Genomic DNA, 57361 nt, shown 5'->3' with positions numbered 1-57361 from the left:
GCTGAGCTCAGCGCCCGGGGGCGGACCGCACGGGGCCGGCGGCGACGCCGGTCCTGGACGGACGGCCGTCACCGAAGGGGAGGCGCAAGGGCAGCGGAAGGGCCCCGGGCCGGCCCGGGGCCCTTCCGCTCGACGGCGCCGCTCACCGTGGAAGCGGCTGCGGCGGCGAGCGGGTGGCCGGCGAAAACGCCTGCTCACGCGCCCGGTTTGAGCGCCACTCCGGCGAGCATGGCGAGTTCCGGGTCGGGGTGCTCGTCGGGGGCGGGCCGCCACAGCGGGGCGCGGACCACACCGGGAGAGAGCAGGTCGAACCCGTCGAAGAGGGCGGTGAGTTCCGCCGGGCTGCGCCAGATGACCTGGCTGACCGCACCGCGGTACTGCTCGGCCGCCGCCGGGGCCGTCCGCGGGACCTCGTCGGCTCCCGCGTGCGAGAGGACCAGCGCGCTGCCGGGGGCCAGCGGCGCGGCGTACCGGCGGACCAGTTCCGTCGGGTCCTCGCTGTCCGGTACGAAGTGCAGTACGGCGGCCAGGATGAGGGCGACCGGGCGGTCGAAGTCGATCAGCCGGCGGGTGTCGTCCGCCTGGAGGATCTCCTGCGGCCGGTGCAGGTCGCCCTGGAACACGGCGGCCCTCGGCTCGTCGGCGAGCAGCGCCCGGCCGTGGGCGACCGCCACCGGGTCGATGTCGACGTAGACGACGGTGCTGTCGGGGTGGGCGGACAGGGCGACGTCGTGCACGTTGCCCTCGGCGGGGATGCCGGACCCGATGTCCAGGAACTGGCGTATGCCGAGGGCCGACAGCTCCCGTACCGACCGGCGCAGGAAGGCGCGGTTGGCCCGGAGGGTGGCGACGAGTTCGGGGTTGCCCGCCGAGACCCGGTCGCCGAGTTCCCGGTCGGCCGGGAAGTTGTGGGTGCCGCCGATCCAGTAGTCGTACACCCGGGCGATGCTCGGCGTCTCGATGTCCACTTCCGGCGGCGCCCAGCTGGGACGTGCGGTGTCCAGTCGTTCCACGTGTGTCTCCTGAAGTCGTCGGTGGTGGCTCGGGCGTTGCTGAGGCGGACGGGTGCGGCGCCGGGTCAGACGGCGGACCGGCCGGTGAACACCGGCAGTTCCTCCAGGCCGCGCATCATCAGGCTGCTGCGCCAGCGCAGTTCGGTGCTGTCCACGGCGAGCCGCAGCGCTGGGACGCGGGCGAAGAGACGGCTGATGACGATCTGCCCTTCGAGGCGGGCGAGCGGGGCGCCCAGGCAGTGGTGGATGCCGTGGCCGAAGGCGACCGAGGCGCTGTGGGACCGGGTGATGTCCAGCCGGTCGGGGTCGGTGTAGCGGGCGGGGTCGCGCCCGGCCGCGCCGAGCGAGATCGTGACGAACTCCCCCTCGGGGATGAGCACGGAGCCGACCTCGACGGGTTCCGTGGTGAAGCGCCAGGTGGCGTTGGTGACCGGTCCGTCGTAGCGCAGGAACTCCTCGACGGCCGCGGGCCACAGCGCGGGGTCGGTGGCCAGCTGCTCACGCACCGCGGGGTGCTGGAGCAGGGCGAGCGTGCCGTTGCCGATGAGGTTGACCGTGGTCTCGTGGCCGGCCACGAGGAGAAGGAACGCCATGGAGATCAGTTCGTCGTCCGACAGCTGGTCGCCCTCGTCGCTCACCTGGACGAGGTCGCTGAGGATGTCGTCGGCCGGCTCGGTGCGCTTGCTGTCGATCAGCGCCCGCAGGTAGGAGATCATCGAGACGCTGGCGTCCCGTACCTCGGGGGTGCCCGCACCGGAGACCAGCAGATTGGACCAGCGGCGGAACTCCGACCGGTCGTCCGGCGGTACGCCGAGCAGCCAGCAGATCACCGTGAACGGCACCGGGAAGGCGAGTTCCTCCATCAGGTCCACCCGCTCGCTGCCGGCGATGCCGTCCAGCAGCTCGTCGGTGAGCTCGATGATCCTCGGCCGCAGCGACTCCACCCGGCGCGCGGTGAAGGCCCGGCCGACCAGGCGGCGCAGCCGGGTGTGGTCGGGGGGATCACTGTCCAGCATGTGCATGCTGAGGACCTGCGGGAACTGACTGTCGTCGCCGGACTCGGCGAGGAACGCCCGCTGCTTCTCGGGGTCGGCGAAGTTGCGAGGGATCAGGTCGCGGCCCACCCTCATGTCCTTGCTGAGCCGGGGGTCGGCGAGCAGCTCCCTGGCGTCCTCGTACCCGGTGATCAACCAGGTCCGCAGACCGTTGGGTGTGACGACGGGGACGGCCGGCGCGGTCTGCCGCAGCGCGGCGAGCGCCCCGTGCGGGTCCTGGTGGAAGGCCGGGGTGAACAGCTCGACCGGCGGTGGGGCCGGGCTCTGCGACGGGCTCTGTGCCGGAGGCATGCTCAGGCTCCTTCCACGGCGGGCACCGGGTGGCTGCCCTCATAACGGGCGAGTTCCCGGTAGATCTCGAACGGGCGGTCCCGCTCCAGGTCGCGGAACGGCCGCAGGGGAGCGGTCTGGTCCTTGTGGGCGGCGCCGCGCTCCCAGGCCTCGAAGGCCTCCCAGTCGCTCCACCGGCTGACCACGACCAGCGCGCGCGGGTCTGCGAGGGCGTGCAGCAGCCGGTTGCCGAGCAGGCCGGGCGTGCCGGCCATGCGCCGGCTGGCCTCGTGGTAGGCGCGCACGACCTGCTCGGTGTCGTCGCTCAGGTGGTGCAGCACCACTTCGACGGGAGCCGCCGTCACCGGGTGCCCTGCCCGGTCCGGGCGGCGCCCGCGAGCGCGGCGACGACGTGCATCGTCGTCATGGAGCCGCCGCTGCGGAACGGGTGCAGCTTCTGGCGGTGGACGAGGTGCCGGTCGCTGGTCTCGAACTCGCGGAACAGCGGCTCGTTCACCCAGTCGCTGACGATCCAGTAGATGCCGCTCTCCTCGGCGCTGCGGGACAGCCACTGCCCGAGGTTGGCCGGGTGGTCGGTGACCGAGTCGCCGACCTCCTGCCAGACCTTCTCGAAGTCCTCCTCCATGCCGGGCCTGATCTCCATGCGGAGCATGACCCGGAAGACCTGCTCGCCCATGTCAGATCCCCCCGTCGACGTTGAGCGTCTCGCCGGTGATGTAGGCGGCGTGGTCACTGAGCAGGAACAGCACCGGGCCGGCGATCTCGTCGACCGTGCCGAGGCGGGCGAGGGCGGTCTTCTGGGCGTAGGTGGCGCGCAGGCCCGCGGCCCGCTCGGCGGGCATCGCGTCGAATGCCTCCGTCTCGATGACGCCGGGGGCGACGACGTTGACGCGGATCCCGCGGGAGCCGAGCTCCTTGGCGAGAGAGCGGGTCAGTCCCGTCATCGCGGCCTTGGCGGCGGTGTAGTGGGCGCGCAGCGGTATGCCGGCCGCGGCGCCGCGCGAGCCGATGTTGACCACCGAGGAGCCGGAGCCGAGCAGCGGAAGCGACTGCTGGATGACCCGGTAGGCGGCGGTGAGGTTGGTGTCGATGATCCTGGACCACTCCTCGGGGGGCAGTTCCGCGAAGGGGATGTGGCTGATCACGCCCGCGTTGTTCACGACGCCGTCGAGGCGTCCGAAGCGGTCCTTGACCTCGCCGACGAGCCGGTCGACCTCGGCGGTGTCACCGACGTCGGCGCGCAGCACGTGGTGGTCGCCGGCAGTGTCCTTGAGCGCCGCGGTCAGGCTGTCGACGGCCTCGCTCTCCTGCCGGTAGCAGGTGACGACGTCGGCGCCGGCGCGGGCGGCGGCCAGCACGATGCCGCGGCCGATGCCCCGGGTGCCGCCGGTGACGAGCAGCTTCTTGCCGTGCAGTGCGAGTTCCACTGGGTTCCCTTTCGTAGCCGGGCCGCGGTTCACACGCAGCCGTCGACGTGGATGTTCTGACCGGTGATGTAGGCGGCGTGATCGCTGATGAGGAACAGCACGGTGTCGGCGATGTCGTCGACCGTGCCGAGCCGGCCGAGGGCGGTGAACGAGGAGAACACGCGGCGCTCGCGCTCGGCGTCCTCCTCGGGCAGCTCGTCGAGCGCCTCGGTGGCGATCCGGCCGGGCGAGACGGTGTTGACGCGGATGCCCTGCGGGCCGAGCTCACGGGCGAGCGAGCGGGTCATGCCGACCAGCGCCGCCTTCACCGCCGTGTAGTGGACGCCCCCCGCCATGCCGAGGAACGCCACGGTGGTGCCGATGTTGATGACGGAGGAGCCCGCGCTCAGCAGCGGCAGGGCGCGCCTGGTCACCAGGTGGGCGGCGGTCAGGTTGCCCTGCAGGGTGGCGGCCCACTCGGCGTCGTCCAGGTCGGCGTAGGGCTTGGGGCGGAACGTTCCCGCGTTGTTGACCACGGCGTCGAGCCCGCCGAGGCTCGCGTCGCACTCGGCGAGCAGGCGGCCCACGTCCGCCGCGTCGGCCGCGTCCGCCCGTACCACCTGATGCTTGCCCGGGGTCCTGGCGAGCTCCTGTTCCAGCGAGGCGACCGCCGGGCCCGGGGTGCGGTAGCAGGTGACGACGTTCGCACCGGCGCGGGCGGCGGCCAGCACGATGCCGCGGCCGATGCCCCGGGTGCCGCCGGTCACCAGCAGCCGCCTGCCCTCCAGCTGTCGGCCGGCCCGGGCGGCGGCCTCCACCTTGGCCTTGATCAGCCGCATCTGCACGGCGGTGTTGCGGTTGAGGCGCTCGGTCATCCCGGCGTCGTCGATCGGCGCCTGGGGCTTCATCTCGAAGTCCTGGACCCAGCGCATACGGACGCCGTCGGGCTGCTCCTCGTACTCCCAGCGGATGTTCATGTAGGCGAAGGGGCCGGTCTCCACCCGCCGGGCCCGGACGGTGCGGGTGGCCGGGTCCGGGGTGCGTTCGGAGACCCAGCTCCAGACGGTGCCGTTCTCGTCGGGGTGCAGGGCCAGCCGGAAGGTGACCGTGTCCCCGTCCTGGCCGAGGATCTCCGCGGAGGCGTACTCGCTGAACAGGCGCGGCCAGGAGGCCACGTCGTTGGTCATCGACCACACCAGGTCCATGGGGGCGTCGATGACGATCGCGTTGTCGGTGTGCCCGGCCATCAGACGCGCACCTCCGCCAGCCGGGCCCGCACGTAGGCGAGGGCCTCGCGCGGGGTCTGGGTGTGTTCCAGGTCGCCGTCGGGGATCTCGATGCCGTACTCGCGCTCGATGCGGTTGGTGAGCTCCAGCAGGGCGAGGGAGTCGTACCCGAGGTTCGCGAACGCCGTGTCGGCGAAGTCCGCGCCGTCGAGGTCCGTCTGTTCGTCGGCGCCCGCGCTCGCGAGCAGGATCCGCTTGATGTCGTCGAGAGTGAACTCGGCCATGGCGAACTGCCTTCCAGTCGTCGTGCGTTCGGTGTCGGTCACTTCTTGAGGTCGTCGCGGTTCGGGGCGCCGACGACCAGCGCGGAGGTGAATCCGCCGTGTCCGCGGGCGAGGACCAGGGCGGTGCGCGGCTCGGTGCGGCGTGGGTGGCCCACGACGAGGTCGATCTCGCAGCCTTCGGCGGTGCGGCCCAGCCCGGCGGTGTGCGGTACGACTCCGGCGGACAGGGCGAGCAGCGCGGTCGCCACGTCGAGGGCCGCACCGCCCGCGTACAGCCGCCCGGTGAGCGTCTTCGGCGCGGTCACGGGCACCGCGCCGGGACCGAAGACCTCCGTGATCGCCCGCGCCTCGGCGAGGTCGTCGGCGGGCACCCCCGCGGCGTCCGCGAAGACCATGTCGATCCGCCCCGCCTCCAGCCGGGCGTCGGCGAGCGCCCGCCGGATGACGGACGCGAGCACGGAGTGCCGCCCGGCGCGGACGGCTGTCCCCTCCGCCGGGCGGGTCCCGGCGGTCGGGTCGAAACCCGCTGCGTAGCCGATCAGTTCGCCGTAGACCGGGACACCGCGCTCGCGGGCTCCCTCGGCGCTCTCCACGACGAGCATGGCGCCGCCCTCGCCGGGGACGAAGCCCGAGGCTGCGGCGTCGAAGGGCAGGTAGGCGCGCGCCGGGTCGTCCTCGGTGGACAGCTTCCCCGAGGTCATCTGGGCGACCAGGCCGTACGGGCACAGGGAGGCGTCGGTGCCGCCGCTGAGCACCAGCCGCGAACCGGTGTCCAGCAGCCGGCGGGACTGGCCGAGTGCGTCGAGGCCGCCGGCCTGCTCGCAGCAGATCACTCCGCAGGGGCCCCGCATGCCGTGCCGGATGGACACCTGCCCGGTGGTGGCCGCGTAGAACCAGGCGATCGACTGGTAGGCGCCCACCCAGGACGACCCCTGCTGGTAGAGGTTCTCCATCTCGTGCTGGCCGAACTCGGTGCCGCCGGACGAACTCGCCGTCACGACCGCCATCTCGTACTCCGGCAGCCGGGCCGGATCGGCGGCGGCGTCCGCGAGGGCGGCGTCGGCGGCCGCCAGGGCGAAGTGCGTGAACCGGTCGGTCTGCTTGACCAGTCGCCCGGGTATCTGCTCGGAGGCCCGGAATCCGGGCACTTCGCCGCCGATGCGGACGGGATAGCCGGTCGGGTCGAACCGGGTGATCCGCCCGAGGCCGCTCTTGCCCGCGAGCACCGACTCCCAGTGCCGGTCCGCGCCGATGCCGGTCGGTGCGACCACACCGAGCCCGGTGACCACGGCCCGGCTCCGGTGGCCGGGAAGTATGCCGGACGCGCTCATGCCGCCTCCTCGCGGGTGCCGGTGCCGGCCCGGGCCGCCCGCGGCCGGGTCTCGGCGGGCCGGCCCAGCACCATCGCGGTCTGGAAGCCGCCGAAGCCGCTGCCGACGCTGAGCACCCGCTCCATGCGGTGCTCGCGCGCCGTCACCGGGACGTAGTCCAGGTCGCACTCGGGGTCGGCGACGGACAGGTTGGCGGTGGGCGGGACGACCTGGTGGCGCAGCGCGAGCGCGCAGGCGGCGATCTCCAGGGAGCCGATCGCGCCGAGCGAGTGCCCGATCATCGACTTGATGGAGCTGACGGGCACCTCGTGGGCGCGCCGGCCGAGGCTGCGCTTGAACGCGGCCGTCTCGTGCCGGTCGTTCTGCTTGGTGCCCGAGCCGTGGGCGTTGATGTAGTCGATGTCGCCGGGATCCAGGCGGGCCCGGTCCAGGGCGACCCGGATCGCCTCGGCCATCTCGCGGCCGTCCGGCTTGAGGCCGGTCATGTGGAAGGCGTTGCTGCGCCCCGCGAAGCCGAGGACCTCGGCGTACACGGTGGCGCCGCGGCGCCTGGCGGACTCGGCCTCCTCGATGACCATCACGGCCGAGCCCTCACCGAGGACGAAGCCGTCGCGCCGCCCGTCGAAGGGACGGGAGGCGTGGGCGGGATCGTCGTTGTTGGGGGTCGTGGCCTTGATCGCGTCGAAGCAGGCGGACGTGATCGGCGACAGCGGAGCGTCGGTCGCGCCGGCGAGCACGGCGTCGACGGCACCCTCCTCGATCAGCTGGACGGCGTGTCCGATGGCGTCGAGGCCCGAGGTGCAGCCGGTGGAGATCAGCGCGACCGGTCCCTCGGCGCCGGCCTGCCGGGCGACCTCGACGGCGAGGGTACTGGGCACCATGTAGCCGTAGAGGTGCGGTACGCCGTAGCTGTGGTCGACCAGCCAGTCGCGGCCTCCGTCGGAGAGCACCGCGTACTCCTCCTCCAGGCCCATCGTGCAGCCGACGGCACTGCCGATGCTCACCCCGACCCGGCCCGGATCACCGCCGGGCAGCTCGATGCCGCTGTCCTCGACGGCCTCCCGGGCTGCGACGACCGCGAACTGGGCCGCCCGGTCCATGCGGCGGGCGTCCTGCGGGGTGAGCCCGGCGGCGAGCGGGTCGAAGTCGCACTCGGCAGCCACCTGGGACCGGAACCCGGCGGGGTCGAACAGGCTGATCCGGCGGGTCGCGGTGCGTCCGGAGGTGAGCAGGTCCCAGTAGGCCTCGCGGCCGTGTCCGCCGGGTGCGACGGCGCCCACCCCGGTGATGACCGCGCGGCGCGTCGGGCGGCTCACCGGGCCTCCCCGACGTCCGGGTTGCCGGCGGCCTCGTCGAGCGGCTGCTCGGTGTCGACGTGGCCGAGTTCCGGGCGGGGCGCGAGCGGGGAGAGGTGGAAGACCACTTCGGCCGGAACGGTACCGGTGTTCACGAGCCGGTGGCGGACGCCGATGGGCACCAGCAGCGAGTCTCCGGGGCCGAGCGTCACGGGGACGCCGTCCAGCCGCATCTCCAGCCGGCCCTGGACCACGTGCAGGAACTCCTCGGAGTACGGGTGCAGATGCTCGGTGACGTAATCGCCGGGGGCCAGCCGCAGCACCCCGCCGAAGCCCGAGCTGCAGCCGACCGTGCGGGGGCTGAGCGTGACGCGGATGTCGCCGCCGCGCTTGGTGTTGGCGGGGACCGTGTCCACGTGCACCTTGGTCGTGGCGGGGGCGCTCACTTGGCGCCGCCGAGGTTCGCGGCGCTCGGCGCGGTGATGGCGGGGCCCTGCTGCGGGGTCCAGGAGTAGAAGGGCACGGCCATCGCGTCCTTGGGCTCTCGCCAGTTCGGGTCGTAGGGCGAGATGAACTCGCCGAGGCGGGTGTTGATCTCGTTGTAGAGCGGGTGGCTGCGCGCCTTGTAGAGGTTCGGCGCGATGTCCTGGTCCGCCTCCACGAGGTGGAAGTACAGGTCGTGGAACGCGAACAGCGTGCGCCGCGACACGCCCACCATGTGCGGCAGTTCGGTGCTGTCCGAATCAGCGAAGACCTGTGCGACGCCCTGGGCGTCGGCGAGGTTCATCCTGGCCACGATCAGCGTTCGGTGCACGGTGTCCTCCCGGGCTTGTCTTCTTAGGCGTTCACCCTGGTCGGACCGGGTCGAGGCAGTCTGGAGGGCCTCTGGAGAACCGCTTGGCGTCTGACCGGCCGGTCTTGGGGGACGGCACGGCGGCCGGACGCGGGCACAGCACTGCGGCCCGCCGCACCGGGGTGCGACGGGCCGTTGACGCGCGCGTGGGTGGCTGAGCGGGTCCGGGGAGGTTCTCAGGCGGGCCTCCGCACCTCCCCGGAGCCGCTCAGGCGCCGGGAGCCGCTGTCTTCACGAGCGTGACGGGTCCGGTGCGCCGGCCGGCCACCGGGTCCGCGGGGCCCGAGTGCACCGCGCCGTTCTTCTCGGCGCCGCCCGCACCGGACAGCAACTGGAGGAGGACCTGCCGGGTGAGCGCGGGCACGGCGTACACCGGCTCGCCGTCCGGGGGCAGGAACTCCTGGACCAGATGGACGTCCACCAGGTACTCCAGCAGTGTCTCGGTGTCGTCGGTGCGGGCCGGCAGCAGGGCGCGGACCTCGTCGATGCGCCAGCGGGGCCGGTTGCGGCGCAACAGGAGGTGCAGCAACTCCTGGGAGGGGCCGGGCAGATGGCGGTAACTGAGGGCGACTGTGCTCATCAGCGACTGGGTGCCCGCCGGGAGTTCCAGCAGCAGCCGTTGGTTGGTGCGCAGCCGGTCGACGAGCCGCCGGGCCGGCCAGCACGGCCGGTCCGCCAGTCGCCCGGCCACGGCCCGCACCACCAACGGCAGCCCCTCGCTCATACCGATCAGCTCGTGCACGGCCGTCCTGTCCTCGCGCGGCCTGCGGTCCTGCGCGATGCGGTCGTACAACTGCAGGGACTCCTCGGTGGACAGGGCGGGCAGCACTATCTTCCGCCCGGTGGACAGGCTGTGTGCCCGGTAGCGGTTGGTGGCGATCACCGCGCAACCCGCACCACCGGGCATCACGGCACGCAGCTGGGACGCGGTGAGCACGTCGTCGACCACCACGAGCACCCTGCGGTCCGCGGTCCAGCTGCGGAACAGCCGGCTGAGCTCGTCGAGCCCGGTGGGCTGCTTCTCCCGCGCGATCCCACAGGCACTGAGACAGGCGGACAGCACGTCCGTGAGCTGCTCCTTGCCGTCGCCCACCGTGGAGAGGTCGACGAACAGCTGCCCGTCGGGGAAGAGCGGACGCAGGCGGTGCGCGGCGCGAATGGCGAAGGCGCTCTTGCCGACCCCGGGCGGCCCGTGGACCTCCACCACTCGCATGCCCGTACCGGCCCAGTCACCACCGAGGAAGGTCTCGAGCTGCGCCAGCTCGCGCTTGCGTCCGACGAAGTCGCTCACGTCGTGCGGAAGTTGGGCCGGGCGCGGCGCGACCGGCCGGGACTGGGGCGCCGAGGAGCCGGTGGTCCTGCCGCGAACGGCCGGCGCCGTGAGAGCTCCTCGGTCGGCGAGGACCTCCTGGTGCAGTCGCTGAAGCTGGAGCGACGGCTCCAGACCCAGTTCGTCGACGAGGCGGGCACGGATGGTACGGAACACTTCCAGCGCGTCGGGTCGGCGTCCGCAGCGGTGGAGGGCCCTCATCAGCTGCCCGGCGAAGGCCTCATGGGTGGGGTGGTCGCCCAGCGCCTCCACGAGCTCGTCCAGAAGGACGTGGTGCCGTCCGAGTTCGAGCTCCAAGGAGAAACGTTGCTCCAGGACGTTCTTGCGTCGTTCCTCGAGTTGGGTCGACCAGGCCGACAGGCGGCGGCCCGAGCTGACGTCGACGAGGGCCGCCCCGCGCCAGACGTCCAGTGCTTCCTTGAGGGCGCGTGCAGCCTCTTCCAAAGCGCCGCCGCGCTGGTGCGCCTTGCCTCGCTCCACCAACAGCTCGAACCGGTAGGCGTCCACGCTCTGCTTGTCCTGCAGACGCAGTTCGTATCCGCCGACACGGGTGAGCAGGGTCGGGACCCCATGGGGTGGACGGGATCCGAACGGTGCGCCGTTCTGCCCGGTGGCCAGCCGGAGTCTGCGGCGCAGCTGGTAGATGTAGGTTTGCAGGGTGGTCAGCGCGCTGAGTGGCGGGTGGTCCTCCCACAGCTCCTCGCACAGTTGGTCGACAGTGACCAGTGAGTTGGCGTTGAGTACCAGCAGGGCCAGCACTTGACGCAGCTTCGGTGCCGACGGTGTCACATCGTCACCGTCCCTGGACACTCGTATCGAGCCCAGCAGACCGATCTCTATCACTAAGTTTCCCCCTGAGTGTGCCGCCTTTTAGGCCACCAGCTGACGGGCCTTGTTGTTTGGCCAATGGTGTCGGCTGTTCTCCTTCCTACACCGATGCGTGTGGGAGCAAACGCCACTTGCCGAATCCCGCGTTTCCTACCGGTCGAAATCCGGCCAGGCGACTCGACCGTTATGGATCAGAGCGGAATTGTTATTGGAAAGGCAATGAACAAAAAAGGGGGGATCGCCGGGAAGCGAAAAGGGGGCATCCCCAAAACCGTGGGGCCCGAGGCCCAGGGCCCAAAGTGGTTGACACTTGGCACCTTATTACGTCTCGCACATGTATGGCAAGGAGCACATGTCGCGTGGGCCCTGGGCAACCTCCGAGCGTCCCCGCTCACAACCGCAGATCGACCCCGTACGTGGTCAGCCAGGTGTTGAGCTGGAGCACCATCTCCATGCTGGCCCGCTCCACCCAGGCGAAGGCCCCACTGGGCGCGCCGGCCGCGTCCAGTGCCGCGCTCGTCGCCTCGGTGTCCAGCAGCGGGGCCACCGGCGACGAGCCGTCCTTCGCCAGCTCACCGAACCGGCGCCGCACGAATTCACCGTAGGCGGCCTCCTGCACCGTCGGGTAGGCACTCTTCGGCCGCTCCAGTACCTGGCGGGGCAGGAGATCGGCGACTGCCGCCCGCAGCAGACTCTTCTCCTGTCCGTTCACCCGCTTCAATTCGGCCGGCACGTTGTACACGTATTCCACCAGCGCGCGGTCGCAGAACGGTGGCCGCAACTGCACCCCGTGCGCCATGCTCATCCGGTCGGCCCGGTCCAGGTGCGTCGGCGCCCACCGGGTCAGCGCCAGGTAGGTGATCTCCCGGGCCCGGCGCTCGGCCGGCGTCTCGCCCGCCACGTGCGGGACCTCGGCGAGCGCGTCCCGGTAATGCTGGTCGGCGTAGTCCATGAAGTTCAGCTCGCGGCGCAGCGAGCGGTCCACCAGAGAGCAGCCGAGTCCCCCGGCCGCGGCGTCGTGACCGCGCTCGAAGGAGATCCAGGGGAAGGTCGTCGAGTTGCTGTGCCGGGGGTCGTACGACCAGAAGTAGCCGTTGAACACCTCGTCCGCGGTCTCCCCGGAGAGCACGGCGGTGACCCCGGCACCGCGCAGCGCCTCGAAGAAGAGAAGCAGCGAGACGTCCATGTCGCCGAGCGGCGAGGGCGCGTCCTGGCAGCGCAGGGCGGCGGCGTGCACGCGCGGGTCGGAGAGCGCCGCGGTGTCCAGCAGGATCTCGGTGTGCTCGGTGCCGATGTGCTGCGCCGCCAGCGCTGCGTAGGGCGCGTCGGGGGTGGCCCGCATGGTCGGATGGGGCTCGAAGTTCTCCGCGTATCCGGTGAAGTTGACGGAGAACGACCGCAGGGGGCCCGCACCGGCCGCGGACAGCGCGCCGGAGGCGAGAGCCGTGAGCGCACTGGAGTCGATGCCTCCGGAGAGCATCGTGCCGACCGGGACGTCCGCCCGCAGATGCGAGGAGACCGCCTCCGTCAGCAGCCGGCGCACGGTGGCCACGGTGGCTTCCGGACCGTCCTCGTGCCGCCGGGCGGGCAGCGACCAGTAGCGCCGCCGGCCGGTGCCGCTGCGACGGACCGTCAAGACGTGTCCCGGCAGCACCTCGCACACGCCCTGGAACACGCCCGTACCGGGCTTGCGGCTGTGCGCGAACAGCTCGCGCAGCCCGTCGGCGTCCACCACCGGCTTGACGGCGGGGTGGGCCAGCAGCGCCTTGGACTCCGACCCGAACAGCACACCGGAGGGGGTCAGGAAGTACGCCAGCGGCTTGACCCCCAGACGGTCGCGGACCAGGTGCAGCTCCTGCCGCCGCAGGTCCCACACGGCCAGGGCGAACAGGCCCTCCAGGCGCGCCGCGAAGTCCGCCCCCCACTCCAGGAACGCGTGCACCGCCACCTCGGCGCCGCCGCGTCCGGTGAACCGGTGGCCCTTCGCGGCCAGTTCGCTCCGCAGCTCCGGCTCGTTGGTGATCGCGCCGTCGAGGACCAGTACCGCCACCGGCTGCCCGCCGGCCGACTCGACGACCACGGGCTGCTGCTCCTGTGCGAGGTCGAGCAGCGCCAGCCGCCGGTGGGCCAGCGCCGCGTGCCCTTCGATCCACTCTCCGGCACCGTCGGGCCCCCGGTGGGACAGGGTGTCCGCCATGGCCCGTACGGTGTGTGCCTCGGGCACCAGGTCCCGTGCGAAGTCCACCCAGCCGGCCAGTCCGCTCATCGTGGGGTCCTCTCGTTCGCTGTCTCGGAAACTTCCGGTGCGCCGGAGGGGGCCGACGCGCCCGCCGCACCGGACGCGTCGGCGGTCCTCCGGATGACGACGGTCACCAGGGACAGGCCGTGGCGCCCCACGGCCGTACGGAACTCCTCCAGCCCGGGCGTTCCGCCGCCGCGCACCGCGATGCCCAGCCGGCGCGGTGCCGCCTCCCCGTACCTGCGGTACAACTCCAGGTAGCCATGGGCCGTGCGCTCCGGGTCGGTCACCAACTCCAGCCGCGCGGGGCGGAGCCGGCCGCGCAAGGTGAGTGCTGCCTCCGCGCCGCCGGTGAAGTTCAGCCGCCAGACGCTGCCGGTGGCGACCACCAGTTCCTCGCCGAGGCTGTGCACCCCCGCGGGCACCGTGTACGGGCGCCCGGTGCGGCGGCCCGTGAAGTGCAGCAGGGCCAGGCGCTCGCCGAGCGGGCCGGGGTCCGGGCGCGAGAGCAGCTCCCGCATGCGGGCGTCGGCGGCCGCCCTCTCCTCGCCGTCCGGCAGGTCGCGTACGACTTCGGGGCTCATGACAGCACCACCGCCGCCGCCGTCAGCGCACAGCCCGCGACCGCGAAGCAGGTGCGCACCAGATGCCAGTCCCGCCAGGCCGGCCGCGGGTCCCGCCAGCCGGGCCCCAGGTCCTCCGGGCGGGTCCCCTTGACCTTCCTGTTCATGGGCACGTTCCTGGTCTGCGACACCACGGCGACGCCTGCCATGCACAGCGCCCCGAGCGCGAACAGCAGCCGGGGGCCCCGTCCGCGCGGAAGGCGAAGCCCACGTCGATGGCCGTGGAGCCGGTCACGATGAACGGCATGATCCGGTCGTACCGCCGGCCGAGCAGCTTGTGGGTGTCCACGTACCGCTCCGGGGTCATCGCGATCAACGCGGGCACCACGCTGAGTGCGACCGCGAACAGCACCCCCGCCACCAGTCCGGTGCCCAGCAGCACCAGAACGCTCAACGCCTCCACCATCGTTGCGGTCCTCCTCGGGGGCCAGTCGCATACGTCGATCCCGTCCGGGCGACTCGAAACTGTCAGCCGCGGCTCGGGCACCACTCGAATCCGCCTGGGGGCGTCCGCTCGTCCCGGCCGGTGCCTCCGCACCCGCCACCAGGCCCGTTCGAGCAGGGGGAGGTTGCATCGGGGCCACACGTGTCCGAGCACATTCGCACTGTCCAGGAGCCCGTATGGCAGACGAGACGACCGACGTACTGATCGTGGGCGGCAGCATGGTGGGACTGGCCCAGGCGCTGTTCCTGGCCCAGCAGGGCATACGTCCACTGGTGGTGGAGCGGCACGGGCAGATCTCCGCCCACCCGCGCGCGCAGGCGGCGAGTCCGCGCACCATGGAGCTGATGCGTGCGCTGGGTCTGGAGGAGGCGGTGCGCGCCAACGAGAACCCGCACGCGCACTACGGCGACGTCCTGCAGGCCGAGTCGCTCGCCGGAGCCGAACTCGGCCGCTTCGACGGGCCGTTCCGGCACGACCCGGCCGAGGTGGGCAGCACCGGCTGGACCCTGATCGGACAGGACCGCTTCGAGCCGGTCCTCCGGGCGCGCGCCGAGGAACTCGGGGCCGACATCCGCTTCGCCACCGAGATGACCGCCTTCACCCAGGACGACGACGGCGTCACCGCCGTGCTGCGCGATCTGCGGGAGGGTGCGGGATCCGCCGGGCGCACGGTGCGGGCGCGGTACCTGATCGCCGCCGACGGGTCCCGGGCGGGGGTGCGTCACGGGCTCGGCATCGGCCATCACGGCCAGGGCGTCTTCGGCCGCCAGATGAACATCGTGTTCCACGCCGACCTCGACCCGTACGTCGCGGGCCGCACCTTCTTCCTCTGCTTCGTCAGCAACGACCGCGTCAAGGGGGTGCTCGGCAAGCTCGGCGGCGAGGACTCCGACCGCTGGGTGCTGGCGCCCAGCCTGCCGCCCGGCACGAGCCACGAGGAGTACGGCACCGAGGACTGCGTCGGCCTGGTGCGTGCCGCGGTCGGAGTGCCCGACCTCCCGGTGCGGATCGAGTCGGCGACGAGCTGGGAGATCGCCGCCTGGGTGGCCGACCGCTTCCGCTCCGGCCGGGTGCTGCTGGCCGGCGACTGCGCGCACGTCATGCCGCCCACCGGCGGGTTCGGCGGCAACATGGGTGTCCAGGACGCGCACAACCTGGCATGGAAGCTCGCCCTCGTGCTGCGCGGCCAGGCGGGCCCCGCGCTGCTCGACAGCTACGAGCAGGAGCGGGCGCCGGTCGCCGAGTTCACGGTCGACCAGGGGGTGATCCGCTACCTGCAGCGCAGCGGTCTCGATGAGGAGGCGGCCGCCCGGCACCGCCCGGAGACCACGGTGCTCTTCGGTCACGTCTACCGCTCCGGCGCCGTGCTCGGCGAGGACGGCCCGGGCGACGGTGCCCCGGTGGAGGACCCCACGACCCCCTCCGGCCGGCCGGGAACCCGCGCCCCTCACCTGCCGGTCGTCCGGGCGGGCAAGGAGGTGCCGCTGCACGATCTGCTGGACGGCGGCTTCTGGCTGCTGGCCGGGCCCGACGGCGGTGCCTGGGAGAGCGCCTGCTCGGCGGTCGCCCTGCCCTCGGGCGTCGCTTTCCACCGGGTCGGCGCCGAGGAGCCCGAACAGACGGTGGAGCGCTTCCTCGCCCGCTACGGGGTCGGTGCCTCAGGTGCCGTCCTGGTCCGGCCGGACGGGTTCATCGCCTGGCGCACGGCACACCTGCCGCCACAGCCCGCCCGGACGCTGGCGGAGGTTCTCGACCGGGTCCTCGCACGCACGCCCGGGTGACCGGGCCCGGCACAGCGACGTCCGCCGTGCACACCCCGAGCGGGGTGTGCACGGCGGACGTTTTTCAACGCGAACGAATGACCCTAGGCGCGGTCCAGCAGCGTGCGCAGGGCTGCGGTCGCCGCGCGGTCGACGGCGCCGGAGCGGCCGGCGGTGGCGCGCCAGCCGACGAAACCGTCCGGACGGACCAGCACCGCACCCCCGGGCATGAGCCCGTAGCGCTGCCTGAACTCGCCGTCGCGGTCGGTGTACTGCTGCCGCGGCCCGACGCGGAGCGTCTTCAGGGCGACGCCGAGGGCGCCGGCCTCCTGCTCGACGGCCGTCGGCCAGGGGCCGGCCGCCTCGTCCACGAGCAGGGTGAATCCGTCGGCGAACAGGTCCGTGACGGGCAGCGGGCCGTCGGGGCCGTCCAGGACCAGGTGCGGGGCACGGGCCCCCGGCGCCGCGCTCGGGTGCTCGGGATCCTCGATCAGCACACCGGGGGCGCCTTCCTCCCGGGCGAAGGCGCCGGACAGGTAGCAGTAGCCGAAGGTCATGGTCGTCTCGGTGAGCAGCTCGTCGGCGACCTCCTGGTACTGCTTGCCCTCGCGGACCGCGAACCGGAGCATCGCCTGCCGCACGGTCTCCTCGGCGACGGGACGCCGTTCCGCGTCGTAGCTCTCCAGCAGTGCCGGGCCTGCGGCGCCCGAGAGCACCAGAGCCAGTTTCCACGCCAGGTTGTAGACGTCCTGGATGCCGGTGCTGGCGCCGAAGGCCCCGGTGGGCGGCATCACGTGGGCGGCGTCCCCGGCGACGAACACCCGGCGGGTGGCGAAGGAGTCCGCGACCCGAGCGGAGATGTCCCAGGCCGGCATGTCCACCGACTCGATCTTCAGAGGCAGGTCCGGGATGCCGACCGCGGCCCGCACCAGCGTGATGCAGCGCTCCTCGGTGAAGTCCTCGGCACGCTGCCCCCGGTCGGGGAAGAAGGAGACGTTGATGACCCAGCGCCGGTCGTTGTCCAGCGGGATGATCGTGCCGCGCACCTCGGGGTTGTTGACGTAGGCGGCGATGATCCGGCGCCCGCGCAGCGCCTCCTCGAGGTCGGCCTCGAAGAAGAAGCTCACCAGGTTGGTGATGGTGCCGCGACCGTGCGCTCCGATGCCCAGCATCTCCCGCAGCGGGCTGCGGCTGCCGTCCGCGGCGATCACGTACTGAGCGCGGATCTCCGACTCGGTGCCGGTGGACAGGTCCGTGACGCGGGCCAGTACGCCGTCCGCGTCCTCCTGGAGCGCCTCCACCCGGGTGTGGAAGCGCACGTCGGCTCCGGCCTCCACGGCCCGGGCGCGCAGGATCGGCTCCAGTTGGTTCTGGTCGATGAGCGTCCACAGTGTGGGGCTGATGCGACCGATGTCGTCGGGCGAGGCGTTCGGCATGCGCACCCGCTCCTTGCCGGCCAGGGTCTCCACGTGCACCAGGTCGGTGTTGCCGGAGATGGGCGAACGCCCGGCCCGGACCCGCTCCTCCATGCCGACGGCGCGGAACAGCTCCATGGTGCGCGGGTTGATCGCGCGGGCCTTGGGGTGGGTGGAGGTGTCGGCGTGCCGTTCCACCAGCAGGGCCTTTACCCCGTGGTGGGCCAGGAAGACGGCGGCGGACAGGCCGGTCAGCCCGCCGCCGACGATGAGGACGGGAGTCTGCTCCTGCTTCATGCTGCTGCCTCCTTGTGGGCTTTCACGAGGGTGTGGGTGCCGAGGAGCGGCTCGGCGGTGCCGTCGGCGAAACCGGCCTCGCGCAGCCAGGAGCGGCAGTCCGCGATGCGGTACTCGGAGCCGTCCGGGCTGACCAGCCGCATGTGCAGGCTGCTCAGGAGCCGTTCGGGATCGCTCCGGGCGTCGTCGATCATGCGGTCGTACACGAGCACCGTTCCGCCCGGGCGCACCGCGTCGTGGACCCGGCGGAGCAGGGCCAGACGCTTCTCGGTGTCGAAGCCGTGCAGGATGTGACCGAGGACGATCACGTCCGAGTCGGGCAGGGGGTCGGTGAAGAAGTCCCCGCCGACGAAGGCGACCCGGTCGCCGATGCCGAGGCCGGCCATGTGTTCGGTGAACAGCGGCCGGGTGCGCTCCAGGTCGAAGCAGGTCGCCGTCAGGTGGGGGTGGGCCTGGGCGATGACGGCGGCCATGTTGCCGCGGGCACCGCCCAGGTCGGTGAGGGACGTGTACCTGCTCCAGTCGACGCGGCGGGCCAGTTCGGTTCCCATCCGGTCGCTGTAGGCGTCGAGGCCCGCCAGGAACCGCTTCATCTTCGCCGGGTCCTTGTGCCGGTCTCCGACGAACCCGCCCTTGTCGGGGTCGAGATGCTGGGCCTCACCGCTGCGCAGGGCCTCGGTGAGCCGGCCCCAGGTGCCGTACAGCGTCTCGTTGGTCAGCTCGATGAACCCACCGAGGTACGAGGCGGAGTCGGGCACCAGATAGGTCTGCGCGAGCTCCGAGTTGCGGTACCGGCCGTCGCGGCGTTCGAGGAGACCGAGCCCTGCCAGGGCGTCCAGGAAGTCCGGGAGCATCCGGTGGTGCGTGGCGGTGCGGTCGGCCACTGCGGCGGCGTCGAGGGGGCCGTCGGCCAGCGCACCGAACACCCCCAGGGTCACGCCGCTGTGCAGTGCCTTGGCGGCGCAGTCGGCGATGGTCAGCTTGATCAGCGGCCCGGGATCGACCGCCGCTGCCGTCGTGCTCGGGTCTTCGGTCGTTGTCACTCAAGCCTCCTGATCGCCATCGGCGTTGGTCGTGTGCGGTGCTGCCGACGATGGCCGGGGGGTGTCGAGACGGGCTCGAAGAGCGCTGAACCGGTCAGGCAGCTCGGCGGAGCCCGGGCGGGTGCGGTGCCGGGGGCCGGTGCCGGGGGCCGACGCAGAAGGCCGCCCTCCCGTGCGCGGTGTCGCGCCATGGGGGAGGGCGGCCGGGAGGCGCCGGGGATGTGGTCAGTGTTCGGCTGCCGTGGGGGAGTGTTCCGGCGTCGCCTCGCCTCCGCCGTGGCCCGAGGAGCGCAGCGGCAGGTTCTTCATCCGCACGGCGATGACGAGGCCGAGCACGAGCACGGGCACGGCGGCGAGGAAGACCGGGCTGAGCGCGTGGGTGTACGCCTCCTTGACCGCGTCCCGCACGGAGGCCGGGAGCTTGTCGAGGACCTCGTGGGAGGAGAGCGTGTTGCGGTCGGTGCCGGCCAGCGCGCCGGCGGGGAGCCGTTTGGTGAGTTCGTCGCTCAACCGGTTGTAGAAGAGGGCGGCGAAGACCGAGATGCCCAGGGTGCTGCCGAGCTGGCGGGTGAAGGACACGGTGGCGTGGACGGCGCCGATGTCGTCGCGCGGTGCGGTGTTCTGGGCGGCCATCGTGAGCACCTGCATGTTGAGGCCCGCCGCGATGCCGAAAAGCAGCATGTACGCGATGACCACGGCCCTCGGGGTGCCGGTGTCCATGGTGGAGAAGAGCACCGCGCCGCCGATGCCGGTGGCCATGCTCAGGACCGGGTACCACTTGTACCTGCCGGTCTGGGTGATGATGCGCCCGCTGACCATGGACGAGGCGACGAGACCGAACATCATCGGCAGCAGCACCACACCGGACAGGGTGGGGCTCGCTCCGGTGACCACCTGTACGTACAGGGCGAGGAAGTTGACCGCGCCGAGGAAGACGACACCGGCCACCAGGCTGACCAGGACGCTGATGGTGAAGGTGGAGTCGCGGAACAGGTGCAGGGGGATGACCGGTTCGGGGGCGCGCCGTTCGGCGGCCACGAACAGCACGGCCGCGACGACGGCGACGGCACCGAGGCCGATGATCTGCGGGGACGCCCAGTCGTACTTCACCCCGCCCCAGCTGGCGAGCAGGGTGAGCGAGACGATGGCGGCGCTCAGGGTGGCGAAACCGGCGTAGTCGATGTGCGCCTGACGCCTCTTCGGCGGCAGGTGCAGGCTCGTGCCGATCATGCCGAGGACGACCAGCCCGATGGGCAGGTTGATGAGGAAGACCCAGTGCCAGCTGAGCAGGTCGGTCAGCACACCGCCGATGGCGGGTCCGGCGATGGCGGCCCCGGCGAAGACGATGCCGAAGAGGTTGAAGTACTTGGCGCCTTCACGTGGGCTGAACATCTCGCCGATGATGGCGAGCACGGAGACGAACAGGCCGCCCGCTCCGATGCCCTGGACGACACGGAAGAGGATCAGCTGTTCCATCGACTGTGCGGCGCCCGAGGCGGCGGAGCCGATCAGGAACAGCACGATGGCGATCAGAAAGACCTTCTTGCGGCCGAAGAGGTCGCCGAGTTTGCCGTAGACCGGCGTGGTGACGCTGCTGGAGATGATGTACGCGGTCGTCACCCAGGCGAACGCGTCCAGGCCGCCGAGGTCGGCGACGATGCGGGGCAGGGCGGTGGCGACGATCTGGGCGTCCAGCATGGCCAGGAACACGGCCAGCATGCACGCGACGATCACGCTCTTGACCTTGGTCTCGGGTGCCTGCGGTGCGGTGCCTCCGAGGCCGGCGGATCCGCTTGTCGGGGATGACACGGAAGTGACCTTTCGGTGAAGGGATCAGGACCCGCCTGGAGCCGGCGGCTCCAACGAGTGGTTTTCCGTCCCCGTCCCGCCGGGCGCCAGGGCGCGGCCGGCGTCGTGACCGTCCGAAAAGGGGATCTTCACTTCGCTGTGCGGGTGGTGGAGGAGTGGCCGGCCGCAACGGGGGATGAGTGCGGCCGGCCACCGTCTGGGTACGGCGATCCGGGCGGACCGCCGGTCAGGGAACCAGGACGACCTTGCCGAGCTGGGCCCGGGCCTCCATCAGCTCGTGCGCCTTGACGGCGTCCACGAGCGGGAGCCGCTCATGGACGATCGGGCGCACCTTGCCGGAGCCGATCATGTCGAGCAGGTCCCGCTGGCCCGCGGCGATGGCCTCGGGCTTGTTGTAGAGCATCGCGTAGAGCGCGAAGCCGGCCACGGTCTTCATCCGGCTGAGCATCAGCGGGTTGACGGGCTGGATGTCGCCGCTGGCCGAACCGTAGAAGACCAGCCGGCCGAACTGGGCGGTCAGGGCGATGCTCTTGATGAGGATGTCGCCGCCGACGGTCTCCAGCACGACGTCCGCGCCGCGGCCGTCCGTGGCGGCGCCGACCTGCTCGTCCCAGTCCTCGTCGGTGTAGTTGACGGTGACGTCGGCGCCCAGGTCGCGGACGAAGTCCAGCTTGGCCTGCGTACTGGCGGTGGCGATCACCTTGCCCGCGCCCATCGCCTTGGCGATCTGCACGGCGAGGTGGCCGACACCACCGGAGGCGGCGTCGATCAGTACGGTCTCGCCGGGCTTGAGCTGGCCCGCCTCCTTCAGGGCGTGGTAGGCGGTCTGGGCCGGGCTGGGCAGCAGGGTCGCCTCGGCGGCGTCCATGGTGTCCGGGATGGGAATGGCCCAGGCGGCGTCGGCCGTGACGTGGTCGGCGTAGGCGCCGTGGTCGACGTCGACCACGACACGCTGGCCGACGCTCAGGTGGGTGACGCCTTCGCCGAGGGCCTCGACGGTGCCGGCGACGTCGCCGCCGGGAGCGCCGGGCAGCGTGGCGTGACCGCCGATCGGAATGCCCTGGCGGCGCTGGACCTCGGCGAAGGTGACGCCGATGGCTTCGGAGCGGATCAGCACTTCGCCCGGTCCGGGCTGCGGCGTCTCCGCCTCTTCGACACGCAGCACCGAGGGGGCGCCGTGCTCGTAGTGGCGGACGATTCGCATGGTGTTCTCCCAACTAGGAAGTGTTGTTCGAGCCGGCGGGTCGTGCCACGGCTCCGCCCAGGGGATCCGGGTTACTTTTTATATGTTCTCATGCACGTGTATGTCAGTCTACATATTAGTGCACGGTGCGCAAGTCCTCGGACGCGCGAAGTGCCCGCGGGTTGCGGGGCTGTCAGGGGACGAGCACCACTCGGCCGAGCTGGGAGCGTGCCTCCATCAGCTCGTGGGCGGCGGCGGCCTCCTCCAGGGGCAGCTCGGCGTGTACGACGGGCCGGACCTTGCCGGAGGCCACCATGTCCAGCAGCTCCTTGGCGCCGTCGGCCATGGCCTCCGGCCGGTACCGCATGACCCCCCACATGCTGAAGCCCATGACGGTGCGGTTGTCGAAGATGTCGCCGACCTCGATGGCCGGCACCTCGCCGCTCGCCGTGCCGTACACCACGGTCCGGCCGAAGGGGGCGGTGAGGTTCACGCTCTTGGTGAGGATGTCGCCGCCGACGGTCTCCAGCACCAGGTCGACGCCCCGGCCGTCGGTCGCGGCCAGGACCTTCTCCTCCCAGCCGTCCTCGCCGTAGTTCACGGTGTGGTCGGCGCCCAGCGAGGCGGCGAAGTCCAGCTTGTCCTGGCTGCTCGCGGCGGCGATGACCCGGCCGGCGCCGAGCACCTTGGCCATCTGCACCAGCAGGTGGCCGATGCCTCCGGCCGCGGCCGTGATGAGCACGGACTCCCCGGCCCGCAGCCGCCCGGCCGTGACGATCACGTGGTAGGCGGTCTGGGCGGGGATCGGCAGGGACGTGGCCTGGCCGGCGTCGATGCCCTCGGGGACGGCGAACAGCCAGTCGGCGCGGGCGACCACGTACTCGGCGTACCCGTCGGCGCCGACACCGGTGACCACGCGGTCGCCGATCCGCACCTGAGTGACGCCCTCGCCGAGGGCCTCGACGGTGCCGGCGACGTCGCCGCCCGGGGAGCCGGGGAGAGTGGCGGGGCCGCCGACCGGGATGCCTTGCCGACGCTGGCACTCGGCGAAGTTGACGCCGACCGCTTCGGTGCGGATCAGCACCTCACCGGGGCCCGGGGCGGGCTTGTCTGCCTCCTCGACGCGCAGCACCGAGGGGGCGCCGAACTCGTGGTGACGGACGATACGCATGGATGTGCTCCTTGTGCTTGTGGTTGGTACGGGGGGAGGGTGCCGTCGTTTCCGGCACCCTCGGCAACGGGCGACGGGGATGCGCCGCGTGGGGATCAGACCGGGGTGAACTCGGCGAGCGACCGGATCCCGCCGAGGTCGACGACGCGCTGGAGTGCGAGTCCCGCCGCCTTTCCCAGCCCGCGCAGACCGTCGGTCGTGCGCATCTGCCCGCCGAGGTAGACGAGCATCCGCAGGTCCAGATCGGTCTGGCCGGTCTGCACGTCGAGCAGCCCTTCCACGACCATGACGCGGCCGTTCGGGGCGACGGCCTCGGCGCAGCGCCGCAGGATGGCGGTCGCGCGGTCGTCGGGCCAGTTGAGCAGCACGTTGGCCAGCAGGTACACGTCACCGCCGGCGGGCAGCGGGTCGAAGAAGCTTCGTGCCATCGCTCGGCAGCGCTCCCGGACCCCGGCGGCCTCGAACTCCGCGGCGGCCGACTCGACGGTCTGCTCGAGATCGACCAGGGTGCCGCGCGCACCGGGCACGGCGCCGACGACGGCCGCCAGGAGAGCGCCGCTGCCGCCGCCGACGTCGACGACGTGCCGGACGCCCTGCCAGTCACCCTGCTCCAGCAGTGCGGGGGTCACCCACTCCATGCTGGCCGCCATGCGCCGCGCGAAGGACTCGGCGAGCGCCGGGTCCCCCTCGACGTCCGTCCAGAAGTCCTCCCCGTACAGCTCGGGGTAGACCGGGTGGCCGGAGCGCAGCGCGTCGAGGAGCCGGAAGAAGGAGAGTTCGCCACGGCCGGTCGGTCCCTCCAGCGTGAGCCAGTCACGGCCCGAGCCCGGGACGTCGGAGCGGAGCAGGGCGCCGAGTTCGGTGGCCTCGCAGGTGCCGTCGCACAGCACCCGGTAGACGCCGGCCGTCACCAGGTGGCCCATGAGGCGGCGCAGCGCGGTGGGGTCCACGTCCGCCGCGCGGGCCAGCTCGTCGACGGTGCTCGCACCGGCCTCGAGATGGTCGGACAGCCGCAGGGTCGCGGCCACCCGTATCGCCATGGGGGTTATGAGATCGGTCTTCCACAGAAGTTCTTGTGACCAGGGCGGGGCGCTCACGGATCTCCTTGTGCTGCTCGACAGAGGTGGGGGATGACGAGTGGTGGTGCAGCCGGTCAGACGGTGCCGAACCAGGTGGCGAGTGCCGTGCCGAGCGAGTCGCGCACCACGGCCTCCGGCTGGTCCCGGTCGACGGCCCAGGCGACATAGCCGTCGGGGCGGACGAGCAGGCCGGCCAGCTGCGGCTCACCGGCGCAGGTCGCCTGTACGTGGCGGACGCGTCCGGCCCAGGACACGCCCGCGCTCCACTTCTCGTAGGTCTGCGTGATCTCCGGCCGGCCCGCCAGGTCGAGCAGCACACCGGTGCCCCGCTTGAGGTACGCGGGCAGGGTCCTGGGCCCTTCCTCCGTGACCAGTTCCAGGTCGCGGGCGAAGTCACCGAGCATGCGGTGCTCGGGGCCCTCGATCTCGTAGCGGACGGTGACGCCGCTGAGCATCTGCGCGAGGTGGAGGTTCACCTGTTCCCGGCGCATGAGATCGGTGAACAGGTCCCGGAGCGGGGTGACGTACGGGTCCGGGTTCATGAGCGCGATCTGGGCGCGAGTGTTGGCCAGCACCGTGCGGGCCGGGCCCTGGCGCTCCCTGTCGTAGCTGTCGAGCAGCCCTTCGGGAGCCCAGCCGTGCACGGTGGCGGCGAGCTTCCAGCCGAGGTTGAAGGCGTCCTGGAGGCCGAGGTTGACACCCTGGCCGCCGACCGGGAAGTGGGTGTGCGCTGCATCGCCCGCGACGAGGATCCGGCCCTCGCGGTAGCGGTCGGCCTGGCAGGCGGAGTCGGTGAAGACGGACAGCCAGCGCGGGGAGTGCGCTCCGAGGTCGCTGCCCCAGATCTCGCGCAGGCTCCCGGTCAGCTCCTCCAGGGTGAGCTCCGCACCCGCCTCGCGCTCGGCCTGGAAGTCGAACGTGGACACGCGGTGGTAGGTGTCGTCCAGCGGCACGCAGAACAGCAGGCCGCGCTCGGTCCGCTCCATGCCCATCGGGGCGTTCTCCCGGTCGGGGAGGATCACGTCGCCCAGACGTGCGGTGACCCTGCCGCCCGTGCCCGGGAAGGCGATGCCCGCCTCCCGGCGCACGAGGCTGCGCGCGCCGTCACAGCCCACGGCGTACCGGGCGCGCAGCGTGTAGGCGCCGTCGGGGCCGGTGACCTCCGCCTCGACGCCGTCGGCGTCCTGGCGGACGGCGGTGACTTCGTGGCCGCGCCGGATCTCCGTGCCGAGCTCGACGGCGCGCTCCTCCAGGAGCCGCTCGGTCCTGGTCTGCTCCGAGAGCAGGGCGTAGGCGTGCTTGCTGTCCAGGGCGGAGAAGTCGACCCACTCGTCGAGTCCCGCGAAGTGGCCGTTGTTCCAGGACCGCGCGCCGTCGCGGAAGCGTTCCACCAGGCCGCGCCGGTCGAGGGACTCGAGGGAACGGGCGTGCAGGCCGAAGGCCTTGGAGTGCGGGGTGCGTTCGGGCAGCCGCTCCAGCACCACGGCACGGACCCGGGAGATGCGCAGTTCCGCGGCGAGCAGCATGCCGACGGGCCCGCCGCCGACGACGAGCACGTCGAAATCGAAGTCCTGACCGGTGTTCCCCGTAGACATGGCGGTCCCCTCGTCTGGAAGGTGATGTGTGTTGTGCAGCAGATATGTGCTTTATAACATGCAGTAGATTGGTAGCATACAGATGCTCGCTCGACGTAATCAAGTCGCCTAGAATGCGGGTATGGAGACCTCGACACAGAGTCCGCCGGTGGCGTCCGACCTGCTCGACGCGGTGGGACCCGCGTTCTCGCGGCTGCGGCGGACTCAGGCGCTGAATGTCGAAAAGCAGTTGTCGCGCAAGGACATGACGAGGACTCTGGTCCTCAACATCGTCCAGGACGGGCCTGAACACGAGGGTCAAGAGATCACCGTCGGCGTGGTCGGCGAGCGGCTGGCCGTCGACCCCTCCGTGGCCAGCCGTATGGTCTCCGACTGCATCTCGGCCGGCTATCTGGTCCGCGCCGCCTCGCAGCGCGACGGACGCCGTACGATCCTCCAGCTCACCCCCGAGGGCCACGACATGCTGGCCCGCTTCCGTCACCACCAGCGCGCGGCGTTCGAGCGCATCACCCGGGACTGGCCGCAGGAGGAGCGGCTGGAGTTCGCCCGGCTGCTGATCAAGTACGTCGACTCCATCGCCGAACTGCAGTCCGACGGGGCCGGTCCTGCCTGAGCGGACGGCACGGCGTGGACACCGCTCCGGGGGCCACGGCGGACCTGCCGCAGCCCCCGGTTCGTCCGCTCAGCCCCGCGCGAGCACGGTACGGAGCACGCCGGTCAGTGCCGCGGTCTCCGCGCCGGCCGGATCCGCGCCGGGCGAGCGCCAGGCGACGACTCCGTCCGGCCGTACCAGCACCGCGCCCTCGGGCCGCATCCCGTAGCGGTCGGCCCAGCGACCCTCCGGATCGGCCAGGGTGCCCGCCCCGCCGCCCGTGCCCGGCACCACCCGGCGCGCGGTGATCTGCACACGCAGCTCGGTGGCCGCTCCGGCGGCCGCGGTCAGCCAGGGCCCGCCCCGCTCACCCGCCAGCAGCACGAAGCCGCTGCCGAACAGGTCGAGTGTGGAAACCGCAATGCCGTCCCGTGACAGCGGCACGTACGGTGCCCGGGTGCCCGCCTCGCCCCGCAGCGTGCGCGGATCGGCGGGGGCCACCGGCGCCTCGGCGCCCGGCTCCGGGACCACGGCGTGGGACCGGTACGCGTGGCCCATCGTCACGGTCAGCGCGTCCGCCGCGGCGGCCTGCTGCTCCGCGGTGGCGCTGCCGGAGCGCACCGCCAGTTGCAGCGACCCCTGTTCGGCGGTGTACACCGCGACCGGCCGGCGCTCGGCGTCGTACGTCTCCAGCAGCCCTGCGCCCGCGGTGCCGTTCACCACCAGAGCGAGCTTCCAGGCCAGGTTGTGGGCGTCGGCGATCCCGGTGTTCGCGCCGTAGCCGCCGGTCGGCGGAACCACGTGCGCGGCGTCACCCGCGAGCAGCACCCGCCCGTGCAGGAAGCCGTCGGCGACCTGTTCCGCCATGTCCCAGGGGAAACGGGAGCGGATCGTCACCGCCACGCCGGGCGAGCCGATGGCCGCGCCGACCAGCTCGGCGCAGCGGGCGTCGGTGAAGTCCTCAAGGCTCTCGCCGTCCTCCGGGCGGTAGCCGACGATCAGGGTGCCGCCCGTCAGGGTGTCGTCATGCACCAGGATGCCCATGACCTGAGGGTTCTTCACATGGACGACGCTGTAGCGCCGGTCGCCGAGGACGGGGCGCAGGTCCGCCCCGAAGGCGATGCTCACGTGGCGGGACAGCACCCCGCGGCCCTGCCTTCGCACCTTGAGCGCCTCGCGCACGCTGCTGCGCGGACCGTCGCAGGCCAGCAGCCAGTCGCTGCGGAAGGTGCGGGTGCCGTCGTCGTCCGCGAGGACCGCGGTGACCCCGTCCGGGTCCTCCGCGAAGGACAGGAGTTCCGTGCCGAACCGCAGGTCCGCGCCGAGTGCCACCGCCCGCTCACGCAGCAGCGGCTCCAGCCGGTCCTGCGGCAGCAGCAGGAGCCGGGAGGGAGTGAGGTCGCCCAGCTCGTCGTTGCCCTCCAGCTCCTCCTTGCTGAACAGCACCTCGCCGGCGAGGGAGGTCACCCCGGCACGGGTCCGGTGCGTCTCGAAGCCGGCGGCCTCGCGCCGGGCGGCGTCCTCCACACCGGCCTGCCGCAGCAGTTCCGCGGTCCGCGGGTAGTAGCCGACCGCTCGGGGGTGGACGGAGGTGCCGGGGTGCCGCTCCACGAGGGTGCAGCGGACTCCGTGGTGGGCGAGGAACACGGCGGCGGACAGGCCCACCAGGCTGCCGCCCACGATCAGTACGGGTGCGTCACTGGATTGCATCGCGGGACCCTTTCTCGCAACGGAGGACGTGGACGCCGAGGTCGACGTCGTCGATGGTGCCGCTCACGGCGTCGGGAGCCCGGCGCGGCGCAGCGCGAGATAGTCCACGACCTCCCAGTGCTCGGCCACCTTGCCGCGCTCGATCCGGAACTGGTCGCAGGTGCGCATCACCAGCGGCACGCCTGAGGGGCCGCCGCCGCTCCACGCCCCGGTGAGGGTGCCGGTCCAGGTCACGAAGACCATCACCCGGTCGTCGGCGGCGACGATGTGGTCGACGGTGGTGACGAGGTCCGGGAAGGCGGCGATGTTGTCGGCGAAGAAGGCCTTGAAGGCCTCCAGCCCGTCCGGCACCGCCGTGGTGCGTACGTTGTGGTGCCGGTAGTCCTGGTGGTAATAGCTGTCGGCGAGGTCCAGGCGGTGCTCGCTGAAGACCTCGCGGTACGCCCCCAGCACCAGTCGCGCGTTGGCCTCCTCGGTGGCGGTGTGCGGGCCGCGCAGTCCGGGCGCGGCGGGCTGGACGCCGTCGCCGTCGAGCCCGGGCAGACCGTGGGCCGCGAGAACGTCGCGGTCCACCACGTTCCAGTGCTCGGCGATCAGGCCGTCCTGGACGCGGTGCAACTCGGCCGTGTGGAGCCGGAATTCCTCGTCCGACGGCGTCCGCCCGGTCCAGGTCGCGAACAGCATCACCCGGTCGCCGTCGGCGACCAGATGGTCGATGTGCGCGCGCAGGCCCGGGAACTGCCCGGCCAGGCTCCGGAAGCGGCCGGCAGGGCCGCCGGCGGCCGGTCCGGCCAGCGGGTCGTGCTCGATGTGATCGGCGTGGAGGAAGCGGACGGCCTCGTCGAACCGGTGCTCGCGGTACAGCGTCCGGTACCAGTCGCGTACGAGTCGGGCGCTCCGCGCGCGCTGCTCGGCTGGGCTCTGAGTGATCATCGGGGTTCCTCTCGGGGCGGATCGGGCCGTCGGGTGGGGTGGCCCGCCGGGCAGTCAGGCCTTGAGCGCGTACGTGGACCAGCAGGAGTCGGCCTCGAAGCCGAGTCCGCGGTTGAGTGCGACGACGGCGGTGTTGCCGACGTCGTTGAAGACCTGGACGAGCACCAGGCCCGCGTTGTCCCGGGCGGCCCGCAGCAGCAGGGACGCCTTCATCCAGGTACCGAGGCCCCGCCGCCGGTGCTGCGGCAGGACCAGCGTCTCCCCGGCGTCGGCCATCGGGCTGTCCCGCACGAACAGCGTGCTGTAGGCGACGATGTCGCCGCCGTCCCCACTGTCCTCGGGCAGGGCCGCGACCGCGTGGATGCGGTGTCCCGCCCGTTCGGCCTCGGCCTCGCGCGCCCGGACGTCGGCGGTGGACGGGCGGCGCACCCGGGCCTGGCCGTTGACCCGCTCCTCCAGCGCGCTCCAGGCGCGGGCGTAGGACTCGACGAGCGTGTCGGGGCAGCGGCCGGTCCAGTGCACCAGGCGGTATCCGGGCACCTGGCGGGCCGCCGCGGCCCGAAGCGGTCCGCGGGCGGCCACGGCCAGCGGCAGCCGGTTGCGCAGGGTCTCGCCGACGAGCCCGGCGCCGAGCTGTTCCGCGAAGCGTTCCGCGGCCGCTCCTCTGGGCGCGTCCACCAGCAGCAGGTCGCGGCCCCGTTCACGCAGGGCGGCCCGGCCCGCCGCTGCCAGCGCCCGGCCCGCGCCGCGGCGCCGGAAGCCGGGGAACACCCAGAGCGAGCCGTGCCCCGGGCCGGACGGATCGCCCAGGTCGAGGCCGAGCTTGAGGACCCCGGCCGGGGTCTGTGCGTCGTAGGCGGCGAGCACGATGCGCTCGGTGCCGTGGCGTTGCTGGAAGAGCCGCGCGAGCAGCGCCTCGGTCACCGGCGGGTCCGCCGGCAGCTCCAGGCGCATGGTTTCGCGGAAACCGGGGAGCAGAGCGGCGAGGGTCGCCGGGTCGTCACTGTTGAGGCTGCGAATCTCCATGGCCGACACGCTCTCCCGCCGGTCTCGAAGCGCCGTGGAGGCCAACTCGACGCCGCTCACCGGCGACGACGGCGCCGCACCGGTCTCCGCCCGGAGCGCCGGTCCCCCCAGTCGAGCCACCGGACGACGGCCCGGCCCGGTCACGCACCGGACGACCGCCGGACCACCCTTGTCACCCACCGCACAACGGCCGGACCGGCCCCGTCACCCCGCAGAACAACGGCCGCCCCCTCAGCCGCCGTGCACGGTGATGGCCTGGACCGGGCAGGCCCGGGCCGCCTCCCGTACCGAGGTGTCGTGGGTGCTGCCGGCTGCGCCGGGGAGCAGGCGGCTCACCCCGTCGTCGTCCTGGGTGAACACTTCCGGCGCGGTCAGGGCGCACATGGCGGCGCCGATACAGCGGTCGGTCGCGATGCTGATCTCCACTCCGGCCCCCGTCACCACTCGACGGGGAGTTCGGCGACGCCCTGCAGCACGTACGGGGCGTTCAGGGGCAGTTCCTCGGAGCGGACCGGCACCCTGAGGCCCGGGATGCGCCGGAAGAGGGTGCGGAAGGCGATCTCCATCTCCGCCCGGGCGAGGTTCTGTCCGATGCACTGGTGGATGCCGTAGCCGAAGGCGACATGCCGGCCGGCGGACCGGGTGACGTCGAAGGTGTCGGGGTTCTCCCAGGCGTGCGGGTCGCGGTTCATCAGCATGGTCGACATGGCCACGCCGTCACCGGCCCTGATGGTCTGCCCGGCGATCTCGATGTCCTCGGCCGCCACCCGCATCAGCACGTCGCCGATGGAGGTGAACCGCATCAGCTCCTCCACCGCGCCCGGCAGCAGTCTGTCGTCCTGCCGCAGCAGCGCGAGCTGTTCGGGGTGTTCGAGCAGGGTCACGGTGCCCAGCGCGATCATGTTGGAGGTGGTCTCGTGGCCGGAGACGAGCAGCAGCGAGCAGATCATGGCCAGCTCGTCGCGGTCGACCTTGCCCTCTTCGAGCTGATGGGTGATCAGTTCGTCGATGAGGCCGTCGCCAGGCTGCTTCTCCTTCTTCGCGACCAGCTCGTACAGATAGCCGAGGATCTCGGTGAAGGCCTTGCGGGCCTGTTCCGCCGCACCCTCGCCCGAGGAGGACAGCACGTGCCGGGACCGCTCGTCGAAGTACCCACGGTCCTCGTACGGCACTCCGAGCAGGGCGCAGATCACCGCGGAAGGCAGCGGAAGGGCGTACTGGGAGAGCAGTTCGGCGGGGCTGCCCCGGTCGAGCATCTCGTCGACGAGCCCGTCCGCGATCCGCTCGATCTCCGGGCGCAGCGCGGCGATCCGCCGGATGCCGAAGCCTGGAATCACCATGCGCCGCTGACGCGCGTGCTCGGGGTCGTCCACGCCGACCAGCGGAGGGGCGGCGCGCTGCTGGGTCTGGGCGGCGATCCGGGGGGCCAGGAAGGGGAATCCCGGGTGCAGGACGTTCGAGGAAAGCCGAGAGTCGGGGAACAGGGCCCGGCCGACCTCGTTGCCGAGAACCAGCCATATTTCCCGTCCGTCGTACAGCCTCACCTTGGTGAGCGGGCCGCGCTCACGCAACTCCTCGTACCCGACCGGCATCTGGTAGGGGCACTTCCGGGTCATCGGGTAGGCCGGCGCCTGACTGCCGACGGGGGGACTGGTGGTCTTGGCCATGTCGTGCCTCCTCAGTCGTTTCGCGACGGACAGCATTGAGCCCTGCCGCTCTCAAGGGGACTTGGAAGATCCCTGGAGGCCGGCAGGGCTCGGTACGGCGACGCGGCGACGGGTTCGTCAGGCTCCGCCGGTGATCCGGAGGGTCTCGCCGTGGGTGTTGCCGTTGGCCGCGGAGCCGAGGAAGACCACCGCGTTGGCGACGTCCTGCGGTACGGACATCCGGCCGGAGGGCAGGGTCTTGCCCTTCTCCTCCAGGAAGGAGGCGGGAACGTTCGCCCGCACCGTCTCGGTGGCCGTCTGCCCCGGCACCGCCATGTTGACCAGGATCCCCTCGGGGCCCAGTTCCCAGGCGAGGCTGCGCATCAGTCCGAACAGGGCCGATTTGCCGGCGCCGTACGCCCCGGCGCCCGGCTTGCCCGTGTCCGCGAGGCCGGCACCGATCAGCACGATGCGCCCCCAGTCCCGGCCGCGCATCAGGGGCAGCACGGCCTGCACGGTGTGGAAGACCGCCTCGACGGAGGTGCGCAGCACCTCCTGCCACTGTTTGGCCGGGACGTCCTCGAACCGCGGGACAGGCCGGCCGGGACGCGGGATCGCGTCGCTCCACACGACGGCGTTGGCCACGAGAACGTCGATGCCGCCCCACTCCTCGGCGACCCGGCCGACGGCGTCCCGAATGGACTGCTCGTCGGTGAGGTCGTAGCGGACGACCAGGGGTGTTCCCCCCGCCTCCGCGACCAGCCGGGCCGTCTCCCGGGCGCCCTCCTCGTCGGTGTGGTACGTGATCGCGACGCGGGCCCCCTCCTCGCCGTAGGTCACGGCCGTCGCCCGCCCGATGCCCGAGGAGGCGCCGGTGACCAGTACCACCTTGTCCCGCAGATCGGTCCTCATGAAGCCGCCTTGGTCGTCAGGGTCCGACTGCCGATGCTCTGCGCGTGCCGGAAGAAGTTCTCCGGGTCGTACGCCCGCTTCACCTGCAGCAGCCTGGCGTGGTTCTCGCCGAAGAAGTCCGTCTCCCAGTCCTCGCTCACCCGTGAACTGGGGAAGTTGATGTACGAGCCGCAGGCGAGCGGGGCGAGGGCCGCCCCCGCCCGATCGGCCCAGGCGGTGAGGCGGGCCTCGGCCCCGGGGTCCTCCGAGACGTTCCGGCACGCCATCTGATAGCCGATCAGGAACCGTGCGTCGCGGTGCGCATACGCCGTGGCCGTCCGCGGAACCCGGTTCGCCGCGCCGCCCAGAGCGATGCACAGCAGGTACCGCTCGCGCTTCTCCTGTTCGAGCGAGGCGTCCCAGGCGTCGAGCAGCGCCGAGGACTCGGCGCGGGTCGCGGCCCGGCCGGTGAGCCGGTAGCTCTGCCGGGTGTACGGATGGCGGTGCCCCCGGGCCTCCGGTCCCGAGCCGGTGCGGTGGCATTGGGCGACGGTCTGGGAGCCGCACAGGGCCTCGTGCATCACGTCCGCGTATGTGCCGCGGGGCTGTACGGTGCGGCTGATCGGCTTGGCCCCGGCGCGCTCGGCCAGAACGTCGAGTTCGGCCACCAGCTGCTCGGTCGGGCCCAGGTGGACGCCCCACACCCGCACCACCGGCCGGCCCTGGGGGCCGAACATGCCGGGCAGCACGACGAGCGAGGTGCCCAGTTCGTCCGGGCCGGCCACGCACCACTCCTGCCAGGCGGTGAGGACGTCCACGGCGTCCTCGTACGCCCAGAGCGTCTCGAAGCCCGTCATCATCGGGGCGTCGATCGGGTGCACCTCGAACTCGGTGACGATGCCGAAGCTGCCGCCACCGCCGCCGCGCAGGGCCCAGTACAGGTCCGGCTCCTCCGTGGCGGAGCAGCGCACGCTGCGGCCGTCGGCCAGCACCACCCGTGCCGCGGCGATCCGGTCGCTGCCCACCCCGAACCTGCGGGTCTGCCAGCCGAGGCCGCCGCCGGTCAGAAAGCCGCCGGCGCTCACCGTGGGAAAGGTGCCGGTGACGATCTGGCGGCGCTGCGGCTTGAGCGCGTCCAGCGCGTCCAGCGACTGGATGCCCCCGCCGAGCCGGACGATCGGGCCGTCGGCCAGCGCGTGGTTCATCCGGGACAGGTCGATCACGAGGCCTTCGCCGGTGGACCAGCCGTTCATGCTGTGCCCGTTGCCGCGGATGTGGACGCCAAGTCCCTGGTCCTGCGCGTGCCTGAGACAGGCGACGACGTCCTGCTCCGACTCGCAGTACGCGACGGCGTGCGGCCGGACCGTGTCGTACTCGGTGTTCTGCAGCTGTTTGGCCTGCGGGAAGCCCGGGTCGGTGGGTTCCACCAGCTCCCCGCGGAGGCGGTCCCGGAGCATCAGTCGTCGACGCCGAACTTGTCGGCGGTCACCTTGGACCCGGAGTGGCCGCGCAGCTTGGTGCCCTGCGGGTCGAAGAACTGGGCGCCGCCGGTGCCCTGCCACTGGGTGTCCGACACGAACTCGCCCTCCACCCGGACATGGGCCTCGCCGACGTGCTTGCCCTCGGCGTCGGCCGCGAGGATGTGGAAGCCGTACTCGAAGGTGTCCGGCCCGGTGGAGCGCCAGGTGCCCAGGCCGATGTTCTTGGTGTTGAGCTGGGTCGACACGACTCCGCCGTCGGCGGAGAAGGAGACGAGCCCGGGGACGGCCTTGCCGTCGTCGTCCAGCTGCGTGGTCCAGGTGCCGACCAGTCGTGCGTCGCTCATCGCAACTCTCCAGGTGGTGTCGCAGGGTGGGTGATCGCTGTCAGGCTTCCGGCCCCGTCTGGAACGGCACTAGAGACGTCCTGTAGAGCTGGCGGAGGTCCTCGATGTCCGCAGCGGAGTAACAGGGCGGAGCGCCCAGCTCCGGGTGCCAGAACGTGGCGACGTGCATGGCGCCGAGCGCGGTGAGCGACTCCATCACGGGCCTCAGGCAGTAACGGACGAGCAGTCTCCGCAAGGTGCGGGGGCGGGCCGGGGTCACCGGCTCGGCGATCAGGGGCTGTCGGGGCACAGCGCTCCTTCCGGGGGCATGTGCGCGGGGGTGTGGGCGGGCCGTGGGCCGTACGGCGTCCGGCGCGTCAGCCGGCGCGTACGGCCAGTTCCAGGCCGGCGCCGAAGGGCAGGGGCATGGAGACGTATCCGCTGCCGGGCAGCCGCAGATGCGCCAGGAACGGCGCGCACCGCTTGGCGAAACGGCGGGCACCGTCCGCCACGATCACTGCACCGGGCAGCATCCGCGGCTCCAGCAGTGTCAGCAGCGGGAGGTACGACTCGGGTTCGCCGCCGAGCAGCAGCAGGTCGACGGGGCCGGACACGCCGGGCAGCACGCGCTCGGGACGGCCCGCCCGCACCTCGGCGTACCGGCCGAGGCGCGCCTCCTCGATCGCCGCCGCGGCCGTCAGGGCCCGCTCGGTCTCCGGCTCGCAGCACACGACCCGCCCGCGTCCGTTCTCGCTCAGCGCCGCCGCCAGGGCGGCGACGGCGGACGGGTCCGGACAGCCGGCCTGGAGCACGTTGAGCGGCCCGATGGCCAGCACAAGCTGGCGCAGCAGGGTTTCCACGACGGCTTCCTCGCCCGGCACCGCCGGACCGGGACCGAGGTGGAGGGGGGATGTGGTGTTCGGCATGCGGACCTCCCCGTCATGAGTGTCGAGTGACCGACGAGGGGCGTCCCCGAGCCGGTTGAACTCTCGGCCGAGCCTTACAGACCCGGCCGGCGGCGGGCCACCGCCGTCGACGGCCGGCCGAGCCGGGCTCCAGCCGTTCTCCAACCACCCGGAGCGACCCGGGCGGCGCCTCTGCGCCGCCGAACGTGTCGGGCAGGACATGCTCACGGGGCGTTCGCCGCGTCCCGGGCCGGCCGCGTGATCGCCGGGAGGGAGCTGTGGGCCGGGCGATGAGGGACGGGCGATGAGGGACGGGCGATGAGGGACGGTATCGCGGCGCTTCCGCTCTCACGCCGTCGCCGCCTCACAGGTCCACGACGACGGCCCCAGAGGTACGCCTCACACGTCCACGATCGCCGTGCACGACCACCCGTAAGGGTCCGGTCCCATGTGCAGACCGTGCCACGACACGCCCTTCGGCACGGCCCCGGTGATCTCCACGTCCGACAGCCCGGTCACCGTCAGCCGCACCTCGAGCCCCTCCTCGTCGGACTCGGCCTCCACGTCCACGGGCACCTGGCCGTGGACCTCCAGCCGGTAGACGACCTCCTCCAGGAGCGCGGCCAGCAGATCGTCGTCGTCGTTCTCGGCCAGGCGTACGCGCTCCACGGCGGTGGGACGGGCCGTGGACAGGTCCGCGAAGCAGTCCACGAGGCCGGTCGCCGCCTCCGCCAGGCAGCTCTCCCGGCTCACTCCCCACGCCTCGATCCGCACATCGGCGGTGTGCGGCACCGTCCGGTGGCCGCTCGAGCCCTGCCGACGCATCGACCTGTCGTCGTCCGTGTCGCCGACCATGCCCATCGTGTGCCCCGCTCAACCGCTTCCACACGGCCCGCGGCGTTCAAAGCCTGCGGCCCCGGGGTGCCGAGCACCCCGGGGCCGCGACGTGGTGCGTCACCCGCCTCACCCAGTGGCGAGTACCGTCCGCTCCTCCCCGTCCGCCTCCGCCTCCACGGCGCTCTCCTCCGCCGTACGCCCCCGCAGCGCCGTCACCACCAGCAGTGCCGAGAACAGGGCCGCCGCGCCGCACACCACGAACCCGATCGAGTAGCCGTGGCCGAGGGCGTCCAGGGCGTAGGGGCGGGCCGCGCCCGGTGGGGAGGCGGGCGGTACCGAGTTCAGGGCGAGCGGGCCGCCCTCCTTCAGCACTTCGTGCGCCGCCGCCTTCGACTCCGCGCTCAGCGAGGACGCGCCGGCCAGCGAGGAGGTCACCTGGGCCGCGGCCTGGCTCAGCGCCACCGCGCCGATCACCGCGGGGCCCAGCGTGAAGCCGAAGTCGCGCAGCAGGTTGGTGGCCGCGCTCGCCATGCCCGCGAGCGGCACCGGGACCGTGTTGACGGCGGTCGCGGTGATCGACGACACCGTGAAGGCGAAGCCGATGCCGACCAGGCCCAGCGGCAGGATGAGGGACGTCAGGTTCTCGTCGCCGACGTCCAGTCCCGCCGCCAGGAAGTCGCCCGCCGCGATCAGCGCCAGACCGGCGGTGAGCAGGGCCCGGGCCGGCAGCCGGTGCAGCAGCCGCGACGTCAGCGGGGTGAGGACCGGCGTGATGGCGTTGAGCAGCAGGAACGCGAAGGCCGTCCGCATCGGGCTCTGGTGCTGGATCGGGCCGAGCCGGATGCTCGCCGCGTACGCCGTGCCGAGGAAGCTGAACATGCCCACGACCGCCACGACCGACGCGATCGCGAAGGAGCGGTTGCGGAACAGGTCCAGGCGCAGCAAGGGCGACCGGGCGCGGCTCTCGGCGTAGACGAACAGGCCGATGAACACCGCCGCGATCACGAACGCCACGACCACCGGGGTCGACCCCCAGCCGTCCGCCGGTCCCTGGATGACCGCGTACAGCAGCGCGAACAGGCCGACGCCGATGGTGATCTGACCGCCCACGTCCAGCGAGCGGCCCTGAGGTGCGCGGGAGTCGGTGGCCAGCCACAGGCTCACCAGTGCGCTGATCGCGGCCAGTACCGCGACCACCACGAACGCCGAGCGCCACGAGCCGTACGTCCCCGTGACGCCGCCGAGCAGCGGGGCGAGGAAGCCGCCCGCGGACAGGCTGGAGGCCCATACGGCGATGGCGCGGGCCCGCTGGGGTCCGGTGTGCGTGCCGGCCGCGATCATGGCGAGCGAGGTCGGGAAGAGCGCGGCGGCGCCCAGCCCGGCCAGTGCCTGGCCCACCCACAGCTGGTGGATGCCGGAGGCGCTCGCGGCGACGACCTCACCCGCGCACAGCAGCGCGGCACCGCCGACCAGCAGCCGTTTGCGGCCGAAGAGGTCGCCGAGGACGCCGAAGGACAGCTCGAGGACGGCGACGGGGAGCAGGAACGCGTCGGAGATCCAGGTGAGCTGGGAGCCGACGGGGTGCAGGTGCTCCTGGAACAGGCCGTTGAGCGTGGCCGGCATGGCGAGGCCGATCTGGGCGAGGCAGACGGCGAGACAGCCGGCGACGAGCGTGCCGATCGGGAGCGACGCGCGCGGGTGAGCGGATGAAGAGGTCGAAGGAGCGGATGGACCGGATGGAGCGGATGTGTCGGACATGAGCGGTCCCAACGTCAGTGGTGGGTGTGGTGCCGGAGCGGGCGGCGGGATGCGGAGCCCGAGGGTCGGCGGCGCATCCGCACGTCATGGGCGGGTGACGTACGTCGACGGCAGATGGCGTACATCAAGGGCGGGTGCCGTACATCAAGGGCGGGTGGGGTACGCCGGGCGGTCGCGGCCGACCGTCAGCCGTGCCGGCCGGTAGGGGACGTACGCCGCCCCGTCCAGGCCCAGCGCCGTCGCCGACCGCTGCAGCGCGCCCGGCGTCGCCGCGTCGTCCCAATGGCCGGTGGTGACGCGGTGTTCCAGTGCGTGCAGGGCGGCCACCGTCTCGGCGGTGGTGAACGTGCAGTGGCCCTGCCGCTCGACGTAGGCCTGCCGCAGCAGCGCCCCGTCACCGGCTGCACGCACCCGGTCGGCGAACCGCTGTTCCTGCTCGACCGGGACCAGGTTGTCGGCGACGGTGTGGACGTCCAGCAGCGGTACGCCGAGACCCTGGCCGGCGGAGGAGGTGCGCTGCGCGGCGCGTACGGCGGCCGGGTCGGCGGTGACCGCGGCACCCGCCGTCAGGGACGCGAGGTCGGCGCGCAGGTCCAGGCCGGCCGCCTGGTACAGGGCCCGGACCTGCGGGGCGTGCACGGAACCCGCGAGCAGGCGGGCGTAGTCGACGCCCTTGTTCCAGGAGTTGTTGCCGCCGGCCGACTGCTCGATGGCGTACCGGCCGCCCTCGACGAAGGAGAGGATGCCTTGCGCGAACCACGCGTACTGCTGCTTCTCCTGCCCCGCCCAGTCGGTCGGCGCGGGGGCCGTCGCGCCGGGCGCCCACGCGGGCAGGTTCAGGAAGGCGGCGGCCAGCGCGATCCTGGCGCGGCCCTGCGGGGTGCTCTGTGCGGCGGTGACCGCGTCGGTGAGCTTCTTGGCGGTGGCGGCCGCGCCGGCGGCGGAGTCGAAGCGGACCAGGCCGACATCCTGGCCGGGCAGGAGCAGCCGGGCGATGGTGTACTCGGCGTCGAGCTGGTAGTTGTCCAGGTCCGTGCCGCCGGCCACCAGGCCGCACAGGCCGAGCGCGCCGTCCACGCGGCCCGCGCCGTCACGGGCGATCTGAGCGTTGACGAGCCCGCCCATGGACTGGCCGACGGACAGCGTGCGCCGTGGGGTGCCGATCTTCGCGGTGACCGCGTCGAGCGTGGCGAACTGGTCCCGTTCGGCGCTGTTCAGGGCCCACATCGAGCCGTGGGGGTCGTACGACGACCCGGCCATCGCATAACCCTCGGCGAGCAGTTCGGTGCGTACGGCGTCGGAGGGGGAGTCCTGGGCGACGGTGGGGCCGAAGCCGTGGCTGAACAGGAGCAGGGTGCCGTTCCAGTCGGGGGGGACGTCCGCGATCCAGGTGGCGCCGTCGGCGAGGGTGCCGGTCAGGCGGGTGGCTCCGGAGTCCGCCTGGGCGGCCGGAGCGGGGAGGGTCGTCAGGGCGGCGGACGCCACGGTGGCCAGGGCGGCGAGGGCGATGCGGAGTCGGGTACGGGGACGAGTGCGGGCGGCGCGCATGCGTCGGCTCCTGTCTGGCGGCTCGGGAGCGGGGACCGTGCGATGGCTCGATTGCTCAGTCACTCAGCCGGTCAGTTGCTCAGTGCACTGAACGTCAGGGAATGTAGGGCTGATTTCTTGCGGGCGTCAATGGAGTGCACAACATCACTTCGCGCTGCGGCGGCCGGGGTCAGGAACCCGAAGGTCCGCTACTCCGCCGGAACCGTCTCGATCAGCCGCCGCGCCGCGTCCCTGGCGGGAGCGTCCAGCAGGCCGTGGACCGCCCGGAACGCCTGCTCCGCGCCGACCGCGGGCCAGTCGGCCGGCAGGTGCCGTACGGGCAGCCGGGGGTCGCTGCGGATCACCTGCAGCCACTCGGAGGTCAGCCGCAGCCGCAGCGCGAGGGCGTCCTCGGCGGTGATGTCCGCGTCGCCCGTCGCGAAGGGCCGCCAGCCCGCCTCGAACTCCCGGTAGCGGGCGGCGAGTTCCTCCAGGTCCCAGGTCTCGTCGATCATTCCGGCGATGTCGGTGCCGGTGTCCGCCCGGGCCCGGAAGACCTTCACATGCGCGGCGAGTCCCAGCTCGGCCACGATCCCGGAGACGTCGACCTCGCCCGGCGCGATCCACAGCCCGCTGAACAGCGCCCCGAACCCCGCCCAGGTCAGCTGCGACCGCAGATCGTGCCGCTGGCGCTGCCAGGACTCAGGGAGCGAGAAGCCGAGGAGGGTCCAGGTGCCGTCCCAGTCCCGGTTGACCGCGCCCGTCTTCCAGATGCGCCGCTCCCCGTCGCGCAGGATGGCCTCCGAGCGGTCGGTGAGGCCCACGTACGTGCGGCGGCCCTCGCGGCGGCGGGACAGCAGGCCGCGGGCGACCATGCGGGTGAGGGTGGACCGGGTGGCCTGCTCGCCGACCCCGGCGCGCCGGAACACCTCGATGACGCTCCCCGTGTACACGCACACCCCTCGGCCCAGCACCTCGTCACCGAGAAAGCTGAGCAGGAGGGACTGGGGGCGCAGGGCCGGGGTGGTCACGCGGATACAGTACGAGGCCGTGTCATCCCTGACACACCTTCAGTCCTTGGGGTGTTCGTGGAGCGACTCAGGTCGAGGAGCCCAGCGAGCGTGCCCTGACCCCCTCCAGATGCGCGGTGAACACCTCGCGCGCCTCAGGCGTCAGGGCGCGCAGCGCCACCAGCGCGGTGATCACCACGTCGCACAGCTCCGCCCGCACGTCCTCCCAGCTGTGCGACGTGCCCTTGCGCGGGTTCTGGCCTGTCGCACCGATCACCGCCTGCGCGACCTCGCCTACCTCCTCCGACAGCTTCAGGACGCGTAGCAGCAGCTCGTCGGCGCCCTCGTGCGCACGGTTCGCGTCCAGCCATGCGTGCAGCCGGTCGATCGACTCCCAAAGGTCTGCGGACGTCACCTGTTCGGTCATCCCCGCAGACTGCCATGGAAACGGTCACTCCTCGAACAGGGCCTCCTGCTCGCCCTCCGACTTCTGCCGCAGCCGCTTGGCCCGTGCCCCGACCACCAGTGCCGTCCCCGCCGCCGTCGCCGCGAACGCCGCCGGGACCATCCAGTCGCGGTTGAAGGCGTGACCGGACAGCGCGTCCAGGGAGAGCCGACCCGGTCCCGTGACCGCCAGGCTCGCCGCGGTCAGACCGAGGGACACCGGGTACTCGAGGCCGCCGCTCTGGGCGAAGAAACCCTGCGGGGCGTGCACGGCAGCGGCCCCCGCCATCCCGCCGGCCACTGCGGCGCCCGCCGCCGGTGTGGCGAGGCCCAGCGCCAGCAGAGTGCCGCCGCCCGCCTCCACCAGGCCGGAGACCAGCGCGTTCTGCTTTCCGGGCCGATAACCCACGGACTCCATCCACTGCCCGGTGCCCTCGAGGCCGCCCCCGCCGAACCAGCCGAACAGCTTCTGCGCGCCGTGCGCCGCCAGCACCGCGCCAGTACCCAGCCTGAGCAGCAGCAGTCCCACGTCGCGTCGGTCGAAACAGGTCACGGTCACTCCCCGGGCAGGCAACAGGAACAGTCCCCTCCGCGTTCCCACCGTCCCACCCGTCACACCGGCCGACCTGTTCACGACGCCGTTCGAGTGGCGCAGCGGCGCCGTCCCGGCGCGAGCCGCGGCAGTCTCCACGCGCGCGGGGCAGTCCCGCGCGAGCCCCGGCAGCGTCCGCGAGCCCCGGCAGTGCCCGCGCGAGCCGCGACGGCATCCGCGACAGCCGCGACGCATCCGAGAAAGGGCTTGCCCTAGCGTGCACTCCAACCCCTACGGTCAGCGGCATGGAGAGCATCGAGCACGTCAGGACACTGGGAAGAAGCGGTATCCGGGTCAGCGCCCTCGGCTTCGGCTGCTGGGCCATCGGGGGCGAGTGGGCGTCCCTCGACGGACAGCCCCTGGGCTGGGGGAAGGTCGACGACGAGGAGTCCGTACGGGCCGTACGGCGCGCCCTCGACCTCGGTGTCACCTTCTTCGACACGGCCGACGCCTACGGCACCGGCCACAGCGAGCGCGTCCTCGCGCGCGCCCTCGGCAAACGGCGCGCCGACGTGGTCGTCGCCACCAAGTGGGGCAACCTCATCGACGAGGAACGCCGGCTGCTCACCGGCAGCGACGACTCACCGGCGTACGCCCGCCGCGCGCTGACCGCATCCCTGCGGCGCCTCGACACCGATTACATCGACCTCTACCAGTTGCACCTGTCCGACGCGGACCCGGAGCGCGCGGCCGAACTGCGCGAGGCTTGCGAGGAGTTCGTACGGGAAGGGCTCATCCGCGCGTACGCGTGGAGCACCGACGACCCGGCCCGCGCCGCCGTGTTCGCCGAGGGGGAGCACTGCACGGCCGTCCAGCACCGCCTGAACATCCTCCAGGACGCGCCCGAACTCCTCGCCCTGTGCGAGGGGTCGAACCTCGCGAGCATCAACCGCAGCCCCCTCGCCATGGGACTGCTGACCGGCAAGCACACCCCCGGGCGCGCCCTGGAGGCCGGCGACATCCGCAACGCGCCGCCCGCGTGGCTGTCGGGCTTCACCGAGGGGGGCGGCGCGGACGCCGAGTGGCTGCGACGCGTCGAAGCGCTCCGGGACGTCCTCACCAGCGGCGGCCGTACGCTCGCCCAGGGCGCCCTCGCCTGGATCTGGGCCCGCAGCCCGCTCACCGTCCCCATCCCGGGCTTCCGCTCGGTCGCCCAGGCCGAGGAGAACGCCGGCGCGCTCGCGAAGGGGCCGCTCACCGCGGGGCAACTGGCCGAGGTGGACCGGATCCTGGGCCGGTGAGCGCACCCTGACGGTCGCCCGTCGTGGGCCGGCACGGGCCGGGGAGATGCCGTGGAGCGGCACCGAGTAAGAAATGCGTGAGGGCCGAGAAAGAAGCCCGGGACCAGTTTTTCGCAAGACAGCGCATTCTTCGGCCGTTGACGGTGTGCTGCCGGGAAACTCCTGGTGAGTGGTGTGTTCTGCGCCACGGGTGTTTCCGGGACATGACGCGGACTTTGCCGTGCCTTTAACACCCCGGTGCGTGTCGCCGGGGATTCGCTTTGTACGGTCCCGGGGTGCCTTTTTCCTCTTCGCTTCCCCCGCGTGACGGGCGGCTGTCCCGGCGCGCCGTGCTCGGGCTCGCCGCCGCCGCGCCGCTGGCCCTTGCCGCGCCCGCGTCCGCGTCCGGGGTCCCGGTCATCGGTGGCGAACGGCTGGGCCTGGCCGGCGTCCAGGTGCAGGGAGGCATGCCGTTGCCGAAGAAGCTCACCGCCCGCGCCTGGCTCGTCGCCGACCACGACAGCGGTGAGGTGCTGGCCGCGTGCGAGGCGCACCGGCGGCTCGCCCCGGCCTCCACGCTGAAGATGCTGTTCGCGGACACCGTGCTGAGCGAGTTCGACCGGAACCAGACGCACACGGTGACCGACGCCGACCTCGCGGACATCCCCGCCGGGTCCAGCCTGGTCGGCATCAAGCCCGGCATCACTTACACGGTCGAGCAGTTGTGGCTCGGTGTCTTCCTGCGCTCCGGCAACGACGCGGTCCACGTCCTCAGCCGTATGAACGGCGGGATCGCGAGGACCGTCGCCCAGATGCAGGCCCAGGCCGAGGACATGCAGGCCCTCGACACCCATGTGGTGAGCCCGGACGGCTTCGACCACCCCGGGCAGCTCTCCTCCGCGTACGACCTGACGCTCTTCGCCCGCCACGGCCTCAGGAACGGCGACTTCCGCGGCTACTGCTCGACCCGTGTCGCGAACTTCCCGGCAGGCGGGAAGAGGACCTTCCAGATCCAGAACACCGACCGGCTGCTGACCGGTGCCTGGGGTCTTGGCACCTACAAGGGCCTCATCGGCGTCAAGAACGGTTACACCAGCAACGCGGGCAACACCTTCACCGGTGCCGCCACGCGCGGCGGGCGCACGCTCATCGTGACCGTCATGCACCCCGAGCCCGGCGGCAACGGCGTCTACCAGGAGACCGCCTCCCTGCTCGACTGGGGCTTCGCGCACGCCGGGAAGGTCCAGCCCGTGGGCACCCTGGCGGAGCCGCTCAGCGAGGGCGGGGCGAGGGGAACGCCCGCGCCGGGGCAGCGTGCGTCGGCTCACGGGGCGGCCGCCGCGGGGCACGGTGGCTCGTCGTGGGGGTTGATCGGCGGGGCCGGGGGAGCGGCGGCGCTGCTGGCCGGCGGCGTCTACGCGCTGCGTGGGCGCGGACGGCGCAGAGCCGTGGAGGACGGCCGCCACCGGCGTTGAGCCGGGTGAAGCATGGGCAGCCGTTCCACGGTCCGGCGCGTACCCCGCGATCCCACGCGAGGTCCACCCCCTGCCGGACCATGGAACGGCTGCCACCCCCCTTGGTGTGGCCTACGGAATCCCAGTGCTCCAAGTGTGAAGCTCTGGTGTAGATGTGCTCAGCGTAAGCCCGTCACGGGCCCGGATGGTGCGGAGTCTTCTATTCCGTTTGTGGAAGTTGAGTTGTCGACAAAGCGCTGTCCCGGGTGCCGGACCCGTCAGCCGCGGCCCACGTACGGCATCGTCGTGGCCAACACCGTCGCGAACTGCACGTTCGCCTCCAACGGCAGCTCCGCCATGTGCCGCACGGTGCGCGCCACGTCGGCCACGTCCATCACGGGCTCGACCGCCACCTCCCCGTTCGCCTGGAGGACTCCGCGCCGCATGCGCGCGGTCATGTCGGTCGCCGCGTTGCCGACGTCGATCTGGCCCACCGCGATCCGGTACGGACGCCCGTCCAGGGACAGCGACTTGGTCAGCCCGGTCAGGGCGTGCTTGGTCGCCGTGTAGGCCACCGAGTGCGGGCGGGGCGTGTGCGCGGAGACGGAGCCGTTGTTGATGATCCGGCCGCCCTGGGGGTCCTGCTCCTTCATCTGCCGGTACGCCGCCTGCGCGCACAGGAACGCTCCGTTGAGGTTGGTGTCCACCACATGCCGCCAGGCGTCGTACGAGAGCTCCTCGACCGGGACGCCACCGGGGCCGAACGTGCCCGCGTTGTTGAACAGCAGGTCCAGCCGCCCGAACCGGTCACGCACGGCGGCGAACAGGGCCTCGACCTCCTCCGGCTGCGACACGTCGGTCCGTACGGCGAGGGTGTCGCCCCCGGGTACGAGCGCGGCCGTCTCCCCGAGCGTCTCCACGCGCCGCCCCGCGAGCGCCACCGACCAGCCCGCGCCCAGCAACTCCACGGCGACCGCGCGCCCGATCCCCGAACCGGCGCCGGTCACCACGGCGATCCTCGTCTCCCTGTTGGTCATGGGCCCGCAGCGTAGGCGTGTCCGCCCCTCGGTACACCATCCCGTCCGACCGGGGGAGCTGAGAACATACGGGCGGACCGTATGACGAGGAGGAGCACATGCTCGAGCGTGGCCGTACCACGCGCGACAGGAAGCGGCCGGAAAGCCTCATGACCGAGCCGGAGACGGCACCGTCCGACGCCCCGCCGCACATCCGGGGCGCCGTCCGGCGCCGTACCGGTCTGCTGGTCACCTTCCTCCTCGGCGCCCTCACCGCCACGCCCCCGCTCGCCATCGACATGTACCTCCCCTCCCTGCCGGAGGTCACCAGGTCCCTGCACGCGCCCGCCGCGACGGTGCAGCTCACCCTCACCGGCTGCCTCGCCGGCATGGCGCTCGGCCAGCTGCTGGTCGGCCCGATGAGCGACAAGTGGGGGCGCCGCCGCCCGCTGCTCACGGGTCTCGTCGTCTACGTCCTCGCCACCGCCCTGTGCGCCCTCGCCCCCTCGGTGGAGGCCCTGGTCGCCTTCCGGCTGGTGCAGGGGCTCGCGGGCGCGGCCGGGATCGTGATCGCCCGGGCCGTCGTCCGCGACCTGTACGACGGCGTCGCCATGGCCCGGTTCTTCTCCACGCTCATGCTGATCTCCGGGGTGGCTCCGATCGTCGCGCCGCTGATCGGCGGCCAGATCCTGCGCGTCACGGACTGGCGGGGCGTGTTCGTGGTCCTCACGCTCGTCGGGATCGCGCTCACCGCGCTCGTGTGGGCCCGGCTGCCGGAGACGCTCAAGCCGGCCATGAGGGTCCCCCCTGCTCGAGCGGAGCCGAGAGTTCGGGGGAGGGACGACGGGGGAGTGGGCGCGGCCCTGCGCTCCATGCGAAGCCTGCTCGCCGACCGCGTCTTCACCGGCTACACCCTCGCGGGCGGTTTCGCCTTCGCGGCGCTGTTCGCGTACGTCTCCGCGTCCCCGTTCGTGATCCAGGAGATCTACGGCGCCTCCCCACAGACCTTCAGTCTGCTGTTCGGCCTCAACTCGGTCGGCCTGGTCCTCGCCGGGCAGGTCAACGGCAAGATCCTGGTCGGCCGGGTCAGCCTCGACAGGGTCCTGGCGGTCGGCCTCACGGTCGTCACCCTCGCCGCGACCGCGCTGCTGCTGATGACGACGGGCGCCCTCGGCGAGGTGGGCCTCGCACCGGTCGCCGCCGCCCTGTTCGTGCTGATGTCCGCGATGGGCATCACCCTGCCCAACACGCAGGCGCTGGCGCTGATGCGCACCCGCCACCACGCCGGTTCCGCGTCCGCGCTCCTCGGCACCACCTCGTTTTTCATCGGCGCGGTCGCCTCGCCTCTGGTCGGGGTCGCCGGCGAGGACACCGCCGTCCCGATGGCCGTCGTCCAACTGGCGGCCGCGCTGGTGGCGGTCGCCTGCTTCGTGGCACTGTGCCGTCCCTGGACCGCACGCGCGGGCGCGGAGGGCGGGGGTTCCCCCGGCTCCAGCACGGCCGAGAGCTTGGGGGAGGGGAACTGAGCGCACCGAGACTGCGCGTCGACACCCCGGAGAGAGCCGGGCTCGACGCGGAGCAACTGCGTCTTCTCGTACGCGAGATCCACGCCGCCGTCGAGGGGGAGCGCCCCTGGGCGGCCGGCGCCGTGGTGGTCGCCGGGCGCGGACCGGTGATCGCCGTGGAGGAGGCGGTGGGCTGGGCGGTCCGCTACGCCGCCTACGACGAGCAGGCCGACCGGGGTGTGGAACTGCCGCCGCGGGACCGGGTGCCGATGACCGTGGACACCCCCTTCGACCTGGCCTCGCTGACCAAGCTGTTCACGGCGGTCGCCGCGGTGCAGCAGCTGGAGCGGGGCACGCTCGGCATCGACGCGCGCGTGGGGGCGTATCTGCCGGACTTCCGGGCGGTGGCGCACGCGGGGATCACCGTACGGCAGCTGCTCACCCACACCTCCGGGCTGCGGCCCGAACTCCCGCTGTACGACTGCGCGTCGCACGAGGAGCGGCTCGCGCTGCTGCGGGCGGAGGCGCCGGTGGGCGCACCCGGCACGTCGTACTGCTACTCGGACCTGAATGCGCTGCTTCTGCAGTACGTCCTGGAACGCATCACCGGCCGCACGCTCGACGTGCTCGTCCGCGACGGGATCACCCGGCCGCTGGGGATGACCGCGACGGGCTTCGGCCCGTGCCCCGGCGCGGCGGCGACGGAGGACCAGCGGCGGCCGTGGGCCAAGGCGGACCGGGGGATGGTGCGGGGCCGCGTCCACGACGAGAACGCGTGGGCGCTCGGCGGGGTGGCCGGGCACGCGGGCCTCTTCTCGACGGGACGGGACCTGGCGGTCTTCTGCCGCACGCTGCTGGCCGGCGGCTCGTACGGGACGGCGCGCATCCTGGGCCCCGACTTCGTCGAGCTGATGCTGACCCCGCCGGGGCTGGGTTTCGCGGTGGACCAGCCGTGGTTCATGGGGGAGCTGGCGGGCCGGGGTGCGGCGGGCCACACCGGCTTCACGGGCACGTCACTGGTGCTGGACCCGGCGACGGACACGTTCCTGGTGCTGCTCGCGAACACCGTGCATCCGCGCCGCCGGGGGCCGGACAACGGGCCACGGGCCCGGGCGGGGGACCGGCTGGCTCGTGCGGTGCGGGTGTGAGGGCCGAACGCCGCAGCCCCCATGGCGTTCATGAGGGACGGACTGCCATGAGGGCGGACGTGCCGGCACGGCTGCGCCCGGCGCCCGCGGGTTTCGTCAGGCCCGAGCGGTAATACCGTTCAGGAGCAACTCCAACGCCTGCAGGAGCTCCTGCTCGAGCCTGCCGTTGGGCTCGACCTCCACCTCCCGGAACCAGCGGTACAGGGTTCCCAGGTAGATGTCCCGAAGAACATTTCCTACCTGCTGCGGAAGGATGTCGCTCCGAAGTTCGCCGTTTTTCCTGCCTTCCTCGATTATCTCTGCGAACAATTCGGCGACGTAGGGCTCTTCCGTGAGCGGCCGGCCGGCCTTCACCCAGGCGATCAGCATCGCGGCGGCACGCTCGTGCTCTTCCTCGTTGATACGGCCCAGGATCGCCATGCAGCGGCGCAGGCTGTCCACGGCACCTGCCTGGTCGGGGAAGGCGTCCGTCATGATGGCGACCAGCCGTTCCCTGCGCCGTTCGCCCCAGGTGCTGATGAGGTCTTCCTTGCGCTGGAAATGGTTGAAGAAGGTTCCGCGTGCCACGTCGGCCCGTTCGGCGATCTCGTCGACGGACGTCTGCTCGTATCCCTGCTCGGCGAAGAGCTCCAGTGCCGCCGTGTACAGACGCTCCTTTATCTTGATTTTGTTCCGCTCGCGACGCCCCAGGGGCTGGGTCTTGCTGTCGGGTGGGGACGTGTTCATCTCTTCCTCCTGCACGTGCAACATCAGTAACAGGACAGAGACTTGCGTCGCGGCTGAGTGCAGCAGATGGGCGTCTGCGTCTGCAGTGGCATGTCGGTGGACTCTCCTGCGTTTCCGCACTCGCCGGTTGCCGACCACTCGGGCCCCGGCCCTCCTCATTCTTATACCATAGTCCATGCATGGTTCGCGGTCGCGGTTTTGAGGCGGGTAGGGGAGGCAGGGCGGCCGAACCAACCGCACGGGGTTGGTCGGCCGTCCTGCCGAAGGATCTACGCCGCGGCGATGTCGGCCAGGATGTCCTCGACCGGTACCTGCGTCAGCAGGCGCCTCACGGAGATGTCGATGTCGTGCTCCACGAGAAGCCGCTGCCGCAGTTGCGCGGCCATCAGGGAATCCAGCCCCAGCGCGCACAGCGGGCGACGAACGTCCACCTGGGACGGGGACAGGCCGAGCAGGTCGGCGGCACGATCGAGCAGTGCCTGCCGCGGACTTACCGACGGGTGGTCCTGGGGCCGCTCCGTGTCCCTGGACCGCGAGGGCTCGGCGACGGGGGGAACGGCCGTGGGGAATCCTTCCCCCAGCGGTGTCGCGGCGTCGCCACTCGCCGTCACGGAGCCCAGGAGCGCGGAGCCGATCCCGTGCAGAACGTCGGAGAGGACGGGCGGCAGGAGCCGTTCGGTCAGCCGGCCCGCCACTGCGCGGACGGAGGGAACGCCGGACGCCGGGACCGGGTCTTCGGGGAGCCGTCGCAGCCGTACGCCGCGGAAGGAGGCCAGTACGCGCCCGTCCGGCGCGTACATCCGGACATGGGCAAGGGCGGAATCCGAGCCGGTCAGTGCAAAGGTGCCGACACTCCAGAAACTCTCGGACAGGTCGTCGAGCACCAGTACCTCGCCGAACTCCTCGGGCACGTAGGTGCATCCGCCGCCCCGGGTGTCCGGCGGGCCCGGAACGCTCCCGCGGGCGGGCGGGGAGTCGAGCGCGGAGTCGAAGACCTCGGGCCATGCGGAGATCAGAGGCAGCAGCCCTGCTTCCCAGGACACCGGACCAGGTATCGAGGGGCGTCGCACACGCGCCACGAACTCGCCCGCGCGGCACCACAGCTGTTCCACCGATGCCAGGGCCGGCCCGATCGTGATGCCGTGCCGGCGGGCCAACGCCTCGAAGCGGTGGCGGGGCAGATAAGTCGTGCAACGGGACAGCGCCGCATCCAGCAGTGCGTCCACCGCTGTCCCGTCCGCGATCTCGAGGTCGCCGGCCGCGCCCGCCTCGCCCTCGGCGTGCGTGACCGTCTGTCCGGCGTGGGTGGACGTGACGGACACGGGCCGGGTTCCGTCACTGCCGGGCTCGCCGATCTCCACCGTGAGAGTGGTGGAGGCGGCATCTCGCGCGTCCAGCAGGTGCGGGGACAGACGGACGTCGCGCAGGACCGGAGGCGTGTGCCCGGAGATGTCCCGTAACGCATCGGTCATGGCCAGCAGATGGACCACAGGCGGCACCGGGGCGCTTCCCCGCACGGTCAGCGCGTTCTGCCAGCTGCCGGCCGCACTCCGGTCGACGAGGGGGACCGTCCGCGTGCGGACGTCGGGTGCGTGGCGCTGACCGGTTCCCGTGGCGGGCAGGTAGTCGCGGGTGTCCCATGTGTAGTTCGGCAGCCTTACGCCCGGGGTCGTCTCCCGGTCGAACCAGCGGGTCCAGTCCACTGCTCCGCCCGCGGCGTAGACCTGCCCGACCGTCCGGGCCAGCGCGTCCGGCTCGTCCTGGCCGCGGTGCAGGGTCGCGACGACGGCGCCGCTCGCTCCGTACGCGGTGAGCGTCTGCATGATGCCGCCGGACAGCAGCGGGTGCGGGCTGACTTCGACGAAGACGGTGTCGGCCGCCTTCGCCGCCGCCTTGACGGCGCGCGTGAAGCGCACGGGAGCGCACAGGTTCTCCGCCCAGTACGCGGCGTCGAGTTCGGAACCGACCAGTTCGTGGTCCCGTACGGTGGAGATCATGGTGAGCCCGGCCCGTCCCGGAGTGAGGCCGGAGAGGGAATCGAGCAGGTCCTGGCGGATTTCCTCCATGACGGGGGAGTGGGACGGCACGTCGACCCGGACCGGATGGCAGACGACGCCCTGTCGTTCCAGTTCGCGGGTCAGCCGGCCCAGTTCGTCCGTGGGGCCGGCCAGCACGGTCGCTTGCGGCGCGTTCTCCGCCGCCACGCAGATGCCGGGGTACGCCTTCCTGGTGATCTGCTGGGCCTCTTCCGCGGACAGGCCGACGAGCAGCATGCCCCCGCGTCCTGCGGCCCGGCTCATCAGCCGGCTGCGGCGGCAGATCACCGCTGCCGCGTCGCGCAGGGTGAGTGCTCCGCTGACATGGGCCGCTGCCGCTTCCCCCATGCTGTGCCCGATGCACAGGTCGGGCCGCAGTCCTGCCTCGTCCAGTGCGGCGGCGAGGGCTACCTCCACGGCCCACAGCAGGGGCTGCACCGTCTGCACGCCTTCGGGGAGTTCGGCGCAGTCGCTGTTCAGCAACTCCAGGGGAGACCAGCCCAGCTCCGCCTGCACGGCGTCCGCGCAGTGGGAGAGCGTGGTGCGGAAGGCGGGTGACGCGGTCATGAGTCCGCGCCCCATGCCCGTCCATTGCGAACCCTGCCCGGGAAACACCAGAGCGGTGCGCCGGTCTGCGCCGAAGCCCGCTTCCCCGGTGCCGCCACCGGGGATCTCCTCACCGCGCGCCAGGGCAAGCAGGCTGTCCGCCATCTCCTCATGTGTGGCGGCCGTCACCCACAGGCGGAAAGGATGGTGGTCCCGGCGCAGGGCGGCAGCCGCACACAGGTCGGCGAGAGGAGTGCTCCGCCCTGCGCCGCGCAGGTGGGAGGCGTAGGCGCGGGCCATGCCGTGCAGGGACACGGGAGAGCGGGCGGACAGGACCAGCAGCGGCCGCCGCTCCTTGCGGCGCACCGGCTCGGTGAGCTCTGCGGTGTCTGTGTCGGCGTGCTCCGTACCGGGCCGTCCGGTGAACTCGCCGACGATCGCATGGGCGTTGGTGCCGGACAGGCCGAAGGAACTGATGCCGATGTAGGCACGGTCGCCGTTCCTGACCAGCGGCTCGTTCTCGGTGACAAGCCGGACCGGAAGTGTTCCCGCAGCGAGCAGCGGGTGGGGTTCGGCGCAGTGCAGGGACGCGGGTATGACGCTGTGCTCGGCGATCAGTACCGCCTTGATCAGGCCGGCGATCCCGGCCGCGGCTTCCGGGTGGCCGATGTTCGTCTTCACCGACCCGACCGGCAACGGGCGATCGGCGTCCCGGACTTCGCGACTGACCGCGGCCAGCGCGGCCAGCTCGACACCGTCACCGACCGGCGTACCCGTGCCGTGAGCCTCTACGTAGGCGATGTCCTCCGGCGAGATGCCCGCCGCTCTGCAGGCCTCCTCGATCGTCGCGACCTGCCCGGATTCGGCAGGTTTCAACAGCAGCCCGCTGCCTTTGCCGTCGTTCGAGACCGCCGTGCCCAGGAGGAGTGCGCGCACCGGATCGCCGTCGCGCAGGGCGTCCTGGAGCCGCTTGAGCACCACCAGGGCGACGCCTTCACTGCGGACGAAGCCATCTCCTGAGGCGTCGCCGAACTTGCATCGTCCATCCGCCGAGAGCATGCCGCTCTGCGAGTACACGATGGCGTCCTGCGGCGACAGGACGAGGTTGACTCCGCCCGCGAGAGCCAGGTCGCACTCGCCGGTGAGCAGGCTCTGCCGTGCGGCATGGACGGCGACGAGGGACGACGAACAGGCGGTGTCCAGGACGATGCTGGGGCCGCGGAAATCCATGGCGTAGGAAATGCGGCCTGCGGTGACCGCCCGTAATCTCCTGCCTGCCGCTCCCCGTACGGTGGTCTGTCCGCCGAGCGGCCGATGGACCTCGTCGTACTCGGCCGTGGCCTGCCCCACGAAGACGCCGGTGCGCGAGCCGGCGAGCGCGGACGGTCTCAGGCCCGCGTCCTCGAGCGACTCCCAGGCGACGTGCAACAGGACGCGTTGCTGGGGGTCCATGTCCGCCGCCTCCGCGGGTGAGATGCCGAAGAAGCCGGCGTCGAACGCATAGGCGTCGTCGATGAACCCGCCGTGCCCGGAGACGGTCTTCCCCGGCTCCTGCCGGTCGGAGGAGTGATACCTGGCGATGTCGAATCGGTCTTCCGGCACGACGGAAACGGAATCGGTCCGGGACAGGAGACGCTCCCAGAACTCCTGAGGGTTGTTCGCTCCCGGGAATTTGCATCCGATACCCACAACCGCCACAGCCGTGCGTTCGGCCGCACGTGAATCGTGCATGGCTGTCCCTCTTCTGTTGCCCGTGGAGGAGACCACCCTCCCCCGTTTATGAGCAGGGGTGGCCCGGGGCCGCACCCTGCAGTCCGATCCAAACATACACTCGAGGTCAATCTTGCCCTCCGGATTAAAGAAATCTTTGCCCGGTCTCGTCGCCTAAGGCATTCGTGTACTTGAGTACATCTATAGGTTCTGATCTAATGTTGGCTCAAAGCCCTAGTGTCGAGGTGGACGGTCGGCCGAACGCCTCGTGAGAGCCGGCCGGAAGGAGACTGCAGAGTGGAAGTCCAGAGGCTGGAGACGTTCGTGGCTGTGGCTCAGAGCAGCACTCTCGCCGAGGCCGCGGACCGGCTCGGCTATGCGCGTTCGACGGTCACCAGCCACTTACAGGGGCTCGAACGCGCCCTGGGTGCCTCGCTGTTGGAGCGTGGGGCGTCGGTGAACCGCCTCACGAAGGCGGGGGCTCGACTACTGGAATACGCTACGGACATCCTGGACAAAGTGGCCCAGGCGCAGGCGGCGGTGACGGCTGCCGCGGAGGACCGCCCGAGCAGCCTGAGCATCGGCGCGACGGCGTCGTTGTGCACCTACCGCCTGCCGAGCTTCCTGCGGACGCTGCGCCGGCTCATGCCGAACCTCGAGACCCAGGTCTTCGTCGGCTCGGTCGCCGAGCTGCGGGACCAGGTCGGCCGGGGGGAACTGTCCGCCGCACTGGTCAACTCGGCGACCGTACCCGCGGCAGCGAACCGGCCCGCCGGGGAGGGCGACCGCCGGCACCTGTGGACCGACCGGGTCGTACTGGTCGGCGCGCCCGAGCTGGTGGCGCGCCCGCAGCGGCTCCTGGTCACCGCGCCGGGCTGCGTCTACCGGGACATCGCCGAGAAGGAGGCACTGCCCCGCCTGGGGCGCGTCCAGGTCCAGCAGGTGGGCAGCGTGGACGGAGTCAAGTCCTCCGTGCTGGGCGGCATGGGCGTGGGAGTGATGCCGGCCATCGCCGTCGGACCGCAGCTGGAGTCAGGGCAGTTGGTGGAGATGCCGCTGTCGCAGCTGTCCCCGGTGATGACCGAGCTCATCTGGAACGCCGAGGTCACTCCCGCGCACGTGATCCCGCACCTGCAACGGCTTCGCCCGCCCCAGCCCCTGCCGTCCACCCGGCCGCGTGCCTCGCGTGTCACGCGTGTCACGAGCGGTCACGCGAGTTGAGCCTGCGGCCGGACCGGCACGACGGTGGGGGAACCACGGGCCGTCGCCCTGTGCGCCCCGGACCCCCGAAGCCGATCCCCGAGGGACGCCGTGGGCCCCGCCGGACCGGGACGTCGGGCTGCCTCATGGTCGTCACCGCCTGTGTGCTGTTCGGGTTGAGCGGCACCGCCTCGCGCGAACTCATCGACCAGGGGATCAGCGCGCTGACCGTCACCGAGTTCCGCATGCTCTTCGGCTTTGCGAGCCTGTTCGCCGGCCTGTGTGTCGCCCGCCGCGACCTGCTGCGCCTGCCGTGGCCTCGCCTGCCGCGGGTCACCGCCTTCGGTCTGGCCCTGGCCGCGGTCATCTACTGCTACTCGATGGCGATAGCCCGGCTGCCTCTGGCCGTCGCGCTGGTGCTGCAGTACAGCGCCGCCGCCTGGCTGACCGCCGCCGATGCCGTACGACAGCGCAGGCGCCCGCCCGCGAGCATCCTCGTGGCGCTGCCCCTCACACTCGGCGGTGTCCTCCTGATGGTCGGCATCGGCGGCGCGCAGCTGAGCCACCTCGACCCCATCGGCCTCGTCTTCGGACTGGCCACCGCCGCCGCCTACATCCTGTACCTCGTGTGCGGGCGCGGCATCGGCAGTGCCGTACCGGCCGGCACCTCCACGTTGTACGGGGCGCTCGTCGCCGCCGTCGCGTGGTTCTGTGTCCAGCCGCCCTGGCGCATCGAGACAAGTGCGTGGGAGCCGCGCATGCTCGTGCCGCTCGCGCTGATCGGAGTCCTCGGCATGGCCGCTCCCTTCGCTCTCGTGCTCACTGCCGTACGCGCCCTCGGCCCGACGCGCGTGAGCATGCTGGGCACCTTCGAGATCGTCGCCACCAGTGTCATCGCCTATGTGTGGCTCGGACAGGCGCTGACGTTCCTGCAGTGCTTCGGCGGACTTCTGGTGATCACCGGTGTCGCTGTCTGCGGGCGCCGCTCCCCGGACGGGGACACCGACCGGTGACTCGACCTGACCCCCGGCGGGACGCCCCCCCAAGGCTGCCTCCTCGCCGGGGCGGCACGTCGAGCCGATGCAGCATCCGTGAACGGCGGTTCATGAGTACCGAATCGGTCTGGGCCCGGCACCTGGAGACAGGGATCTTCGATGTGCCGCGGCAGACCGCGGCACATCGACAGGAGGTCTACCCCGTGCGCCCCATCCAGTCCAGAGCCAAACGCATACTGCTCTCGACGGTCTCGTCCGACTCCCACACCTGGAACCTCGTCTTCCTCCAGCTGCTGCTCGAGGAGCGCGGTTACCAGGTGATCAACCTCGGATCGTGCGTGCCCGACGCCGAACTCATCGAGCAGGTACGCGTTCAGCGGCCCGACGCCGTGGTCATCTCCTCGGTGAACGGACACGGTCACATCGACGGCCGCCGGCTCATCAGGAAACTGCGTGCGGACAGTGACCCGGCCCTGGCCGCGGTCCCCGTCATGATCGGCGGCAAGCTGGGCATCCAGGGAGCCGCCCAGCCCCACCTGGCCGACGAACTGGTCGCCGAGGGCTTCGACGCGGTCTTCACGGACGGGGCGGACCCGGTCGAGTTCGGCACCACGCTGCAGCGGCTGACGGCGCACCGCCCCGGCGTCGCCGGAGTCGCCGCATGAGCGGGATACGCCTCCAGGGCAACCCGGACATGCAGGCCTACGTGGAACAGGCCGCGCGGGCAGGGCAGTTGGTCGTACAGCCCCGGATGGGCATGTCGGACCCGCAGAGCATGGCCGACGGCCTGGCGGCGGTCGCGGCAGCACGCGCCAGGACGCTCGCCACGCTCACCATCGACTCCTACACCCGGGTGGAGGACATCGCCGGCGCACAGGCGGCCCTCGCGGCCGGCCGGGCGCTGAACGGCTTCCCGCTCGTCAATCACGGGCCGCACATCACCGCAGAGGTCGCCCGGGCCGCCGACGGCATCCCCGTCCAGGTCCGGCACGGCTCGGCACGGCCCGCCCACATCTTCGAGGCGATGGTCGCGGCGGGACTGTCCGCCTCCGAAGGCGGTCCGGTCTCCTACTGCCTGCCCTACTCCCGCCTCCCGCTGGCCGAGGCCGTGCCCGCGTGGACCGACGCGACCCAGCAGTTAGCCGAGCAGGCCGCCGACCACGGCATGCGGGCCCACCTGGAGACCTTCGGCGGCTGCATGCTCGGCCAGATGTGCCCGCCGTCGCTTCTCGTGGCGATCAGCGTCCTGGAGGCGATGTTCTTCGCCCGCAACGGGGTGACCTCCGTCTCGCTGTCGTACGCCCAGCAGACCAACGCCGTGCAGGACATCGAGGCGCTGGCGGCCATGCACCACCTCGCGGAGCTCTTCCTGCCGACCGATGTCGCGCGGCACGTGGTGCTCTACACCTACATGGGCGTCTACCCCTCCACCGAGGCCGGGGCGGAACTGCTCCTGGACTCCTCGGCACAGCTCGCCGTACGCGGCGGCGCACAGCGGCTGATCGTCAAGACGGTCGCCGAAGCGCACCGCATTCCCACCGTCGCCGAGAACATCGCGGCCCTGGAGCGGGCGGCACGTGTGTCCCGGCAGGCGCTGCGCGACGACTGCCCGCTGCCGTGGGCCCGCCAGGTCGACTACGAAACGATCTACAGCGAGGCGCTGCGGCTCATCACCGCCGTCCTCGAACACGGCTCCGACATCGGCTCCGGCCTGCGCGCCGCCTTCGCGTCCGGTGTGCTCGACGTGCCGTTCTGCCTGCACCGCGACAACGCGGGCGCGGCACGAGGGGCGATCGGTGACGACGGCCGGCTCGTCTGGGCCAGCACGGGCGCCATGCCCCTGCCCGCCCCTGGCGGCGCCGGCCACCACGCCGTCACCTCGAGTCGGCTCCTGAGCATGCTGCGCTACACCGCGGACGCACACGACCGGTCGGCGGCACTCCTGCCCCGTCCACGCTCGCAGGTCACCGCGGCCCACCGCATCGCGGTCGTCGGCTCGGGCCCGCGCGGTCTCGCCGTCGTCGAACGCCTTGTGGCCCGCCTGCGTGACGAGGCACCGGACAGGGCCGTGGAGATCGTCCTGATCGACAAGGACGAGGTCGGCGCCGGCCGCATCTGGCGCACCGACCAGAACCCGGTCTTCTTTATGAACACCGCCTGCGGCGAAGTGACCATGTTCTCCGGGCCCGCCGACGACGGCCCCGCCCGGGCGGGAGCGGGCCCTTCGCTGGGCCAGTGGTGGGCCGCCGCCGAAGACCCCTGCTACCCGGGCCCCAACGCGTACGCCCCCCGCGCCCTGTACGGCGCATACCTGAGGTTCTTCCTCCAGGCAGTGCAGGACTCCCTGCCGGCCCGTGCGACGCTCCGGCAGCACACCGGACACGTCACCGCGATGCGGCGCATCGGCGCCCTGTGGCAGTTGCGCTGCTCCGACGGTGAACTGATCGACGCCGACCGGGTCGTCCTGGCCACCGGGCACCCCATGACCGAACTCTCGGCCGACCAGGCGGGCTTCGCCGACTTCGCCGCGAGGAACCCGCAGCTGCAGTACGTCCGCGG

At 72.0% G+C, this 57361-nt stretch carries 53 protein-coding genes and 1 pseudogene (1 of these 54 cut by a window edge); 11 read left to right on the top strand and 43 right to left on the bottom strand.

What is annotated here, in order from left to right; all coding sequences use genetic code 11:
- Positions 1-5: the 3' end of an RtcB family protein gene (locus C3488_RS15665; RefSeq protein ID WP_103840025.1), read on the top strand. 1408 nt of this gene lie to the left of the window's left edge; the window shows 5 of its 1413 coding nt (coding positions 1409-1413); its start codon lies off the left edge, out of view; the stop codon is at positions 3-5.
- A gap of 189 nt (positions 6-194) precedes the next feature.
- Here the strand turns inward: C3488_RS15665 and C3488_RS15660 are convergent, their stop codons facing one another.
- From C3488_RS15660 to C3488_RS15590, 17 genes and pseudogenes are all read right to left on the bottom strand, one after another.
- Positions 195-1013, bottom strand: a complete 819-nt coding sequence (locus tag C3488_RS15660; RefSeq protein ID WP_103840024.1) for an SAM-dependent methyltransferase — start codon at positions 1011-1013, stop codon at positions 195-197.
- Positions 1014-1078: 65 nt separating this feature from the next.
- A complete protein-coding gene (locus C3488_RS15655) occupies positions 1079-2359 on the bottom strand; it encodes a cytochrome P450 (protein WP_103840023.1) in 1281 nt (426 codons plus the stop codon).
- Between the two features lie 2 nt (positions 2360-2361).
- Complete coding sequence (locus tag C3488_RS15650) at positions 2362-2703, bottom strand: antibiotic biosynthesis monooxygenase (protein WP_103840022.1); 342 nt, start codon at positions 2701-2703, stop codon at positions 2362-2364.
- A complete protein-coding gene (locus C3488_RS15645; RefSeq protein ID WP_103840021.1) occupies positions 2700-3035 on the bottom strand; it encodes an antibiotic biosynthesis monooxygenase in 336 nt (111 codons plus the stop codon). The genes C3488_RS15650 and C3488_RS15645 overlap by 4 nt, the downstream gene beginning before the upstream one ends.
- Position 3036: 1 nt before the next feature.
- On the bottom strand, positions 3037-3786 hold the full coding sequence (locus C3488_RS15640; RefSeq protein WP_103840020.1) for an SDR family NAD(P)-dependent oxidoreductase: 750 nt from the start codon (positions 3784-3786) through the stop codon (positions 3037-3039).
- A 29-nt stretch (positions 3787-3815) separates the two neighbouring features.
- A complete protein-coding gene (locus tag C3488_RS41065; protein ID WP_374955422.1) occupies positions 3816-4583 on the bottom strand; it encodes an SDR family NAD(P)-dependent oxidoreductase in 768 nt (255 codons plus the stop codon).
- Positions 4563-5012 (bottom strand): annotated as a pseudogene (locus tag C3488_RS41575) (SRPBCC family protein); the annotation flags it as partial. The gene C3488_RS41065 and the pseudogene C3488_RS41575, both read right to left, overlap by 21 nt.
- Positions 5012-5275, bottom strand: a complete 264-nt coding sequence (locus C3488_RS15630) for an acyl carrier protein (RefSeq protein WP_103840052.1) — start codon at positions 5273-5275, stop codon at positions 5012-5014. The pseudogene C3488_RS41575 and the gene C3488_RS15630, both read right to left, overlap by 1 nt.
- A gap of 38 nt (positions 5276-5313) precedes the next feature.
- Positions 5314-6606 carry a ketosynthase chain-length factor gene (locus C3488_RS15625; RefSeq protein ID WP_103840018.1) on the bottom strand — a complete coding sequence of 431 codons (1293 nt, stop codon included), beginning with the start codon at positions 6604-6606 and terminating at the stop codon, positions 5314-5316.
- Positions 6603-7922: a beta-ketoacyl synthase gene (locus tag C3488_RS15620; protein ID WP_103840017.1), complete on the bottom strand. Its 1320-nt coding sequence runs from the start codon at positions 7920-7922 to the stop codon at positions 6603-6605. The genes C3488_RS15625 and C3488_RS15620 overlap by 4 nt, the downstream gene beginning before the upstream one ends.
- A complete protein-coding gene (locus tag C3488_RS15615) occupies positions 7919-8347 on the bottom strand; it encodes a cupin domain-containing protein (protein WP_103840016.1) in 429 nt (142 codons plus the stop codon). The genes C3488_RS15620 and C3488_RS15615 overlap by 4 nt, the downstream gene beginning before the upstream one ends.
- Positions 8344-8715, bottom strand: a complete 372-nt coding sequence (locus tag C3488_RS15610) for a TcmI family type II polyketide cyclase (protein ID WP_103840015.1) — start codon at positions 8713-8715, stop codon at positions 8344-8346. The genes C3488_RS15615 and C3488_RS15610 overlap by 4 nt, the downstream gene beginning before the upstream one ends.
- Before the next feature lie 247 nt (positions 8716-8962).
- The gene (locus C3488_RS15605; RefSeq protein WP_181139033.1) at positions 8963-10873 is read right to left on the bottom strand and encodes an AfsR/SARP family transcriptional regulator; all 1911 of its coding nucleotides are present in this window, start codon (positions 10871-10873) and stop codon (positions 8963-8965) included.
- Between the two features lie 430 nt (positions 10874-11303).
- A complete protein-coding gene (gene asnB, locus C3488_RS15600) occupies positions 11304-13178 on the bottom strand; it encodes an asparagine synthase (glutamine-hydrolyzing) (protein ID WP_103840013.1) in 1875 nt (624 codons plus the stop codon).
- Positions 13175-13735, bottom strand: a complete 561-nt coding sequence (locus tag C3488_RS15595) for a hypothetical protein (protein ID WP_103840012.1) — start codon at positions 13733-13735, stop codon at positions 13175-13177. Before C3488_RS15595 ends, asnB begins: the two co-directional genes overlap by 4 nt.
- On the bottom strand, positions 13732-13923 hold the full coding sequence (locus C3488_RS41570; RefSeq protein ID WP_258053435.1) for a DUF1772 domain-containing protein: 192 nt from the start codon (positions 13921-13923) through the stop codon (positions 13732-13734). Before C3488_RS41570 ends, C3488_RS15595 begins: the two co-directional genes overlap by 4 nt.
- Positions 13878-14180 (bottom strand): hypothetical protein, encoded by a 303-nt coding sequence (locus C3488_RS15590; protein WP_258053434.1) that lies wholly within the window; start codon positions 14178-14180, stop codon positions 13878-13880. The genes C3488_RS41570 and C3488_RS15590 overlap by 46 nt, the downstream gene beginning before the upstream one ends.
- Before the next feature lie 215 nt (positions 14181-14395).
- On the opposite strand from C3488_RS15590, the gene C3488_RS15585 reads away from it, so the two are divergent.
- Positions 14396-16000 (top strand): FAD-dependent monooxygenase, encoded by a 1605-nt coding sequence (locus C3488_RS15585; protein ID WP_103840011.1) that lies wholly within the window; start codon positions 14396-14398, stop codon positions 15998-16000.
- 83 nt (positions 16001-16083) lie between these two features.
- Here the strand turns inward: C3488_RS15585 and C3488_RS15580 are convergent, their stop codons facing one another.
- From C3488_RS15580 to C3488_RS15550, 7 genes are all read right to left on the bottom strand, one after another.
- Positions 16084-17691 carry an FAD-dependent monooxygenase gene (locus C3488_RS15580; RefSeq protein ID WP_103840010.1) on the bottom strand — a complete coding sequence of 536 codons (1608 nt, stop codon included), beginning with the start codon at positions 17689-17691 and terminating at the stop codon, positions 16084-16086.
- Positions 17688-18734, bottom strand: coding sequence for a methyltransferase (locus tag C3488_RS15575; protein WP_103840009.1), 1047 nt, complete (start codon positions 18732-18734; stop codon positions 17688-17690). Before C3488_RS15575 ends, C3488_RS15580 begins: the two co-directional genes overlap by 4 nt.
- 225 nt (positions 18735-18959) lie before the next feature.
- The gene (locus C3488_RS15570; protein ID WP_258053433.1) at positions 18960-20543 is read right to left on the bottom strand and encodes an MDR family MFS transporter; all 1584 of its coding nucleotides are present in this window, start codon (positions 20541-20543) and stop codon (positions 18960-18962) included.
- Positions 20544-20769: 226 nt separating this feature from the next.
- A complete protein-coding gene (locus C3488_RS15565; RefSeq protein ID WP_103840008.1) occupies positions 20770-21747 on the bottom strand; it encodes a zinc-binding dehydrogenase in 978 nt (325 codons plus the stop codon).
- Between the two features lie 172 nt (positions 21748-21919).
- Positions 21920-22897 carry a zinc-binding dehydrogenase gene (locus C3488_RS15560; RefSeq protein ID WP_103840007.1) on the bottom strand — a complete coding sequence of 326 codons (978 nt, stop codon included), beginning with the start codon at positions 22895-22897 and terminating at the stop codon, positions 21920-21922.
- A 95-nt stretch (positions 22898-22992) separates the two neighbouring features.
- Positions 22993-23937, bottom strand: a complete 945-nt coding sequence (locus C3488_RS15555; RefSeq protein WP_103840006.1) for a methyltransferase — start codon at positions 23935-23937, stop codon at positions 22993-22995.
- Between the two features lie 113 nt (positions 23938-24050).
- Complete coding sequence (locus tag C3488_RS15550; protein ID WP_219822313.1) at positions 24051-25571, bottom strand: FAD-dependent monooxygenase; 1521 nt, start codon at positions 25569-25571, stop codon at positions 24051-24053.
- 121 nt (positions 25572-25692) lie between these two features.
- Between C3488_RS15550 and C3488_RS15545 the strand changes: the two genes are divergently transcribed.
- Entirely contained in the window at positions 25693-26184 is a 492-nt protein-coding gene (locus tag C3488_RS15545; RefSeq protein WP_103840005.1) for a MarR family winged helix-turn-helix transcriptional regulator, read from the top strand.
- Between the two features lie 69 nt (positions 26185-26253).
- On the opposite strand, the gene C3488_RS15540 is transcribed toward C3488_RS15545, so the two are convergent.
- The 16 genes from C3488_RS15540 to C3488_RS15465 all read right to left on the bottom strand — a co-directional run bounded on the left by C3488_RS15540 (position 26254) and on the right by C3488_RS15465 (position 41207).
- A complete protein-coding gene (locus C3488_RS15540) occupies positions 26254-27873 on the bottom strand; it encodes an FAD-dependent oxidoreductase (protein WP_103840004.1) in 1620 nt (539 codons plus the stop codon).
- Positions 27874-27936: 63 nt separating this feature from the next.
- Entirely contained in the window at positions 27937-28806 is an 870-nt protein-coding gene (locus tag C3488_RS15535) for an ester cyclase family protein (RefSeq protein WP_103840003.1), read from the bottom strand.
- A 54-nt stretch (positions 28807-28860) separates the two neighbouring features.
- The gene (locus C3488_RS15530; protein WP_103840002.1) at positions 28861-29832 is read right to left on the bottom strand and encodes a GNAT family N-acetyltransferase; all 972 of its coding nucleotides are present in this window, start codon (positions 29830-29832) and stop codon (positions 28861-28863) included.
- Between the two features lie 231 nt (positions 29833-30063).
- Complete coding sequence (locus tag C3488_RS15525; protein ID WP_103840049.1) at positions 30064-30258, bottom strand: ferredoxin; 195 nt, start codon at positions 30256-30258, stop codon at positions 30064-30066.
- 11 nt (positions 30259-30269) lie between these two features.
- A complete protein-coding gene (locus tag C3488_RS15520; RefSeq protein WP_103840001.1) occupies positions 30270-31499 on the bottom strand; it encodes a cytochrome P450 in 1230 nt (409 codons plus the stop codon).
- A 117-nt stretch (positions 31500-31616) separates the two neighbouring features.
- Entirely contained in the window at positions 31617-32390 is a 774-nt protein-coding gene (locus tag C3488_RS15515; RefSeq protein WP_103840000.1) for an SDR family NAD(P)-dependent oxidoreductase, read from the bottom strand.
- Complete coding sequence (locus C3488_RS15510) at positions 32387-33796, bottom strand: FAD-binding oxidoreductase (protein ID WP_181139032.1); 1410 nt, start codon at positions 33794-33796, stop codon at positions 32387-32389. The genes C3488_RS15515 and C3488_RS15510 overlap by 4 nt, the downstream gene beginning before the upstream one ends.
- A 29-nt stretch (positions 33797-33825) precedes the next feature.
- Positions 33826-34194: a hypothetical protein gene (locus C3488_RS15505; RefSeq protein WP_103839998.1), complete on the bottom strand. Its 369-nt coding sequence runs from the start codon at positions 34192-34194 to the stop codon at positions 33826-33828.
- A gap of 40 nt (positions 34195-34234) precedes the next feature.
- Complete coding sequence (locus C3488_RS15500) at positions 34235-34483, bottom strand: hypothetical protein (RefSeq protein WP_103839997.1); 249 nt, start codon at positions 34481-34483, stop codon at positions 34235-34237.
- A gap of 67 nt (positions 34484-34550) precedes the next feature.
- Positions 34551-35099 (bottom strand): O-methyltransferase, encoded by a 549-nt coding sequence (locus C3488_RS15495; protein WP_181139031.1) that lies wholly within the window; start codon positions 35097-35099, stop codon positions 34551-34553.
- A gap of 378 nt (positions 35100-35477) precedes the next feature.
- Positions 35478-35933: an archease gene (locus tag C3488_RS15490; RefSeq protein WP_103840048.1), complete on the bottom strand. Its 456-nt coding sequence runs from the start codon at positions 35931-35933 to the stop codon at positions 35478-35480.
- Between the two features lie 108 nt (positions 35934-36041).
- On the bottom strand, positions 36042-37673 hold the full coding sequence (locus C3488_RS15485) for an MFS transporter (protein ID WP_103839995.1): 1632 nt from the start codon (positions 37671-37673) through the stop codon (positions 36042-36044).
- Between the two features lie 144 nt (positions 37674-37817).
- On the bottom strand, positions 37818-39221 hold the full coding sequence (locus tag C3488_RS15480; RefSeq protein ID WP_103839994.1) for an alpha/beta hydrolase: 1404 nt from the start codon (positions 39219-39221) through the stop codon (positions 37818-37820).
- A gap of 188 nt (positions 39222-39409) precedes the next feature.
- Positions 39410-40237 (bottom strand): PaaX family transcriptional regulator C-terminal domain-containing protein, encoded by an 828-nt coding sequence (locus C3488_RS15475; protein ID WP_103839993.1) that lies wholly within the window; start codon positions 40235-40237, stop codon positions 39410-39412.
- A gap of 61 nt (positions 40238-40298) precedes the next feature.
- Positions 40299-40637, bottom strand: coding sequence for a MazG-like family protein (locus tag C3488_RS15470; RefSeq protein ID WP_103839992.1), 339 nt, complete (start codon positions 40635-40637; stop codon positions 40299-40301).
- A gap of 24 nt (positions 40638-40661) precedes the next feature.
- Complete coding sequence (locus C3488_RS15465; protein WP_103840047.1) at positions 40662-41207, bottom strand: DoxX family protein; 546 nt, start codon at positions 41205-41207, stop codon at positions 40662-40664.
- A gap of 284 nt (positions 41208-41491) precedes the next feature.
- On the opposite strand from C3488_RS15465, the gene C3488_RS15460 reads away from it, so the two are divergent.
- Both C3488_RS15460 and C3488_RS15455 read left to right on the top strand, forming a co-directional pair.
- On the top strand, positions 41492-42487 hold the full coding sequence (locus tag C3488_RS15460; RefSeq protein ID WP_103839991.1) for an aldo/keto reductase: 996 nt from the start codon (positions 41492-41494) through the stop codon (positions 42485-42487).
- Between the two features lie 275 nt (positions 42488-42762).
- Positions 42763-43941, top strand: a complete 1179-nt coding sequence (locus C3488_RS15455) for a D-alanyl-D-alanine carboxypeptidase family protein (RefSeq protein WP_258053432.1) — start codon at positions 42763-42765, stop codon at positions 43939-43941.
- 257 nt (positions 43942-44198) lie between these two features.
- Here the strand turns inward: C3488_RS15455 and C3488_RS15450 are convergent, their stop codons facing one another.
- Positions 44199-44957, bottom strand: coding sequence for an SDR family oxidoreductase (locus C3488_RS15450; protein WP_103839989.1), 759 nt, complete (start codon positions 44955-44957; stop codon positions 44199-44201).
- A gap of 149 nt (positions 44958-45106) precedes the next feature.
- Between C3488_RS15450 and C3488_RS15445 the strand changes: the two genes are divergently transcribed.
- Complete coding sequence (locus C3488_RS15445) at positions 45107-46462, top strand: multidrug effflux MFS transporter (protein WP_258053438.1); 1356 nt, start codon at positions 45107-45109, stop codon at positions 46460-46462.
- An 11-nt stretch (positions 46463-46473) separates the two neighbouring features.
- Positions 46474-47589: a serine hydrolase gene (locus tag C3488_RS15440; protein ID WP_258053437.1), complete on the top strand. Its 1116-nt coding sequence runs from the start codon at positions 46474-46476 to the stop codon at positions 47587-47589.
- Positions 47590-47685: 96 nt separating this feature from the next.
- Here the strand turns inward: C3488_RS15440 and C3488_RS15435 are convergent, their stop codons facing one another.
- Together C3488_RS15435 and C3488_RS15430 are read right to left on the bottom strand one after the other, a co-directional pair.
- The gene (locus tag C3488_RS15435) at positions 47686-48339 is read right to left on the bottom strand and encodes a TetR/AcrR family transcriptional regulator (protein WP_258053431.1); all 654 of its coding nucleotides are present in this window, start codon (positions 48337-48339) and stop codon (positions 47686-47688) included.
- A gap of 245 nt (positions 48340-48584) precedes the next feature.
- Entirely contained in the window at positions 48585-52628 is a 4044-nt protein-coding gene (locus tag C3488_RS15430) for a type I polyketide synthase (RefSeq protein WP_181139030.1), read from the bottom strand.
- 276 nt (positions 52629-52904) lie between these two features.
- On the opposite strand from C3488_RS15430, the gene C3488_RS15425 reads away from it, so the two are divergent.
- The 4 genes from C3488_RS15425 to C3488_RS15410 form a co-directional block, all read left to right on the top strand.
- Entirely contained in the window at positions 52905-53828 is a 924-nt protein-coding gene (locus C3488_RS15425) for a LysR family transcriptional regulator (RefSeq protein ID WP_181139029.1), read from the top strand.
- 125 nt (positions 53829-53953) lie between these two features.
- Positions 53954-54820 carry a DMT family transporter gene (locus C3488_RS15420; protein ID WP_103839984.1) on the top strand — a complete coding sequence of 289 codons (867 nt, stop codon included), beginning with the start codon at positions 53954-53956 and terminating at the stop codon, positions 54818-54820.
- Positions 54821-54912: 92 nt separating this feature from the next.
- Positions 54913-55467: a cobalamin B12-binding domain-containing protein gene (locus C3488_RS15415; RefSeq protein WP_181139028.1), complete on the top strand. Its 555-nt coding sequence runs from the start codon at positions 54913-54915 to the stop codon at positions 55465-55467.
- Positions 55464-57361 (top strand): FAD/NAD(P)-binding protein (locus C3488_RS15410; RefSeq protein ID WP_181139027.1); only part of this gene is annotated, 1898 nt, incomplete at its 3' end. The genes C3488_RS15415 and C3488_RS15410, both read left to right, overlap by 4 nt.

It is taken from the genome of Streptomyces sp. Ru72, from assembly GCF_002920635.1.
Taxonomy (GTDB): Bacteria; Actinomycetota; Actinomycetes; order Streptomycetales; family Streptomycetaceae; genus Streptomyces.
This window is presented reverse-complemented; position numbering and strand designations above follow the sequence as displayed.

Bases quoted from the DNA above. Each gene is read 5' to 3' on its own strand.
- C3488_RS15655 (WP_103840023.1), bottom strand. From the start codon at position 2,359: ATGCCTCCGGCACAGAGCCCGTCGCAGAGCCCGGCCCCACCGCCGGTC.
- C3488_RS15645 (WP_103840021.1), bottom strand. From the start codon at position 3,035: ATGGGCGAGCAGGTCTTCCGGGTCATGCTCCGCATGGAGATCAGGCCC.
- C3488_RS15630 (WP_103840052.1), bottom strand. From the start codon at position 5,275: ATGGCCGAGTTCACTCTCGACGACATCAAGCGGATCCTGCTCGCGAGC.
- C3488_RS15625 (WP_103840018.1), bottom strand. From the start codon at position 6,606: ATGAGCGCGTCCGGCATACTTCCCGGCCACCGGAGCCGGGCCGTGGTC.
- asnB (WP_103840013.1), bottom strand. From the start codon at position 13,178: ATGAGCGGACTGGCCGGCTGGGTGGACTTCGCACGGGACCTGGTGCCC.
- C3488_RS15595 (WP_103840012.1), bottom strand. From the start codon at position 13,735: ATGAGCCCCGAAGTCGTACGCGACCTGCCGGACGGCGAGGAGAGGGCG.
- C3488_RS41570 (WP_258053435.1), bottom strand. From the start codon at position 13,923: ATGGCAGGCGTCGCCGTGGTGTCGCAGACCAGGAACGTGCCCATGAAC.
- C3488_RS15590 (WP_258053434.1), bottom strand. From the start codon at position 14,180: ATGGTGGAGGCGTTGAGCGTTCTGGTGCTGCTGGGCACCGGACTGGTG.
- C3488_RS15585 (WP_103840011.1), top strand. From the start codon at position 14,396: ATGGCAGACGAGACGACCGACGTACTGATCGTGGGCGGCAGCATGGTG.
- C3488_RS15580 (WP_103840010.1), bottom strand. From the start codon at position 17,691: ATGAAGCAGGAGCAGACTCCCGTCCTCATCGTCGGCGGCGGGCTGACC.
- C3488_RS15565 (WP_103840008.1), bottom strand. From the start codon at position 21,747: ATGCGAATCGTCCGCCACTACGAGCACGGCGCCCCCTCGGTGCTGCGT.
- C3488_RS15560 (WP_103840007.1), bottom strand. From the start codon at position 22,897: ATGCGTATCGTCCGTCACCACGAGTTCGGCGCCCCCTCGGTGCTGCGC.
- C3488_RS15555 (WP_103840006.1), bottom strand. From the start codon at position 23,937: ATGGCGATACGGGTGGCCGCGACCCTGCGGCTGTCCGACCATCTCGAG.
- C3488_RS15550 (WP_219822313.1), bottom strand. From the start codon at position 25,571: ATGTCTACGGGGAACACCGGTCAGGACTTCGATTTCGACGTGCTCGTC.
- C3488_RS15545 (WP_103840005.1), top strand. From the start codon at position 25,693: ATGGAGACCTCGACACAGAGTCCGCCGGTGGCGTCCGACCTGCTCGAC.
- C3488_RS15540 (WP_103840004.1), bottom strand. From the start codon at position 27,873: ATGCAATCCAGTGACGCACCCGTACTGATCGTGGGCGGCAGCCTGGTG.
- C3488_RS15535 (WP_103840003.1), bottom strand. From the start codon at position 28,806: ATGATCACTCAGAGCCCAGCCGAGCAGCGCGCGCGGAGCGCCCGACTC.
- C3488_RS15530 (WP_103840002.1), bottom strand. From the start codon at position 29,832: ATGGAGATTCGCAGCCTCAACAGTGACGACCCGGCGACCCTCGCCGCT.
- C3488_RS15520 (WP_103840001.1), bottom strand. From the start codon at position 31,499: ATGGCCAAGACCACCAGTCCCCCCGTCGGCAGTCAGGCGCCGGCCTAC.
- C3488_RS15515 (WP_103840000.1), bottom strand. From the start codon at position 32,390: ATGAGGACCGATCTGCGGGACAAGGTGGTACTGGTCACCGGCGCCTCC.
- C3488_RS15505 (WP_103839998.1), bottom strand. From the start codon at position 34,194: ATGAGCGACGCACGACTGGTCGGCACCTGGACCACGCAGCTGGACGAC.
- C3488_RS15495 (WP_181139031.1), bottom strand. From the start codon at position 35,099: ATGCCGAACACCACATCCCCCCTCCACCTCGGTCCCGGTCCGGCGGTG.
- C3488_RS15490 (WP_103840048.1), bottom strand. From the start codon at position 35,933: ATGGTCGGCGACACGGACGACGACAGGTCGATGCGTCGGCAGGGCTCG.
- C3488_RS15485 (WP_103839995.1), bottom strand. From the start codon at position 37,673: ATGTCCGACACATCCGCTCCATCCGGTCCATCCGCTCCTTCGACCTCT.
- C3488_RS15480 (WP_103839994.1), bottom strand. From the start codon at position 39,221: ATGCGCGCCGCCCGCACTCGTCCCCGTACCCGACTCCGCATCGCCCTC.
- C3488_RS15470 (WP_103839992.1), bottom strand. From the start codon at position 40,637: ATGACCGAACAGGTGACGTCCGCAGACCTTTGGGAGTCGATCGACCGG.
- C3488_RS15460 (WP_103839991.1), top strand. From the start codon at position 41,492: ATGGAGAGCATCGAGCACGTCAGGACACTGGGAAGAAGCGGTATCCGG.
- C3488_RS15450 (WP_103839989.1), bottom strand. From the start codon at position 44,957: ATGACCAACAGGGAGACGAGGATCGCCGTGGTGACCGGCGCCGGTTCG.
- C3488_RS15445 (WP_258053438.1), top strand. From the start codon at position 45,107: ATGACCGAGCCGGAGACGGCACCGTCCGACGCCCCGCCGCACATCCGG.
- C3488_RS15435 (WP_258053431.1), bottom strand. From the start codon at position 48,339: ATGTTGCACGTGCAGGAGGAAGAGATGAACACGTCCCCACCCGACAGC.
- C3488_RS15430 (WP_181139030.1), bottom strand. From the start codon at position 52,628: ATGCACGATTCACGTGCGGCCGAACGCACGGCTGTGGCGGTTGTGGGT.
- C3488_RS15420 (WP_103839984.1), top strand. From the start codon at position 53,954: ATGGTCGTCACCGCCTGTGTGCTGTTCGGGTTGAGCGGCACCGCCTCG.
- C3488_RS15415 (WP_181139028.1), top strand. From the start codon at position 54,913: ATGAGTACCGAATCGGTCTGGGCCCGGCACCTGGAGACAGGGATCTTC.